This window comes from Dickeya sp. Secpp 1600 (genome assembly GCF_003049805.1).
GTDB classification, from domain to species: Bacteria; Pseudomonadota; Gammaproteobacteria; order Enterobacterales; family Enterobacteriaceae; genus Dickeya; species Dickeya fangzhongdai.
The window spans coordinates 4,783,359-4,841,029 of the sequence record NZ_CP023484.1 but is presented as its reverse complement, the minus strand read 5'-3'; the positions used below and the strand labels follow the sequence as shown (position 1 = coordinate 4,841,029).

General features: G+C 56.6%; 49 protein-coding genes, 4 tRNA genes, 3 rRNA genes and 1 riboswitch (2 of these 57 cut by a window edge). Of the genes, 34 read left to right on the top strand and 22 right to left on the bottom strand.

Annotated elements, in window-relative coordinates:
- From CPA59_RS21635 to CPA59_RS21625, 3 genes are all read left to right on the top strand, one after another.
- Positions 1–961, top strand: partial view of a phage tail protein gene (locus tag CPA59_RS21635; RefSeq protein ID WP_038917469.1) — the 3' portion only. Its footprint begins 158 nt before the window's first position; 961 of the gene's 1,119 nt are visible here — the last part of the coding sequence; its start codon lies beyond the left edge, outside the window; the stop codon is at positions 959–961.
- A gap of 357 nt (positions 962–1,318) precedes the next feature.
- Complete coding sequence (locus CPA59_RS21630; RefSeq protein ID WP_038917470.1) at positions 1,319–2,455, top strand: phage tail protein; 1,137 nt, start codon at positions 1,319–1,321, stop codon at positions 2,453–2,455.
- Positions 2,455–3,075, top strand: a complete 621-nt coding sequence (locus CPA59_RS21625) for a tail fiber assembly protein (RefSeq protein ID WP_038917471.1) — start codon at positions 2,455–2,457, stop codon at positions 3,073–3,075. Before CPA59_RS21630 ends, CPA59_RS21625 begins: the two co-directional genes overlap by 1 nt.
- Here CPA59_RS21625 and CPA59_RS21620 read toward each other — a convergent pair.
- Positions 3,072–3,536, bottom strand: coding sequence for an NUDIX hydrolase (locus tag CPA59_RS21620; RefSeq protein ID WP_038917473.1), 465 nt, complete (start codon positions 3,534–3,536; stop codon positions 3,072–3,074). The genes CPA59_RS21625 and CPA59_RS21620 overlap by 4 nt on opposite strands.
- Positions 3,537–3,738: 202 nt before the next feature.
- Here CPA59_RS21620 and CPA59_RS21615 point away from each other — a divergent pair, with 202 nt between their 5' ends.
- The 3 genes from CPA59_RS21615 to pfkA all read left to right on the top strand — a co-directional run bounded on the left by CPA59_RS21615 (position 3,739) and on the right by pfkA (position 6,461).
- The gene (locus CPA59_RS21615; RefSeq protein WP_038917475.1) at positions 3,739–4,209 is read left to right on the top strand and encodes a 2TM domain-containing protein; all 471 of its coding nucleotides are present in this window, start codon (positions 3,739–3,741) and stop codon (positions 4,207–4,209) included.
- 129 nt (positions 4,210–4,338) lie between these two features.
- Complete coding sequence (gene fieF / locus CPA59_RS21610; RefSeq protein ID WP_038917476.1) at positions 4,339–5,241, top strand: CDF family cation-efflux transporter FieF; 903 nt, start codon at positions 4,339–4,341, stop codon at positions 5,239–5,241.
- 257 nt (positions 5,242–5,498) lie between these two features.
- A complete protein-coding gene (pfkA, locus tag CPA59_RS21605; protein WP_038664512.1) occupies positions 5,499–6,461 on the top strand; it encodes a 6-phosphofructokinase in 963 nt (320 codons plus the stop codon).
- 59 nt (positions 6,462–6,520) lie between these two features.
- Here the strand turns inward: pfkA and CPA59_RS21600 are convergent, their stop codons facing one another.
- Positions 6,521–6,775, bottom strand: coding sequence for a hypothetical protein (locus CPA59_RS21600; RefSeq protein ID WP_049853759.1), 255 nt, complete (start codon positions 6,773–6,775; stop codon positions 6,521–6,523).
- A gap of 23 nt (positions 6,776–6,798) precedes the next feature.
- On the opposite strand from CPA59_RS21600, the gene aguB reads away from it, so the two are divergent.
- Both aguB and aguA read left to right on the top strand, forming a co-directional pair.
- Positions 6,799–7,683: an N-carbamoylputrescine amidase gene (gene aguB / locus CPA59_RS21595; RefSeq protein ID WP_038664515.1), complete on the top strand. Its 885-nt coding sequence runs from the start codon at positions 6,799–6,801 to the stop codon at positions 7,681–7,683.
- A 3-nt stretch (positions 7,684–7,686) separates the two neighbouring features.
- A complete protein-coding gene (gene aguA / locus CPA59_RS21590; RefSeq protein ID WP_100850292.1) occupies positions 7,687–8,787 on the top strand; it encodes an agmatine deiminase in 1,101 nt (366 codons plus the stop codon).
- Positions 8,788–8,884: 97 nt separating this feature from the next.
- Here aguA and phoA read toward each other — a convergent pair whose 3' ends face one another.
- The 3 genes from phoA to CPA59_RS21575 form a co-directional block, all read right to left on the bottom strand.
- A complete protein-coding gene (gene phoA / locus CPA59_RS21585; protein WP_369831409.1) occupies positions 8,885–10,354 on the bottom strand; it encodes an alkaline phosphatase in 1,470 nt (489 codons plus the stop codon).
- A 153-nt stretch (positions 10,355–10,507) separates the two neighbouring features.
- Positions 10,508–11,278: a triose-phosphate isomerase gene (gene tpiA / locus CPA59_RS21580; RefSeq protein ID WP_038909994.1), complete on the bottom strand. Its 771-nt coding sequence runs from the start codon at positions 11,276–11,278 to the stop codon at positions 10,508–10,510.
- A gap of 141 nt (positions 11,279–11,419) precedes the next feature.
- Entirely contained in the window at positions 11,420–12,013 is a 594-nt protein-coding gene (locus tag CPA59_RS21575) for a YiiQ family protein (RefSeq protein WP_107760925.1), read from the bottom strand.
- Between the two features lie 148 nt (positions 12,014–12,161).
- On the opposite strand from CPA59_RS21575, the gene CPA59_RS21570 reads away from it, so the two are divergent.
- A complete protein-coding gene (locus CPA59_RS21570; RefSeq protein WP_038664530.1) occupies positions 12,162–12,587 on the top strand; it encodes a DUF805 domain-containing protein in 426 nt (141 codons plus the stop codon).
- Positions 12,588–12,600: 13 nt separating this feature from the next.
- Here the strand turns inward: CPA59_RS21570 and fpr are convergent, their stop codons facing one another.
- The 4 genes from fpr to CPA59_RS21550 form a co-directional block, all read right to left on the bottom strand.
- On the bottom strand, positions 12,601–13,347 hold the full coding sequence (gene fpr / locus CPA59_RS21565; protein WP_100850290.1) for a ferredoxin--NADP(+) reductase: 747 nt from the start codon (positions 13,345–13,347) through the stop codon (positions 12,601–12,603).
- A gap of 109 nt (positions 13,348–13,456) precedes the next feature.
- Positions 13,457–14,467: a class II fructose-bisphosphatase gene (gene glpX, locus CPA59_RS21560; RefSeq protein ID WP_038664536.1), complete on the bottom strand. Its 1,011-nt coding sequence runs from the start codon at positions 14,465–14,467 to the stop codon at positions 13,457–13,459.
- A 132-nt stretch (positions 14,468–14,599) separates the two neighbouring features.
- Complete coding sequence (glpK, locus tag CPA59_RS21555) at positions 14,600–16,111, bottom strand: glycerol kinase GlpK (RefSeq protein ID WP_038917484.1); 1,512 nt, start codon at positions 16,109–16,111, stop codon at positions 14,600–14,602.
- 27 nt (positions 16,112–16,138) lie between these two features.
- Positions 16,139–16,984, bottom strand: coding sequence for an MIP/aquaporin family protein (locus tag CPA59_RS21550; RefSeq protein ID WP_038664541.1), 846 nt, complete (start codon positions 16,982–16,984; stop codon positions 16,139–16,141).
- Positions 16,985–17,534: 550 nt separating this feature from the next.
- On the opposite strand from CPA59_RS21550, the gene zapB reads away from it, so the two are divergent.
- Positions 17,535–17,777, top strand: coding sequence for a cell division protein ZapB (gene zapB / locus CPA59_RS21545; RefSeq protein WP_013315893.1), 243 nt, complete (start codon positions 17,535–17,537; stop codon positions 17,775–17,777).
- Between the two features lie 64 nt (positions 17,778–17,841).
- On the opposite strand, the gene rraA is transcribed toward zapB, so the two are convergent.
- The 7 genes from rraA to priA form a co-directional block, all read right to left on the bottom strand.
- The gene (gene rraA, locus CPA59_RS21540) at positions 17,842–18,327 is read right to left on the bottom strand and encodes a ribonuclease E activity regulator RraA (RefSeq protein ID WP_012767894.1); all 486 of its coding nucleotides are present in this window, start codon (positions 18,325–18,327) and stop codon (positions 17,842–17,844) included.
- A gap of 158 nt (positions 18,328–18,485) precedes the next feature.
- A complete protein-coding gene (locus tag CPA59_RS21535) occupies positions 18,486–19,403 on the bottom strand; it encodes a 1,4-dihydroxy-2-naphthoate polyprenyltransferase (RefSeq protein ID WP_038669173.1) in 918 nt (305 codons plus the stop codon).
- A 139-nt stretch (positions 19,404–19,542) separates the two neighbouring features.
- The gene (gene hslU / locus CPA59_RS21530) at positions 19,543–20,874 is read right to left on the bottom strand and encodes an HslU--HslV peptidase ATPase subunit (RefSeq protein WP_038664546.1); all 1,332 of its coding nucleotides are present in this window, start codon (positions 20,872–20,874) and stop codon (positions 19,543–19,545) included.
- A gap of 9 nt (positions 20,875–20,883) precedes the next feature.
- Positions 20,884–21,414: an ATP-dependent protease subunit HslV gene (hslV, locus tag CPA59_RS21525; RefSeq protein ID WP_012767897.1), complete on the bottom strand. Its 531-nt coding sequence runs from the start codon at positions 21,412–21,414 to the stop codon at positions 20,884–20,886.
- A gap of 85 nt (positions 21,415–21,499) precedes the next feature.
- On the bottom strand, positions 21,500–22,432 hold the full coding sequence (ftsN, locus tag CPA59_RS21520; protein WP_071605138.1) for a cell division protein FtsN: 933 nt from the start codon (positions 22,430–22,432) through the stop codon (positions 21,500–21,502).
- 51 nt (positions 22,433–22,483) lie between these two features.
- Positions 22,484–23,554 (bottom strand): DNA-binding transcriptional regulator CytR, encoded by a 1,071-nt coding sequence (cytR, locus tag CPA59_RS21515; RefSeq protein WP_038917486.1) that lies wholly within the window; start codon positions 23,552–23,554, stop codon positions 22,484–22,486.
- Positions 23,555–23,989: 435 nt separating this feature from the next.
- Positions 23,990–26,188, bottom strand: coding sequence for a primosomal protein N' (gene priA, locus CPA59_RS21510; RefSeq protein WP_107760923.1), 2,199 nt, complete (start codon positions 26,186–26,188; stop codon positions 23,990–23,992).
- A 275-nt stretch (positions 26,189–26,463) separates the two neighbouring features.
- Here priA and rpmE point away from each other — a divergent pair, with 275 nt between their 5' ends.
- Positions 26,464–26,679, top strand: a complete 216-nt coding sequence (gene rpmE, locus CPA59_RS21505) for a 50S ribosomal protein L31 (RefSeq protein ID WP_013315900.1) — start codon at positions 26,464–26,466, stop codon at positions 26,677–26,679.
- Between the two features lie 150 nt (positions 26,680–26,829).
- Here the strand turns inward: rpmE and metJ are convergent, their stop codons facing one another.
- Positions 26,830–27,147: a met regulon transcriptional regulator MetJ gene (gene metJ, locus CPA59_RS21500; RefSeq protein ID WP_013315901.1), complete on the bottom strand. Its 318-nt coding sequence runs from the start codon at positions 27,145–27,147 to the stop codon at positions 26,830–26,832.
- Between the two features lie 188 nt (positions 27,148–27,335).
- Here metJ and metB point away from each other — a divergent pair, with 188 nt between their 5' ends.
- The 3 genes from metB to metF all read left to right on the top strand — a co-directional run bounded on the left by metB (position 27,336) and on the right by metF (position 32,185).
- Positions 27,336–28,496: a cystathionine gamma-synthase gene (gene metB / locus CPA59_RS21495; RefSeq protein ID WP_038917487.1), complete on the top strand. Its 1,161-nt coding sequence runs from the start codon at positions 27,336–27,338 to the stop codon at positions 28,494–28,496.
- 2 nt (positions 28,497–28,498) lie between these two features.
- Positions 28,499–30,934 (top strand): bifunctional aspartate kinase/homoserine dehydrogenase II, encoded by a 2,436-nt coding sequence (locus CPA59_RS21490; protein WP_107760669.1) that lies wholly within the window; start codon positions 28,499–28,501, stop codon positions 30,932–30,934.
- Positions 30,935–31,288: 354 nt separating this feature from the next.
- Entirely contained in the window at positions 31,289–32,185 is an 897-nt protein-coding gene (gene metF, locus CPA59_RS21485; protein ID WP_038664563.1) for a methylenetetrahydrofolate reductase, read from the top strand.
- Between the two features lie 174 nt (positions 32,186–32,359).
- On the opposite strand, the gene CPA59_RS21480 is transcribed toward metF, so the two are convergent.
- On the bottom strand, positions 32,360–33,091 hold the full coding sequence (locus tag CPA59_RS21480) for a glutathione peroxidase (protein WP_038664565.1): 732 nt from the start codon (positions 33,089–33,091) through the stop codon (positions 32,360–32,362).
- Between the two features lie 162 nt (positions 33,092–33,253).
- Here CPA59_RS21480 and oxyR point away from each other — a divergent pair, with 162 nt between their 5' ends.
- Positions 33,254–34,171, top strand: coding sequence for a DNA-binding transcriptional regulator OxyR (gene oxyR / locus CPA59_RS21475; protein WP_033569035.1), 918 nt, complete (start codon positions 33,254–33,256; stop codon positions 34,169–34,171).
- A gap of 37 nt (positions 34,172–34,208) precedes the next feature.
- On the opposite strand, the gene sthA is transcribed toward oxyR, so the two are convergent.
- Positions 34,209–35,609, bottom strand: coding sequence for a Si-specific NAD(P)(+) transhydrogenase (sthA, locus tag CPA59_RS21470; RefSeq protein WP_087881307.1), 1,401 nt, complete (start codon positions 35,607–35,609; stop codon positions 34,209–34,211).
- Positions 35,610–35,815: 206 nt separating this feature from the next.
- On the opposite strand from sthA, the gene fabR reads away from it, so the two are divergent.
- Both fabR and CPA59_RS21460 read left to right on the top strand, forming a co-directional pair.
- The gene (gene fabR, locus CPA59_RS21465; protein WP_038664569.1) at positions 35,816–36,454 is read left to right on the top strand and encodes an HTH-type transcriptional repressor FabR; all 639 of its coding nucleotides are present in this window, start codon (positions 35,816–35,818) and stop codon (positions 36,452–36,454) included.
- A gap of 14 nt (positions 36,455–36,468) precedes the next feature.
- Complete coding sequence (locus CPA59_RS21460) at positions 36,469–36,840, top strand: YijD family membrane protein (protein WP_038917489.1); 372 nt, start codon at positions 36,469–36,471, stop codon at positions 36,838–36,840.
- 12 nt (positions 36,841–36,852) lie between these two features.
- Here the strand turns inward: CPA59_RS21460 and trmA are convergent, their stop codons facing one another.
- On the bottom strand, positions 36,853–37,956 hold the full coding sequence (gene trmA / locus CPA59_RS21455) for a tRNA (uridine(54)-C5)-methyltransferase TrmA (RefSeq protein ID WP_038917490.1): 1,104 nt from the start codon (positions 37,954–37,956) through the stop codon (positions 36,853–36,855).
- Positions 37,957–38,095: 139 nt separating this feature from the next.
- A riboswitch (cobalamin riboswitch) is annotated at positions 38,096–38,298 on the top strand.
- Between the two features lie 67 nt (positions 38,299–38,365).
- Here trmA and btuB point away from each other — a divergent pair.
- The 9 genes from btuB (at position 38,366) to CPA59_RS21410 (ending at position 46,835) form a co-directional block, all read left to right on the top strand.
- Positions 38,366–40,261: a TonB-dependent vitamin B12 receptor BtuB gene (gene btuB / locus CPA59_RS21450; RefSeq protein ID WP_107760921.1), complete on the top strand. Its 1,896-nt coding sequence runs from the start codon at positions 38,366–38,368 to the stop codon at positions 40,259–40,261.
- Positions 40,206–41,078 carry a glutamate racemase gene (gene murI, locus CPA59_RS21445; RefSeq protein ID WP_049853753.1) on the top strand — a complete coding sequence of 291 codons (873 nt, stop codon included), beginning with the start codon at positions 40,206–40,208 and terminating at the stop codon, positions 41,076–41,078. The genes btuB and murI overlap by 56 nt, the downstream gene beginning before the upstream one ends.
- A gap of 345 nt (positions 41,079–41,423) precedes the next feature.
- A 16S ribosomal RNA gene (locus tag CPA59_RS21440) occupies positions 41,424–42,964 on the top strand.
- A 69-nt stretch (positions 42,965–43,033) separates the two neighbouring features.
- Positions 43,034–43,110 (top strand) — tRNA-Ile (locus tag CPA59_RS21435).
- Positions 43,111–43,222: 112 nt separating this feature from the next.
- A tRNA-Ala gene (locus tag CPA59_RS21430) sits at positions 43,223–43,298 on the top strand.
- 167 nt (positions 43,299–43,465) lie between these two features.
- Positions 43,466–46,372, top strand: a 23S ribosomal RNA gene (locus CPA59_RS21425).
- Positions 46,373–46,492: 120 nt separating this feature from the next.
- A 5S ribosomal RNA gene (gene rrf / locus CPA59_RS21420) occupies positions 46,493–46,608 on the top strand.
- Together the 16S, 23S and 5S rRNA genes with 4 tRNA genes alongside form the textbook arrangement of a ribosomal RNA operon.
- Positions 46,609–46,674: 66 nt before the next feature.
- Positions 46,675–46,751 (top strand) — tRNA-Asp (locus tag CPA59_RS21415).
- Positions 46,752–46,759: 8 nt separating this feature from the next.
- Positions 46,760–46,835: transfer RNA gene (locus tag CPA59_RS21410), tRNA-Trp, on the top strand.
- A 337-nt stretch (positions 46,836–47,172) separates the two neighbouring features.
- Here the strand turns inward: CPA59_RS21410 and hdfR are convergent.
- Positions 47,173–47,997 (bottom strand): HTH-type transcriptional regulator HdfR, encoded by an 825-nt coding sequence (gene hdfR / locus CPA59_RS21405; protein ID WP_038920529.1) that lies wholly within the window; start codon positions 47,995–47,997, stop codon positions 47,173–47,175.
- A gap of 119 nt (positions 47,998–48,116) precedes the next feature.
- Between hdfR and CPA59_RS21400 the strand changes: the two genes are divergently transcribed.
- Positions 48,117–48,455: a DUF413 domain-containing protein gene (locus tag CPA59_RS21400; protein ID WP_033569495.1), complete on the top strand. Its 339-nt coding sequence runs from the start codon at positions 48,117–48,119 to the stop codon at positions 48,453–48,455.
- A gap of 62 nt (positions 48,456–48,517) precedes the next feature.
- Here the strand turns inward: CPA59_RS21400 and CPA59_RS21395 are convergent, their stop codons facing one another.
- A complete protein-coding gene (locus tag CPA59_RS21395) occupies positions 48,518–50,044 on the bottom strand; it encodes a YifB family Mg chelatase-like AAA ATPase (protein WP_107760668.1) in 1,527 nt (508 codons plus the stop codon).
- 344 nt (positions 50,045–50,388) lie between these two features.
- On the opposite strand from CPA59_RS21395, the gene CPA59_RS21390 reads away from it, so the two are divergent.
- From CPA59_RS21390 to ilvA, 7 genes are all read left to right on the top strand, one after another.
- A complete protein-coding gene (locus CPA59_RS21390; protein WP_038920526.1) occupies positions 50,389–51,603 on the top strand; it encodes an MFS transporter in 1,215 nt (404 codons plus the stop codon).
- A gap of 139 nt (positions 51,604–51,742) precedes the next feature.
- Positions 51,743–51,841, top strand: a complete 99-nt coding sequence (gene ilvL / locus CPA59_RS21385) for an ilv operon leader peptide (protein WP_071526243.1) — start codon at positions 51,743–51,745, stop codon at positions 51,839–51,841.
- Between the two features lie 139 nt (positions 51,842–51,980).
- The gene (gene ilvG, locus CPA59_RS21380; RefSeq protein WP_038920525.1) at positions 51,981–53,627 is read left to right on the top strand and encodes an acetolactate synthase 2 catalytic subunit; all 1,647 of its coding nucleotides are present in this window, start codon (positions 51,981–51,983) and stop codon (positions 53,625–53,627) included.
- Between the two features lie 17 nt (positions 53,628–53,644).
- Positions 53,645–53,902, top strand: coding sequence for an acetolactate synthase 2 small subunit (gene ilvM / locus CPA59_RS21375; RefSeq protein WP_038920524.1), 258 nt, complete (start codon positions 53,645–53,647; stop codon positions 53,900–53,902).
- A gap of 24 nt (positions 53,903–53,926) precedes the next feature.
- A complete protein-coding gene (gene ilvE / locus CPA59_RS21370; RefSeq protein WP_038920522.1) occupies positions 53,927–54,853 on the top strand; it encodes a branched-chain-amino-acid transaminase in 927 nt (308 codons plus the stop codon).
- A 67-nt stretch (positions 54,854–54,920) separates the two neighbouring features.
- Positions 54,921–56,771: a dihydroxy-acid dehydratase gene (gene ilvD, locus CPA59_RS21365; protein ID WP_038920521.1), complete on the top strand. Its 1,851-nt coding sequence runs from the start codon at positions 54,921–54,923 to the stop codon at positions 56,769–56,771.
- A gap of 5 nt (positions 56,772–56,776) precedes the next feature.
- Positions 56,777–57,671, top strand: partial view of a threonine ammonia-lyase, biosynthetic gene (gene ilvA, locus CPA59_RS21360; protein WP_100850287.1) — the 5' portion only. The gene runs 650 nt beyond the window's last position; 895 of the gene's 1,545 nt are visible here — the first part of the coding sequence; its start codon is at positions 56,777–56,779; its stop codon lies off the right edge, out of view.

Below are 57,671 nucleotides of genomic sequence, written 5' to 3'. Positions count from 1 at the left end.
TGAAAAACGCCGAGCACCGCTGAATTCCCTGAGTGTGGATCCGGTTAACCCCAATCAGATTATTGCCGAACAGGTTATTCCGGAGAATGAAGGCGGGTTTTGGCTGCGTGAAATCGGTTTGTACGATGCGGATGGTAATTTAATTGCCGTAGCTAACTGCCCGGAAACCTATAAACCGGAATTAAAAGAAGGCTCAGGCCGGATACAGACGGTGCGTATGATCCTGATTGTCAGCCACACTGACGCGGTGGCGCTGAAGTTTGATCCGACGGTAGCTCTGGCAACCCGGCGTTACGCCGATGCGCTGATAACCAGCCATATTGGTGATGCGAATCCACACAAACAGTATGCACTGATTGTCAGCCCAGCGTTTACCGGCAACCCTACCGCACCGACAGCGGCGGCGGGAACCAATACGACGCAACTCGCCACCACCGCGTTTGTTGCGGGCGCTATTGATTTGCAGTCGAATAAAACGGACAGCAGCATCAAACTAAAACTGGATATTAACGATATCGTCGGTATTCCGTTGCCGTGGCCTCAGAGCGCAGCGCCAGTGGGCTGGCTCAAATGTAACGGCCAGGCGTTTGATAAAACGTTGTACCCGCGATTGGCGCAGGTCTATCCATCTGGAGTGCTGCCGGATTTGCGCGGCGAGTTTATTCGTGGCTGGGATGATGGGCGTGGGGTGGATGCGGGACGCGCTATTTTGTCAGCACAGACGGGATCGCTCATCGTTGGCGATATTGCCAACAATATCAACATGGCGACGTTGAATAATGTTGGCGAAGCAGCGACAAAAGCCAATGTAGGCTGGGATACCGCTGAATTGACCTCAGCCAAGTATCCGTCCATCCGGGTTAACATTGTGTCCGGTCAAACTGCGACTGATCCCTATCCATATTGCGGTGTTGCACGCCCCCGCAACATCGCCTTTAACTACATCGTTAGAGCAGCGTGAGATCTGTAAATACGGTGCGCGACCATTGACACTTACCAGTCATCATATCGGTAAAAATAAAAGTATATTGAGTCCACTTGGAATAACGCTTCCTTGTTATTCCAGGTGGATTGTTTTATTCATTAATAGTGGTTTTTTCGCTAGTCAATATATCCACCCGGTTGCTATAGATTCATCAACAGCACCGATTATTAATCGGTGCTGTTGTGCCATCACCGTCACAACGCCATAAGCGGGTAATATTATTGGTGCGTCTACATAATGGTTGTCAGAAAGCAGAACGAACATTGGGTATTTGCATTACCACAATATCTTCTGCTGCTGACTGGCTATTTAATAGATGCAGACGAGAGAACGATGGGGACTAAATACTTTACGTTGCTCACCCGTATCGGTGAGGCAAAATTGGCAGAGGCCATTTCAACCGGAAAACCATTGGAAATCGCCCAGATGGGGGTGGGGGATGGTGGCGGTGTATTGCCGACGCCGGATCCGATGCAGACCAAACTGGTGAATGAAAAACGCCGGGCGGTGATCAATTCGTTGAGTGTGGATCCGGACAATACCAACCAAATGATTGCTGAGCAGGTGATTCCGGAAAATGAAGGTGGGTTCTGGCTGCGTGAGATCGGTTTGTACGACGTGGATGGCGATTTGATTGCGGTCGGTAACTGCCCGGAAACCTATAAACCGGAATTAAAAGAAGGCTCCGGTCGGATACAGACGGTGCGCATGGTGCTGATTGTCAGCCGTACCGATGCAATAACGCTGAAATTTGACCCGACGGTGGCGCTGGCGACGCGACGCTATGCCGACACGTTACTAGCCGATCATGTCGCTGCTGTTAATCCGCATAAGCAATATGCGCCGATTGCCAGCCCGGCGTTTACCGGCAGTCCTGCGGCACCGACCGCCGCCGCAGGAACAAGTACGACACAACTGGCGACTACCGCTTTTGTTGCTGATGCAGTTGCTTACGCTATTGGCTTGCTGTCTGGTAAAACCGAGGCCAACACCAAACTCAAACTGGATATTAATGACATCGTTGGTATCCCACAGCCCTGGCCACAAGCTACAGCCCCTGATGGATGGCTCAAATGTAACGGCCAGGCGTTTGATAAAAGTCGCTATCCACGGCTGGCACAGGTCTATCCGTCGGGCGTATTGCCGGATTTGCGCGGCGAATTTATTCGTGGCTGGGATGATGGGCGTGGGGTGGATGTAGAGCGGGCGCTTTTGTCTGCTCAGAAAGATGGCATACGTAATATTTTGGGATCGTTCGGATCGGAGGCGCTGTTCGCCGGAGGGGCATCAAATCAGCCAGTTCCCACGGGAGCGTTTACTTTCGCCGAGAATACTCATTCGTCACATGTCGGCGCTTCCGTTGGTGGGGAGGGGCAACTGATCATGCTTGACGTGTCGAGAGTCGTTCCCACTGCGCCGGATAATCGCCCCCGCAACATCGCCTTTAACTACATCGTGAGGGCCGCGTAATGACGATATCGACACAGGAAGCTCGTGCCGTGCTGGCGGCCGATGGACTGGCATCCCATGCCGGCTGGCTGCGGGTGTATCACGCAGATACGCTAACCCGTGAATACTATGGTTACAGCGATGAATATCTGATGCCGGGAACCGGGATTCCGGCACACAGTTATGCGGATGAACCGCTGCAATCCGTGACGCAAGGGCAGGCGCTGTGCCGCTCGGCTGATGGCCAGTGTTGGGAGTCGGTGTCGGATTTTCGCGGACATACCGCTTACCATACGCAGACGCGTCAGCCACAGACCATCAAGGTGTTGGGCGAGCTGTCCGCCGGTCTGACTCTGTTGCCGCCCACCAGCGAGTGTGACCGCTGGGATGGGGAAAAGTGGGCAACGGATGCGATTGTGTATCAGGCGAGCCTGTTACAGGCAGCACGGCTGGAGCGCGATGCCCGGCGCCAGATGGCGCATGATCGCATCCAGGAACTGACTTACGCACAGGAACTGGCGATCGCTACCAGTCAGGAAACGCAGGCACTCAAAGATTGGAAAACCTATCTGGTGCAATTAAGCCGTATCAACCTGACTCACGCCCCAAGCATCAACTGGCCTGTTTCCCCCACCTGCTAACGGGGTGCGGTTGGCGCGTCCGTTTGGGGCCACAACATCTCAACCAGCTGTTCCGGGTAGAAGGTGTCCGGCGTGGCGAGCAGTTCATCGCGGCTCCACCAGTGGTGGTCCCGCATCATTTCCCGTTCGTGCGCTGTCCATGCGTCAGTGTGGATGGCGCTGTCTGTGACGCGAATAACAAAAAAACGCTCATCGGCTATCACGGTGTCCCCGTTGGGCATCGCCATGCTAAAACTTTGGGCGGCGACGCAGGGGCCGGGGTCCTGACGGCGGATGCCGGTTTCTTCCCACAGTTCCCGCAGCGCCGCTTGCTCAAAGGTTTCTCCGCTTTCCACTGCGCCGCCCGGCGTGGCCCAATAACGTTTCCCGGCAAGGGCATCACGAGTATGGTGAAACAGGAATAACAACACCCGTTGTTCAGGATTGAGGATCAGCAGGCGTGAGGCAGGTCGGCGTTTCATAAGTTTTCCTGGCGTATATCTGGTCGTCAGTATTTTCCTCGTCATCTGAAATGATGTCCATGTCGGCAGGCAAAATCCGCATGATGGCGCGGTTGCCGGGGGATGTCGGGTAACTGTCGGGTTGCTGTCAGGTTGCTGTCGTGGTGTATTGAAGGGGGCTGGCCCAGGCTGTTAGCGAGGTTTAATTCAACAGGAGTACATCATGAATACGATCAAATCACAGCGCCTCGCCCGCGCCTGGTCTCAGGAACAACTGGCCGAACTGTCTGCATTGAGCGTCAGAACCATCCAGCGGATCGAAAATGGGGAGCGCGCCAGCCTGGAAACGCTCAGCGCCATTGCCGCCGCGTTTGGCATTAACGTGACGGTGTTGATGGAGGAGGATAGCGAGCAGGCGGTGAGCGGTGAATCGCTGGCGCAGCGTATTGAGCAGGCCAGAACGCAGGTCGGGCAGGAGAGCCGTTTCTGGCGCAGCCTGCTGCTGTTTGTGCCGGTGAATGCGTTGCTGTTTGCCATCAATCTGTTGGTCAACCCGCAAACGCACTGGTTCTTATGGCCGTTGCTGATTTGGGGCGGGGTGCTGGCGATGCGGGCGGCGCGGGTTTTCTGGCTGCGCGATCGCTGGTCGCGCTGGGAACAGGAACGGTTGCAGAAAATTCTGCGCAAGCCATAAGCCCGTCATTATTGAACGCAGTGCCTATGCCGGAAAACCGGAGCTTATCGGGAAACCGGAAATAAAGTGTCACGGTTTTCCGGTGCCAGAATTCGGTATACTGGCCCCCTCGCTTGAATGGAATTGTGTATGAATTCTCATTACGCGCGCCTGGTGACGACAGCCGCTTTTCTGGCTACCGCCACGGCGTTATCTCTGTTTGGTATGAAGGTGTACGCCTGGTGGTACACGGGGTCGGTCAGTTTGCTGGCGTCGCTGGTTGATTCGCTGGTGGATATCGCGGCGTCGCTGGTTAATCTGCTGGTGGTGCGTTACTCGTTGCAACCCGCCGATACGGAACATACGTTCGGGCATGGCAAAGCCGAGTCGCTGGCCGCGCTGGCGCAGAGCATGTTCATTTCCGGTTCGGCGCTGTTTTTGTTATTGACCGGCGCCCAGCATCTGATTACCCCGCAGCCGTTGCAAGGGCCTGAACTGGGGATGTGGATTACCATTATCGCGCTGGTGGTGACGGGGTTGCTGGTAGCATTCCAGCGCTGGGTAATCCGCAAAACCCATAGTCAGGCGGTGCGGGCGGATATGCTGCATTACCAGTCGGACGTCCTGATGAATGGCGCGATTTTGCTGTCGCTGGCGTTGAGCTGGAAAGGCGTTAATTGGGCCGATGCGGTGTTCGCACTGGGGATCGGCGTCTATATTTTAGGCAGTGCGTTGCGAATGGCCTATGAGGCTATTCAGGTGTTGCTGGATCGGGCCTTGCCGGACGAGGAGCGGCAGGAAATCGTCAATATCGTGTCCTCATGGCCGGGCGTAAGCGGTGCGCATCAGTTGCGGACCCGTCGTTCAGGTCCGACCCGTTTTATCCAACTGCATCTCGAAATGGCGGATAACCTGCCGCTGGTGGAATCACATCAGATTGCGGACGAATTGGAGCAGGCATTGCTCAAGCGTTTCCCCGGTTCAGACGTTATCATTCATCAGGATCCCGTCTCGGTAGTGCCGCAGGAACAGCGTGGTCGCTGGGTGTTATAGACCGCCAGCATGCTGGCACGCAACATGTGTCATGTTGTGCTTTTTGAGACGAACCAAACGGCGGGAGAACACCGCCGATACCAGAAAGTGTTGTAAAAATGTGATATGCGGTGGCTTTTTATGGGGCGTGATGCCTGACCTGAATCAATTCAGCTACGGGTATTTGTTATAATATGCTGATAAACGGTTAGGCTTTGTCCTGTGAGCCTTGAGATAGAAGAATCTGCGAGTTTACATCTACAAATCCAGAGGTTGTCATGATTAAAAAAATCGGAGTACTGACGAGCGGTGGCGATGCGCCGGGCATGAATGCGGCCATTCGTGGCGTGGTGCGAGCAGGGTTAGCGGAAAACCTGGACGTATACGGCATCTATGATGGCTATCTGGGTTTGTACGAAGATCGCATGGTGCAGTTGGACCGCTATAGCGTGTCGGATGTGATCAACCGCGGCGGCACGTTCCTCGGGTCCGCCCGTTTTCCGGCGTTCCGCGAAGAAGCGGTGCGTCAGGTGTGCGTGGAAAACATGAAAAAACGCGGCCTGGATGCGCTTGTGGTGATCGGCGGCGACGGTTCCTACATGGGGGCCAAACGCCTGACGGAAATGGGTTTCCCCTGCATCGGTTTGCCGGGCACCATCGATAACGACGTTGCCGGCACCGACTACACTATCGGTTATTTCACCGCGCTGGAAACCGTGGTGGAAGCGATTGACCGCCTGCGTGATACCTCTTCTTCGCACCAGCGTATTTCCATCGTGGAAGTGATGGGGCGTCATTGCGGCGATCTGACGCTGGCGGCGGCGATTGCCGGGGGGTGTGAGTTTATCGTGCTGCCGGAAGTCGACTTCAAAAAAGAAGACCTGGTGGAAGAGATCAAAGCCGGGATCGCCAAAGGGAAGAAGCACGCCATCGTGGCCATTACCGAACTGGTGTGCGATGTGGACGAACTGGCGCACTATATCGAGCAGGAAACCGAACGTGAAACCCGCGCCACCGTACTGGGCCACATCCAGCGCGGCGGGTCGCCGGTGGCCTACGACCGTATCCTCGCCTCCCGCATGGGCGCGTACTCCATCGAACTGCTGCAGCAGGGCTACGGCGGCCGGTGCGTCGGGATCCAGAATGAAAAACTGGTCCATCATGATATTATCGACGCCATCGAGAACATGAAGCGCCCGTTCAAAGGCGACTGGCTTAACACCGCCAAGAAGCTGTTCTGATGTGTGCCCGGCGACGGCCGGGCCGAAAAAGCAAATCCCGCTCTCCAGGGCGGGATTTCTTATTTGGAAATAGAAAACAGGTTGGGAAACAGAAAACGGCAAAACCATCGGTGAACGATTCGAGTGCCGGCAGTCGGCGGCAGGAGGCTCTGTGCATCTTCACCGTCATGATTCGCTGGCATAATGGCGCCGCTTTGCTGTGCCGCGTCGCGTATGACGGCGTTCGCCGGGCACAGGGTGATTTGTTGACCTAAACTTTTTACCAGACTCTTGCTATTACCCACGCCGCTGGCGGCGCAGGCATGAGCACCCATACAGAAATTATTGAGGTTTTCGCATGACAAAAGTTACCGTTGCCGCCACTCAGATGGCCTGCACCTGGGATTTGCCAAAAAATATCGAAAACGCCGAAAGGCTGGTGCGTCAGGCGCATGCTCAGGGGGCACAAATCATTCTGATTCAGGAACTGTTTGCCGCGCCTTATTTCTGCATCGACCAGAGCCCGGAGCATTATGCGCTGGCGCAGGAGCTGGCAACCAGCCCGCTTATCAAACACTTCTCCGCGCTGGCGGCCGAGCTGGAAGTGGTGCTGCCGCTGAGTTTCTTCGAGCGCGCCAATAACGCCTACTATAACTCGCTGGTAATGATCGATGCCGACGGCAGCGTGCTTGATGTGTATCGTAAAACCCATATTCCGAACGGCCCGGCTTATCAGGAAAAACAGTTCTTTATTCCGGGCGACACCGGTTTCAAAGTGTGGCAGACCCGCTACGCCAAAGTGGGCGTGGGCATCTGCTGGGATCAATGGTTCCCGGAAACCGCCCGTTGCCTGGCGCTCAAAGGCGCTGAGTTGATTTTCTACCCGACCGCCATCGGTTCCGAGCCGGCGTACCCGGAAATCGACAGCCAGCCGCACTGGACTCGCGTACAGCAGGGCCATGCCGCCGCCAACCTGATTCCGGTGATCGCCTCCAACCGTATCGGCACCGAAGCCAGCAAATACATCGACGGTCTGGAAATGACCTTTTACGGTTCATCGTTCATCGCCGATCAAACCGGTGCGCTGGTAGCGCAGGCCAACAAGACGGATGAAACGGTGCTGGTGCACGAATTCGATCTGGACGCCATCGCCGCGCAGCGCGCTTCCTGGGGCCTGTTCCGCGACCGTCGCCCGGACATGTACGGCGTAATCGGTACTTCTGACGGCAAGACCTGGAGATAAGTGATGTCTGAACTGACCACGCCGTTGCAGGACGGTTTCTCCATGCCGGCGGAATGGGCGCCGCACGACGCCGTGTGGATGTTGTGGCCGTATCGCCGCGACAACTGGCGCTCACAAGGGGATGTCATTCCCGCTCAGCGCACCTTTGCCGCCGTTGCCGCCGCCATTGCGCAGACCACGCCGGTCATCATGGGCGTGCCACGCGACCAGATGGCGCTCGCCAAAAGCGTCATGCCGGCCGGCGTCACGCTGGTGGAGATGGAAAGCGATGACGCCTGGATGCGCGACACCGGGCCGACCGTGGTGCTGAACGACGCCGGCGAACGCCGTGGCGTCGACTGGCAGTTCAACGCCTGGGGCGGCGCGCTGGGCGGACTGTACGAAGACTGGAGCCGTGACGAAAAGGTCGCCGCGCAGGTGCTGGCGTATCACGGCGATGCGCGTTATGCCGCGCCGCTGATTCTGGAAGGCGGCTCCATCCACACCGATGGCGAAGGCACGCTGCTGACCACCGCCGAGTGCCTGCTGAACCCGAACCGCAATCCGCACCTGAACAAGGCGCAGATTGAACAACTGCTGCGGGATTATCTCGGCGTGACCGCTTTTATCTGGCTGGAAGACGGCGTGTATAACGACGAAACCGACGGCCACATCGATAACATGTGCTGTTTTGTACGCCCCGGCGAAGTGGCGCTGCACTGGACCGACGATGAAACCGACCCGCAGTACGCCCGCTCTCAGGCGGCGTATCAGGTGCTGTCGCAGGCGAAGGACGCGCAAGGCCGGTCGCTGAAAATCTGGAAACTGCCGGCGCCGGGCCCGCTGTACGCCACGCCGGAAGAAGCGGCGGGCGTGACCGACGGCAATGCCATTGAACGTAACGCCGGGTCGCGGCTGGCGGGGTCGTACGTCAATTTCCTGATCAGCAACCAGCAGATCATTTACCCGTTGCTGGATGAACGCACTGACGCGCAGGCGCAGGCGCTGCTGCAACAGATGTTCCCTGACTACCGGATAAGCGGCGTGCCGGCCCGCGAGATCCTGCTGGGCGGCGGCAACATCCACTGTATTACCCAACAAATTCCGGCGGCGAAATCGGCGTAGTCGTTTAACCCGTTGTTGTCTATCAGATAAAAAGGCAGGTTTCGCACCTGCCTTTTTGATTATTGCGGATCGATGGTTACGCTGTCGGATGCCGGGATTATTTCAGCCCCATCGCGTTTTTCATGGTGTAGAACAGGTCGGTCTGGTCGGTCAGGCCCACCACGTTGGCGGCGTGCGGACCGTAGGCGGCGATGCGCAGCTGGGTGCCGGTGTGTCCCTGCGATTCCTCTTCCGAGTTACCGTAGCTGATGGTCATCACTGCGTTATCTTTGGTGTTCAGCGCCTGCGTCAGGCCCGGCGCTTTAGCGCCGTTTTCGACGATCTGGCTGGAGTGGGCGTGGTCGGCGGTGACGATCACCAGCGTGTTGCCGTCGCGACGGGCGAATTCCAGCGCTTTCTGCACCGCTTCGTCCAGATCTACCGTTTCACCGAACTGGCCGCACGGGTTGGCGGCGTGGTCCTGCTTGTCGATAGAGGCGCCTTCCACCTGCAGGAAGAAACCGTTTTTGTTCTTGCTCAACAACTGGATGGCCTTATCGGTCATTTGCGCCAGTGTCGGCACGCCGGCGCCGCGTTGGGCGTTGGGTTCACAGGTCACTACCGGTTTATCGAGGTTGCCGTGGTAGCTGGCTTTCGGCCCCTGCCAGCGCACCGGCATGTTGCCGTCGGCGAACAGGCCCAGCACCGGTTTGCTCTGACTAGCGGCGGTAACGGCATTCATGCCGTCCAGATCGGTTACGAGGTGGTAGCCCAGCGCTTTCGCCTGTTCTGTCAGGCTTTTACCCTGATATTTACCTGCTTTGGCGATTTCTTTGAAGGTGGCTGCGCCGCCGCCCAGCGTAACATCGGCGCGGGTAACCAGCAGCTGTTCGGCGATAGAGCCGCGACCGCCGTTTTCCAGCGCGTTGGTCGGGCACTGCTGGCTGGTTTTTTCCGGGCCGTAGCACTTACGCGAGGTGACGTGCGACACCATTGCGGCCGGCGTGGCGTCTTCCAGTTCGGCGGTGGAGACGTTGCCGGTGGCTTTGCCCGCCGTTTTGGCGATTTCAATCAGCGTCTTATGGTCTTTGCCGTCCACATCCACGCCCAGCGCGCCGTTGTAGGTTTTGACGCCGCTGGACCAGGCGGTGGCCGATGCGGCGGAATCGGTAACGTAATCCGGTTTGCGGGTTTTCTTGTCCAGCGAGTAGTGAGTGTATTGGCCGGTCAGCGGCAGCGCGTCAATGCCTTTGAAGAAACCGCCGGCGCCCAGCGCGTAGTTGCGTGCAGCCGTGATTTCAGAATCGCCCATGCCGTCGCCAATCAGCAGAATCACGTTTTTGGCGGTTTTCCCGTTGAGCGAGGCCTTCAGCATCTCGGTCTGATCGGCGCTGAGGCGGCGCGCGCCGCCGGGCTGGGTGATGTCGCCCTGAGCCTGGCGGTGGTAATCGGCGCTGGCGGCCAATGCGCTGCCGGCGATAAGCGTCATCATCAGGGAAGAGAGCAGGGTTTTGCTGATCAGGGTTTTACTGATCAAGGTTTTATTGAACAAAGTTTTGCGGATCAAAGCCTTATGGGTCATGGTCATTCACTCGCAGTTAAATTAAGTAACAAATAAACATGTGCGGTAAAACCTAGACAGAGAAAATGACAGAATGATGAACGTGGTCGGTATGGGTGGAAAAAAGGCATAAAAAAACGGCCCCGAAGCGGAGCCGTTGCGTGATATCAGCGAGGCTAATCAGGCCTGGCTTTTGGCTTCGGCGGCAGCTTTGACGATGACCGCGAAGGCGTCGGCTTTCAGCGACGCGCCGCCAACCAGCGCGCCGTCGATGTCCGGCTGGGTGAAGAGTTCAGCGGCGTTGGCGGCATTGACCGACCCGCCGTACTGAATGATGACCTGCTCGGCTACCGCCGCATCCTGTTTGGCGATGTGGTTGCGGATGAATTTATGCACCGCCTGCGCCTGCGCCGGGGTGGCGGATTTGCCGGTGCCGATGGCCCAGACCGGCTCGTAGGCAATCACGGTGTTTTCGAACGCTTTCGCGCCCAGCGTGTTCAGCACGGCGTCCAGTTGACGCGCGCATACGGCTTCGGTCTGGCCAGCTTCGTTTTCGGCTTCGGTTTCACCGATGCACAGTACCGGAATCAAGCCGGTTTCTTTCAGCACGGCGAATTTTTTAGCGATGAACTCGTCGCTTTCGTGATGATAGGTACGGCGTTCAGAGTGGCCGATGATGATGTATTGGGCGCCGATGTCTTTCAGCATGGCGGCGGAGGTTTCACCGGTGAAGGCGCCGGCAAGGTTGACGTCCACGTTCTGGGCGCCCAGTGCGATACGGCTGCCTGCCAGCAGGTGTTTAGCCTGATCCAGATAAATAGCCGGCGGCGCGATGGCTACGCCGCAACCCGTTACGGCGCTCAGTTCATTGCGCAGGCCGGCGATCAGTTCGTGAACCATGCTGGTGCTGCCGTTCAGCTTCCAGTTGCCCATGACTAAGGGGTGTCGCATCTTGTTTCCTCCAGGCGAATTGCCAGTTAATCAATACATGGCTGCGTCAGGCAGCCAATCTGACGATGATACAAAACTGACGATAGTATAGAGTCGAAATGGCACGGTGGCTCTGTTTTTCGTGCCTAATTCTCGATGTGATCACGAATCAGATAGCGCCAGCTTAATCGGTTCAACAGCGAAAGTTAGCCCTTTTTCGCCATGATCCGCCACGACGTAGCGCAATGCTCCTTCCGTTTGCTGGTAAAAGCGCTGCCCTTTGCCTTTTTCCAGCAACGTTTCGATCTTTTTCAGGCTTTGCTCGGTGGTCAACGACGGCATAAAGGTGCGCACCAGCGCCGCCATGTAGCCGATAGCCTGTTTGCGTCGACCACTCTGGTCGGTATCTTTCGGTTTGGGCAGCCAGGTAATCTGCATGGTTTTGATCTTGCCGGTGCCTTTTTCCAGCGCGGTGGAAGAATACAGACGATCGTTGATGCGGCTGGCGGCGCGCGTCAGATTGGGCGAGTCATCGCCGGTATCGACCACCCGGTATTCGCTAATCGGCAACGACGGGTTGCTCAGGTTATAACGGGTGCGAAACTGTACGATGGTCATGTCGAACGTGGGAGAGCCTGACAGCAGATAAGGCGCGGCGGTCGGGGGTTTTTGCTGGAACAGACCGTCACTCCTGGCAAACGGGGTGCAGAGTAGGCCAGCAGACAGGCAACAAACAATCAACAGGGCATTTTTCATCATCAATTTATCAGTATCGTCACGTACCGTTGGCATGCTGTGTGATTAAAACGGGATTCGGACTCAATTGTCAAAACGTGCGATAAAAAACCCGGCCTGACTTAAGGTAAACTCACGCCCGTAGAACCGCATTCGGGGATGGAAAGTGATGACGATACAACAATGGTGTTTTTCGTTTCGCGGCCGTGTTGGCCGCCGGGATTTTTGGTTAGGGATGGTGATTGTGCTGGCGTTGATGGTGGGGTTGTTCATGCTGGCCGGTACCGGTTGGCTGGAAACCCAGAAAGCGGCGTTCGTGCTGGTGGTGTTGATGTGGCCGCTGGCGGCGATACTGGTCAAACGGCTGCATGACCGCAACAAAAGCGGCTGGTGGGCGTTATTGCTGGTGGTGGCCTGGATGCTGGGCAACGGCAACTGGTCGATGCTGCCGCCGCTCGGTCAGTGGGGGGTGGGGAGTTTTCTGCCTGTGTTGATTGCCGTGATGATGCTGCTGGATTGCGGCGCGTTTGTCGGTACGGCTGGCGCAAATCGTTTCGGACCGGCGGCGGAGCCGTTGCGGCTCCGCGCTTCCTGAATCTCGCTCGTCGTTACCAGTAGTGCTCGCTGGTCATATGGCCGGGACGGCGGCGCAGGTGTTTGCTCATCTGCCGCGTGTCTTTGAGCAACTGCTGGGTATCCCGCACCATCTGCGGGTTGCCGCACAGCATCACGTGGCTGGTCGCCGCGTCCATCGGCAGGCCGACCGCCGCCTCCAGCGCGCCGCTTTCAATCAGCGCCGGCACGCGGCCGGTGAGCGTGCCGGGCTGTTCCTCGCGGCTGACCACGGTCTGGATGCGCAGCTTGCCGTCATAGCGCTGTTCCAGCTGTTGCATCAGCGGCAGGTAGCTGAGATCGCGCGCGAAACGGGCGGCGTGCACCAGCACGATATGTTTGAACCGTTCCAGATCGCGCCCTTCCTGCAGAATCGACAGATACGGGCCGATGGCGGTGCCGGTCGCCAGCATCCACAGCGTGTCGCAGTCCGGAATCTCGTCGAGCACGAAGAAGCCGGCGGCCTCCTGCGTCACCAGCACCTCGTCGCCCGGCTGGCAACGGTGCAGATGCGGGCTGAGCTTGCCGTCCGGCACGTTGACCAGGTAAAACTCCAGCAGATTGTCGCTGGGAGCGTTGACGTAGGAATAGGCGCGCTGCACTCGCTCGCCGTCCAGTTCCAGCGCCAGCTTGGCGAACTGCCCGGCGGTAAACGGCGCCACCGGCGCTTCCAGCCGCAGACTGAATAAGTTTTCCGTCCAGTGTTCAACCTGAATAACCTTGCCGGTCACCCACTCTGCCATGGTTCTATGCTCCTGTTTTGATCTCTCGGGTGTCACAGGGCTGCGCGCAGCCAGACCTTACGATACGCGATCTGTTAACAACAGTGAAACAATTCGTGCCTTGTCGCGGCTACAGCAAAAAGGCGTGCAGCGCCTGATCTTTGCGGTCCAGATAATGGGTCGAACTGATGCGGCGGATGGTGCGCGACTTGCCGCGGATCAGCAGGGTTTCGGTGGTGGCGATGTTGCCGCGGCGGGAAATGCCGTCGAGCAGATCGCCCTTGGTGATGCCGGTGGCGGAAAATATCACGTTGTCGTTGCGCGCCATGTCGCCCAGCATCAGTACCTTGCCGGCTTCGATGCCCATTTCACGGCAGCGCGCCAGTTCCTGCTCGCCCAGCCGACGGTTTTCCGCATTGTCTTCCTTCACCTGGTGACGGGCCAGCAGACGCCCCTGCATGTCGCCGTCCAGCGCGCGGATCACCGCCGCCGAGATCACGCCTTCCGGCGCGCCGCCGATGCCATAAAGCACATCGACCTCGCTTTCCGGCATGCAGGTCAGAATCGAGGCGGCCACGTCGCCATCAGGAATGGCGAACACTTTTACGCCCAGCCGCTGCATGTCGGCGATCACCCGATCGTGGCGCGGTTTGGCCAGCGTGATCACGGTGAGTTCGCCGAGCGGTTTGCCCAACCGTTCTGCAACCCGTTTCAGGTTGTCTTCCAGCGGACGGTCAAGGTCGATAGCGCCTTTGGCCTGCGGGCCGACAATCAGTTTTTCCATGTACATGTCGGGCGCGTGCAGGAATGCCCCCTGTTCACCCACCGCCAGCACCGCCAGCGCGTTAGCCTGCCCCATCGCCGTCATGCGGGTGCCTTCGATCGGATCGACGGCGATGTCTACCGCGTCGCCGTGCCCGGTGCCCACCTGCTCGCCGATGTAGAGCATCGGCGCTTCATCGATTTCGCCTTCGCCGATGACGATTCGACCGTTGATGTCGACCTGATTGAGCATGATACGCATCGCCTGCACCGCAGCGTTGTCGGCGGCGTTCTTATCGCCACGGCCCAACCATTTGTAACCGGCCAGCGCGGCTGCTTCGGTAACGCGTGAGAATTCGATGGCTAATTCACGTTTCATGGGTACCTGTCTTGAACGGGGAATAAAGGAATTGTCGGGGCATTATGGTAGCACAGGCGTGATGACGGACGAGGGGCGAGGTGGAAGGAAAAAGGGCGCGATAGCCGCGCCCGATCAAGGATAGCGATGATTTTACTCGTCGTGTTCTTCCCACGCGCGGGCGCGTTCCACCGCTTTTTGCCAGCCGCGGTAACGGAAGTTGCGTTCCACGGTTTCGATGCTGGGACGGAACTCCCGCTCGATGGCGGTCTTGCTCTTCACTTCGTCCAGATCATTCCAGAAACCCGTCGCCAGACCGGCGAGGAATGCCGCCCCCAGCGCGGTGGATTCACGCACCTGCGGACGCTCGACGCGGGTGCCCAGAATGTCGGACTGGAACTGCATCAGGAAGTTGTTGGCGACCGCGCCGCCGTCCACCCGCAGCGATTGCAGGCGAGTATCGGCGTCGGCCTGCATCGCGTCCAGCACGTCGCGGGTCTGGTAGGCGATGGATTCCAGCGTGGCGCGGATGATGTGATTGGCGTTAACGCCGCGGGTCAGGCCGAAAATTGCGCCGCGGGCGTACGGGTCCCAGTAGGGCGCGCCCAGCCCGGTGAACGCCGGCACCACATAGACGCCATTGCTGTCTTTCACCTTGGTGGCGAAGTATTCGGAGTCCATCGCATCGCCAATCAGTTTCAGTTCGTCGCGCAGCCACTGGATCGACGCGCCGCCGATAAATACCGCGCCTTCCAGCGCATAGTTCACTTCGCCGCGCGGGCCGCAGGCGATGGTGGTCAGCAGGCCGTGTTTGGAACGTACCGCTTCGGTGCCGGTGTTCATCAGCAGGAAGCAGCCGGTGCCGTAGGTGTTTTTCGCCATGCCGGGATGTACGCACAGTTGGCCGTAAAGCGCCGCCTGCTGGTCGCCGGCGATACCGGCGATGGGAATGCGGGTGCCGCCTTTGCCGCCGATGTTGGTCTGGCCGTAAACCTCGGAGGACGGGCGCACCTGCGGCAGCATCGCGCGCGGGATATCCAGCACTTCCAGCATGCGTTCGTCCCAGTCCAGCGTATGGATGTTGAACAACATGGTGCGAGAGGCGTTGGTGTAATCAGTGACGTGGACGCGACCCTGAGTCATTTTCCAGATAAGCCAGGTGTCGATGGTGCCGAACAGCAGCTCGCCGCGGCGGGCGCGTTCACGTGAGCCTTCCACATGGTCGAGGATCCATTTGACCTTGGTGCCGGAAAAATACGGGTCGACCACCAGGCCGGTGTTGGCGCGGATGTACTCTTCCAGGCCGTCTTTTTTCAGTTTTTCGCAGATGTCGGCGGAGCGGCGGCATTGCCAGACGATGGCGTTGTAGATGGGTTTGCCGGTTTCTTTTTCCCATACCACGGCGGTTTCACGCTGGTTGGTGATACCGATGCCGGCGATTTCGTCGCTGCTGATGCCGGCTTTCGCCAGCGCTTCCACCAGCGTGGAGCTTTGCGAGGCCCAGATTTCCATCGGGTCGTGTTCTACCCAGCCCGCTTTGGGGTAGATCTGGGTAAATTCCCGCTGGGATACGCTGACGATGTTGGCGTCATGGTCCAGTACGACAGCCCGTGAGCTGGTGGTTCCCTGGTCGAGCGCGACGATGTATTTTTTTTCCTGGTTCATAAACGTAATCCTGTGAGCGGAGTAGGGTTAGACCTTACGGGTTTGAGCTGATGCTGCCGTGTCGTTGTCTGTCGCGCAGACATCGCAGGGCAGGTTGCGGCCAATCAGGGTGCGATAGCTGAACGCGCCCAGACAGGCGCCGACAATCGGGCCGAAAATCGGTATCAGCATATAAGGAATATCGCGCCCGCCGGTCAGTGCGATCTTGCCCCAGCCAGCGAAATAGGCAAACAGCTTCGGACCCGCGTCACGCGCCGGGTTCATGGCAAATCCGGTCAACGGCCCCATCGATGCGCCGATCACCGCGATCAGAATACCGATCAGCAACGGCGCCAGCGGCCCGCGCGGGATGCCGTTGCCGTCGTCGGTCAGCGCCAGAATCAGGCACATCAGAATGGCGGTGATGACCATTTCCACCAGGAAGGCCTGCAAGACCGAAATATGCGGGTTGGGGTAGGTGGAGAAGATCCCGGCCAGATCGAGGCTTTCCACACTGCCGCGCACCATATTGTGCGTCTGCTCGATATTGTCGAACAGGTTGTGATAGAGGCCGTAGACCAATGCGGCCGAGCAGAATGCGCCGGCCACCTGCGCGAGGATATACGGCATCACTTTGCGGCCGTCGAAGCAGGCGAACAGCCATAATGCAATGGTTACCGCCGGATTGAGGTGCGCGCCGGAAATCGCGGCGGTCAGGTAGATCGCCATGGCGACGCCCAACCCCCAGATAATGCTGATTTCCCATTGCCCGAAGCTGGCGCCCGCCAGTTTCAAAGCCGCCACACAGCCAACGCCAAAGAAAATCAACAGGCCGGTGCCGAGAAACTCGGCGATGCACTGGCCTTTAAGGGTAGAAAGTTCAGATTGACTCATAATGCTTGTTCCTGCTTGTAGGCTACAGCATGGATGGTTGACGCAGGCCGATGGAATAACCTGCGCGTTTCTGGTCTGTCCCGTCGGTCCTGGAAGGATTCACGGCCAGACTCTTTTTGTATTTCGGATGTGAATTTATCGTTAATGCTCGAAAACGAGAAATATCGAAATCAAAATGTGTGTGATGCGTCAAGAAAATGCGCGCATTCGCGTAATTAGCGACAAAGCACTCATCTGCCCGCCGGGCGGGTGTTAACAGGGGTGTTAAATGCATTAACATTAAAGCTGTTTAATAATGATCAGGGTGATTTTCAGTCTGTGCTGATAGCGTATGAGCGAAAAAGCAGGCAGAGTCGTTGTTTTACCGGCGGTGCGCTGGACACGCCTGATCCGGCTACATACAATTTGGCTGGCGTTTACGTCGGGCGCGCCAGCGCCGGGGTGTGAAGACGTGAGGCATCTGTTGATGAAATGCCGTCCGTGACGCACCCGTTCGTGGTACATCTGCGTTAACCGGCTTATGCCGTGCGATCAAAAGGGGTTAGAAGTTATGTCATTTGAAGTGTTTGAGAAGCTGGAAGCGAAAGTTCAGCAGGCGATTGACACGATCACGCTGTTGCAGATGGAAATCGAAGAGCTGAAAGAGAAGAACAATACGTTGTCGCAGGAAGTGGAGAGTATGGCGGGCAACCGTGATGCGTTGATGCGCGAGAACGAGCAGTTAAAGCAGGAACAGCTGGTATGGCAAGAGCGCCTGCGTGCGCTGTTGGGTAAAATGGAAGACGTTCAGTAATCGCCGAAGTCAGACAGACGGGATGCGCACAGGGCGTCTGTTGACGCCCTTGGGTGTTCGCCTGTTATTCCAGATCGAGCGGGTCTTCAGACAGAATGATGCCGGTATTGTCGGCATACAGATGGTCACCGGAGAAGAAGGTCACGCCGCCGAAATTCACCCGGATATCGGTTTCGCCGATGCCTTCGCTGGCCGCCCCCGCCGGGGTCGCCGCCATCGCCTGAATGCCGATGTCCAGCTCCGACAGGTCATCGACCTGACGCACCGCACCGTACACCACGATGCCTTCCCACTCGTTCTGCGTAGCCAGCCGCGCCAGTTCAGCGTCAACCAGCGCCCGGCGAACGGAGCCGCCGCCGTCGACCAACAGCACGCGTCCGCTGCCGTTTTCTTCCAGCACGTCGAACAGCAGGCCATTATCCTCAAAGCATTTCACCGTGATGATTTTGCCGCCGAATGAACTACGCCCGCCAAAGTTGGAGAAAAGAGGCTCAACTACATTGACCTCTTCATGATAGATATCACACAGTTCGGAAGTATCGTATTTCATAGGAGTAACGTCTGTTGCCGCTGGAAGTGTGAGACTGAGTATATCCCTTTCTGTTTGTTGTTGGCAAAATCATCAACTGCGGCTTTGACCCGCATCAGTAATCGGTAGTGATTTTGCCAACCGGGACAAGCCGTTACTTTGCCTCAGCGGGCATGCGCCTAGCTCAGCAGCACGCCCACCGCGAACAGCAGATTGGTAAGCAACGCGCCCTTGACGGTTTTTTCCAGCATCGGACGCATGCTGAACGCGGTGGTTTCCCGCATCACGTAGCGCCCCTGCTTCACCAGCAGCGGCAGCGCCAGAATAAACAGCCAGCCTGCCAGCGTATGCAGATAAAGCATGGCGAACAGCGCCAGACAGACCGGCGCCGTCATCAGCAGCACCATGTGGTAGCGCCGGGCCTTGTGAGCGCCGAGCCTTACCGCCAGCGTGTTCTTGCCGTTCTCCCGATCGCTGTCGATATCGCGCAGATTGTTGATGTTGAGCACCGCGACGGCCAGCAAACCACAGGCAGTGGCGGGCAGAATGACGCTGCTGTCGAAGTAGCCGGTTTGCAGGTAGTACGACCCGGCCACGCTCAGCCAGCCGAAAAAGATCAGCACCGAGATGTCGCCAAGCCCAATATAACCATACGGTTTATTGCCGACGGTATAGGTAATGGCGGCCAGAATCGCCAGCAGGCCGAGCGCCAGAAACACCACGATGTCCACCGGCTTTTCGCAGGCCAGCGCGACCAGCGCGCTGCCAGAAATCGCCGTCAGCGTCACGGTAATGAGCAGAGCCTTGCGTAGCTCCTGCAGGCTGATGGCGCCGGTCTGGATGCCGCGTAGCGGGCCGATGCGGTCTTCCTTGTCGCTGCCTTTCACGGCGTCGCCATAGTCGTTAGCCAGATTGGAGAGGATTTGCAACAAGCCGGCGGTAATCAGCGTCAGCAGCGCCACGCCGGGCTTGAAGTTGCTGTGCCAGCAGGCGATGACGGTGCCGGTAACGATGGAGGCAAAAGCCAGCGGCAGCGTCTTGGGACGCAGGCTGTCCAGCCAGGCTTGGGTTTTGCTGCTATGTGTCAATTGGGTCATGGTGTTAATGGGCCATGGTATCAGCCAGATTGTGGCGCGTTCAGTTCTGGAAAATAAAGCCTGGTGACGGTGATAAAAACAGCAGTGGGAGGCATTGGCCTCCCACTGGTCAGTCATCAGTGCGATCCGTGAACACGGATTATAAGATAAATCGGCTCAGATCTTCATCTGCTACCAACTCATCAAGGTGACTGCGTACATAATCTGCATCGATCGTCACGGTTTGGCCGTTCATTTCGCTGGCGCCGTAGGATACTTCTTCGATCAGTCGTTCCAGCACCGTGTGCAGACGGCGGGCGCCGATGTTCTCCGTGCGCTCGTTAACCTGCCAGGCCGCTTCCGCGATACGACGGATGCCGTCCGGCTGGAACGTGATGTTGACGCCTTCGGTTTCCATCAATGCCTGATACTGACGGGTCAGCGACGCGCTGGGTTCGGTCAGAATACGTTCGAAGTCTTCGGTGGTCAGCGCCTGCAATTCCACGCGAATCGGCAGACGACCCTGCAGCTCGGGGATCAGGTCCGACGGGCTGGCGACCTGGAACGCGCCGGAGGCGATGAACAGGATATGGTCGGTTTTCACCATGCCGTGCTTGGTGGACACGGTACAGCCTTCCACCAGCGGCAGCAGGTCGCGCTGCACCCCTTCGCGGGACACGTCCGGGCCGGAGGTGTCGCCCCGTTTGCAGATCTTGTCGATCTCATCGATGAACACGATGCCGTGCTGCTCTACCGCTTCGATCGCCTGTTGCTTAAGCTCTTCCGGGTTGACCAGCTTGGCGGCTTCTTCTTCCACCAGTAGCTTGAAGGCTTCGCGAATCTTGATCTTGCGGTTTTTCTGTTTCTGACCCGCCAGGTTCTGGAACATTGACTGCAACTGATTGGTCATCTCTTCCATGCCCGGAGGGGCCATGATTTCGACGCCGACGGGAGCCGCCGCCAGCTCGATTTCGATCTCTTTATCGTCAAGCGACCCTTCGCGTAGTTTCTTGCGAAACGCCTGACGGGCGGCAGACGGCTCGTGATTCTCTTCCGTCTGGCCCCAGTTGTTCTTGGCCGGCGGAATTAGCACGTCCAGAATGCGCTCCTCGGCCAGCTCTTCGGCGCGGTAGCGATTTTTCTCCATCGACTGCTGGCGCACCATCTTGATGGCGACATCGGTCAGGTCGCGGATAATCGAGTCTACTTCCTTGCCGACGTAGCCCACTTCGGTGAATTTGGTCGCTTCCACCTTGATGAACGGGGCGTTGGCCAGCTTGGCGAGACGACGGGCGATTTCGGTTTTCCCCACCCCGGTCGGGCCGATCATCAGAATGTTTTTCGGGGTGACTTCATGGCGCAGGCTCTCTTCCAGCTGCATGCGGCGCCAGCGGTTACGCAAGGCAATCGCCACGGCGCGCTTCGCTTTGTGCTGGCCGATGATGTAGCTATCAAGCTCGCTGACTATTTCGCGCGGGGTCATTTCAGACATAGTAGATCCTTACGCCTTGGAGGCTAATTCTTCAATCGTGTGGAACTGGTTGGTGTAGATGCAGATGTCACCCGCAATACCCAGTGATTTTTCGACAATCTCCCGGGCGCTTAATTCGGTATTTTCCAGCAGGGCGCGCGCGGCAGCCTGCGCGTAGGGGCCGCCGGAGCCGATAGCGATCAGATCGTTTTCCGGCTGAATCACGTCGCCGTTGCCGGTGATGATCAGCGACGCGTTTTCGTCGGCGACCGCCAGCAGCGCTTCCAGCCGACGCAGCATGCGGTCGGTGCGCCAATCTTTAGCCAGTTCCACGGCGGCCTTCACCAGATGCCCTTGATGCAGCTCCAGCTTGCGTTCGAACAGTTCAAACAGGGTAAACGCATCGGCGGTGCCGCCAGCGAATCCGGCGATAACCCGGTCGTTGTACAGACGGCGTACTTTACGCACGTTGCCTTTCATTACGGTGTTGCCCAGGGTGGCCTGTCCGTCTCCGCCAATCACGACCTGACCGTTGCGGCGTACGCTTACAATTGTTGTCACGAGTTTATCCCCGTTACTGAGAAAAAGGCCCCCGCGCGGACGCGGGGCATATTGACGATAAACATGGGGGAGGGGCGGGGGGTTTTCAACCCCCGCTGGCTAACGGGATGCAGTTGGATTGCCCCATGCCTTTGAGTTTTTGTGCCATTTTGTCGGCCACGGTACGGCTGTTGTACGGCCCGAGCATAATCCGATGCCAGCCGCCGCTGCTGGCGATACGGCTTTCGACGCCGGCAAACGCCAGTTCCGCTCTTACCGATTCGGCAGGCTCCGCCGTCTTGAACGAACCGCATTGCACCATCCAGCGTTGTTCTTTCTCTGGCTTGGTGTTCTCTGCTGTCTTGCTGTCGGCTTTGGCGGTTTCTTTGGCTGCCGTTTCCGTTTTGACGGCCTCTTTACGGGGCTCTGTCTGCACCGGTTTCTGCGCCGTCTGTGCCGGTGGCGTCGTCGCCTGGGTCGTATGATGCTGGCTGGCCGCCGGAACGGCAGTCGTGGTACGCGGCGGCGTCGGCGGCGTCATGGTGCTGGTATTGGGCACGATCGGCACGACCGTCTGCGGCCTGGGCGCTACCGAGCGGGCCGGCATCTGGCTTTGATCGTTGTAGGGCACTTCCGTCAGCGTGGTCGGCTGGCGTTTCATGTCCGACTGCATCTGCTCCAGCAGTTGCCGCTGTTCATCGGTAAGTTGGCCCGTCGACTGGATTTCTCCGCCCGCCGAGGGTTCGGTCGGCGAAGCAACGCCAATCTGCCGGTTTTCCAGTTCCTTGATATAACGCCAGCGCTCTTCCGGTTTAGGCGGCAACCCGTTGCCTTTGGTCCCCTGATGCGGCAGGACCGGCGATTCGTCCGGCTTATTGTGGGCGATAAAATAGAGTCCGCCGGCAAACGTGACCAGCACGGCAACGGCCAGCGCTATCATCGTCTTGGATGCGCCCGAGGACCCGCCTCGTTTCCGGCTGGATGTTTTTTTCCGGCGCGTTCCAGAACGCCCCCGGCTGACATAGTCTCGTTGTGCCACAATCGTTTCGTTGCGAAAAAAATAAGTAACAGGTCGCCATGTTACTGAACCCTAAAATGTTTGACCAGCACCGGAATTCTTAAAGCCTGTAACACGCAGAGACGGCGCGGCGGTGCTGTCGCGGATAATCAGCTGGCTGGATATCAGCCGCGACCCCCGCTGGACCTTGTGTTGCTGCAATTGAGCCAGCAGCAATAGCATGGCTTCGCGACCGATATCGTAGCGCGGCTGGGAAACGGTGGTCAGCGCCGGAAAGCAGTGGCTGGCCTGCGCGATGTCATCGAACCCGACCAGCGACAGGTCACGCGGCACGTCCAGCCCCATTTTGCGCGCCTGCGTCAGCGCTCCCAGCGCCATGACGTCGCAGTGGCAGAAAATCGCGGTGGGCGGCGTGGGGTGCGACATCAACCGTATCAGGCCGCGGGAACCGGTGTCATAGCTGAAGTCGCCGCGCACGATGTACTGGTTGTCGATCACCAGCCCGCAGCGGCGTAACGCCTGAATATAGCCCTGTAGCCGGTATTCGCTGATCGGAATCTGTTCCGGACCGGCGATACAGGCGATGCGCCGGTGCCCCAGCTGATTGAGATAACTGACGGCCTCGAACGCCGCGGTCAGGTTATCGATGTGTACGGTGGGCATATCCAGCTCAGGGGCGAACTCATTTGCCATCACCATCGGCGGCAGATGACGGCGTTCGTCCTTGCCGGCATCAAACGGCAGCTGCGAGCCCAGCAGCAGAATGCCGTCGATCTGCCGGGTAGTGATCAGGTCCAGAAAGGTCTTTTCCGTTTTGCGCTGGTGGGCGCAATCGCCAATCAGTACCAGATAGCCGCGTTCCGCCGCCGTTTCCTCAATACCGCGCAGCATTTCGGTGAAAAAGGGATCGCAGATATCGGGAACGAGCGCCAGAATCGTTCTTGACTCATGCCGTTTCATATTACGGGCAAGATTTTGTGCAGAGTATCCCACCGCCAGCGCGGCCTGCTCCACCTTTTGGCGGGTGGTGGCCGACACCTTCTCAGGATTGGTCAAGGCGCGGGACACCGTTGCGGTGGATACGCCGGCCTGGTCGGCAACGTCTTTCATCGTTGCGGGCGGGATGAATTTTTTCTGCTCCAACGCATTTCCTCCTTGCGTCAGCGTTTACTGGCGCCGTAGTCAAGGGACCGCTATCAAAGGCCGGCCACCGTTTTTCAGGATGTCTGATTTTGCCATGCGCCGTCATGAAACGCGGCATGACCAGGCGGTGCTGTCGTGAAGTATCGTATGGTTCAGGGTTCCCGACCGGACATGCTCCGTGCGGGCGGTGACGGTATCGGGAGCCCTATGCACAGGTATAGCACTGGGTGGCGGGTTGTCACCCCGGCGCCTGGCGTCCGGTGTTGTGCCAACCGCCTGATCAGCATACTGCTTCCGCCATCACTCTTAACAGATTGCATTCAATATTTATCGAATAATTTACGCAGGCGCAGCCTGAATTATCTGTTTCTCGGGGCTGTTCGCAAAAAATGCCGCTGCTGCTGGCATCAGATATTCCGGCGGCTCAGAATCGGCTCAATTGTCCGTCGGGTCGACATCCATCACCCATTTCACTTTGCGCGTTTGCGGCAGGGTATCGATCAACGGCATGGAATTGCGGATCAGTCGTTGCAGCGTGGCGCGCGACGGATGCTGCAGCAGCAATTGCCAGCGAAAACGCCCGGCACGCTTGGGTTGCAGCGCCGGCACCGGTCCCATCAGCCACAGCGAGTCGTCGCGCAGCGGACTGGCTTCCAGCAGATTGCGTAACTGTTGCAGGAACAGGCTGGCCTGCTGATTGTCGTGGTCATCGGCCCGGAACAGCACATGGCTGGTAAACGGCGGTAGGAACACGCTCTGGCGTTCTTTCAGCGTCTGGCTGGCGAAAGCGTCGTAGCCCTGATGCAGCAGCGTCTGCAACAGCGGATGCTCTGGGTGATGGGTTTGCAGCACCACTTCGCCCGCCTTGCCGGCGCGACCGGCGCGACCGGACACCTGGGTGTAGAGCTGGGCGAAGCGTTCGGTGGCGCGGAAGTCGGCGGAAAACAGCGAGCTGTCGACATCCAGCAACGCCACGAGCGTGACGTCGGGAAAGTGGTGGCCTTTGGCGAGCATCTGGGTGCCGATCAGAATGCGGGCGCCGCCCTGGCGAACCTGCGCCAGTTGCTGCTCCAGCGCCCCTTTGCGGCTGGTGGTATCGCGATCGATACGGGTGATCGGAGCCTCGGGAAACAGCGTCGGCAACGCTTGTTCCAGCTGTTCGGTGCCCAGACCGACCGGCACCAGATGGGTAGAGCCGCACTGCGGGCATTGCTGCGGTATCGGACGCTGGCTGTCGCAGTGGTGGCAACGCATCATCCGTTGATGCTGGTGCAGGGTGTAGTAGCTGTCGCAGCGCTGGCATTCGGCGATCCAGCCGCATTCATGGCACAGCACCACCGGCGCGAAACCCCGGCGGTTGAGAAACAGGATGACCTGATTGTCCGCGGCCAGGTGATGACGAATACGGTTGATTAACGGTTGCGACAAACCGGTGGTCAGCGGCAGCCCTTTCAGGTCCAGCAAATGTTGCTGCGCCAGTCGGGCATTGCCGGCGCGCTTGCTAAGACGCAACTGGCGGTATTTGCCAATCTGCACGTTATAAAGCGTTTCCAGCGCCGGCGTGGCCGACCCCATGACGATGGGAATGTCTTCCTGCCGGGCACGGAACACCGCCAGATCGCGGGCGTGATAACGCCAGCCTTCCTGCTGCTTGTAGGAGCCGTCGTGTTCTTCGTCGATGACGATCAGCCCCAGTCGGGCAAAAGGGGTAAACAGCGCGGAACGGGTGCCGATGACGATGGCCGCTTCGCCTTGTCTGGCGCGCAGCCACACCGACAGCCGCTCGCCGTCGTTCAGCCCTGAATGCAGCGCTTCCACCGGCGCGTTGAACCGATCGCGGAAGCGGGCGATGGTTTGCGGCGTCAGGCCGATTTCCGGCACCAGCACCAGCGCCTGCTTGCCTTGCGCCAGAATATTTTCCAGCACGCTGAGGTAGACCTCGGTTTTGCCGGAGCCGGTAATGCCCGCCAGCAGCCAGGCGGCAAAATGATCGTCTTCGCTGCGTATGGCGCCGACGGCGGTAGCCTGTTCGGTATTAAGACGCAGGCGCTCGCCCGTCAGGCTGAAATCGTTGCGCCAGTCCCGCACCTGCTGCGGCAGCGCGCGCAGTTCGCTCAGCCCTTTTTCACGCAGCGCCTGCAGCGCGGCTTCCGTCAGCTCGGTTTCCGCCATCTGATGGCGGTACAGCGGCCCTTGTAGCAGCGCCGCCAGCGCCTGCTGTTGCTTGGGCGCCCGTTTCAGCGCGTTCAGCGGCGTGGCGCGCCCCTGCTCGGTAGCGAACCATTGCCAGAGCGGCGCGCTATGGGCCGGTTTCCCCTGGCGGAGCAATATTGGCAGGGCATGGAACAGCACCTCGCCAAGCGGATAGTGGTAATACTCCGCCGCCCACAGCAGGATGCGCCACAGACTGTCCGGAAACAGCGGGGCGGCGTCGAGCACGTCGAACAGTGGTTTAAGCTGTTCCAGCGGCAGTTCGCTGCCGGCGCTCAGGGCAGTGACGATACCGATCATCTTACGGTTGCCGAAGGGAACGCTGACGCGCACGCCCGGCACCGGCGGCGTCATGCCTTGCGGCAGCCGGTAATCAAACGTGCGCGTCAGCGGTACCGGCAAGGCAACCTGAACAACGGGCATGGTCTCTGCGTTCAAATGCGTCATGAAAGTCTTACGTCATGCATGAGGGTTTGTCTGCCGTCACGGTACTGTGCGCGGATGCGTTGTGCAATCTTGCGCGCCATCTTGTTTATCAGAGGCGACGTGTTCGTGCGGATCCAATTGCATCAGGTGGTTAATTTCTGTATGATCCGCCGCCTTTATACCTTGTGGTGTAAAGAACATTTCACTCAACTTCGTGTGGTGTCTGGCGGAACAGGGCTGGATAGCGACACGGCCTTAAACAGAGGTTTCCCATGAAAGAAGGTATTCACCCGAATTACGTTGAAATTACCGCTACTTGCTCTTGCGGTAACGTCATCAAAACCCGTTCCACCGCTGCTCATGACCTGAACCTGGACGTGTGTGGTGCTTGCCACCCGTTCTTCACCGGCAAACAGCGTGTCGTTGACACCGGTGGTCGTGTTGAGCGTTTCAACAAACGCTTCAGCGTCCCGGGCACCAAAAAATAATTGGTTTTTGCACCGGGGCGGAAAACCGGTTAACTGTTTTTCCAGCCAAAACTGTTTTCCGTTCAAAACTGTTTTCCGTCCAAAACAAAGGCACCTGCGGGTGCCTTTGTCGTTTCTGGTGTCTTTCCCCATCCGCTCCAAACGGGCGAGTCAATATTCCCACGTATCCGGGTCGATCCCCATCTCACGCATAATCGCCTTGGCGGCATCGGGAATTTCGTCGCCGCGTTCTTTACGCAGGTCGTCATCATTCGGTAAGGGTTGGCCGGTAAAAGCGTGCAAAAACGCCTCACACAGTAACTCGCTATTGGTTGCGTGACGCAGGTTGTTGACCTGACGACGGGTACGCTCGTCTGTCAGTATCTTCAGTACCTTCAAAGGGATAGATACGGTGATCTTCTTAACCTGCTCACTCTTCTTGCCGTGTTCAGCGTATGGGCTTACGTATTCGCCATTCCACTCAGCCATGGGATACCTTAAATATTGATCGTGATAAAAACAGTCACTGGCACAAAACACCATAATTCTAACGATTATTATAGGGATGCTCAATCTATACGCAAAGAAGTTTAGAAGTCCAGATGTATTGACGTCTATATCGTCCGGGTTTACTCTTTAATCTCTTTACCTCAGCCCTCCAGTCAGGAAAAGCACCGATGACGCGTAAACAGGCTACTATCGCAGTCCGCAGTGGGTTAAACAATGACGAGCAGTTCGGTTGCGTTGTTCCCCCGATTCATCTCTCCAGCACCTACAATTTCACCGGCTTTAATGAACCCAGAGCGCACGACTATTCCCGGCGCGGCAACCCGACCCGTGATGTGGTTCAACGCGCGTTGGCGGAACTGGAGGGGGGCGCTGGCGCGGTCATGACCAGCAGCGGCATGTCGGCGATTCTGCTGGTCTGTACGGTGTTTTTGCGGCCTGGCGACCTGTTGGTGGCTCCGCTCGATTGCTACGGCGGCAGCTACCGTTTGTTCGACAGCCTGAGCAAACGCGGCGCCTACCGGGTGAAATTCGTCGATCAGGGCAATGCGGCCGAACTGCAGGCGGCGCTGGCGGAAAAACCGAAGCTGGTGCTGGTGGAAAGTCCCAGCAACCCGCTGCTGCGCGTGGTGGATATCGCGGCTATCTGTCAGGCGGCGCGCGACGCGGGCGCAGTGAGCGTGGTGGATAACACCTTCCTGAGCCCGGCGTTGCAAAATCCGCTGAAGCTGGGGGCGGATCTGGTGGTGCACTCTTGCACCAAATACCTCAATGGTCATTCGGACGTGGTAGCCGGCGCGGTTATCGCCCGCGATCCAGCGGTGGTGACGGAGCTGGCCTGGTGGGCCAACAACATCGGCGTGACCGGCGCGGCCTTTGACAGCTACCTGTTGCTGCGCGGTCTGCGCACGCTGTCGCCGCGTATGACGCTCGCGCAGAAGAATGCGCTGCAAATTGTGGAGTATTTGCGGCATCAGCCGCTGGTGAAAGCGTTGTATCATCCGTCTTTACCCGAGAATGCCGGTCATGAGATTGCCCGTCGGCAGCAGTCCGGTTTTGGCGCGATGCTGAGTTTTGAGCTGGATGGCGATGAAGGTACCCTGCGCCGTTTTCTGGCCGCACTGGAATTGTTCACGCTGGCGGAATCGTTGGGCGGCGTAGAGAGCCTGATTTCTCACGCGGCTACCATGACCCACGCCGGCATGGCGCCGGAAGCGCGCGCCGCCGCCGGTATCTCGGAGACGTTATTGCGTATTTCTGTCGGCATTGAAGACGGCGACGATCTGGTTGCCGATCTGGACAGAGCATTTCAGGCAGCAGCCAAGAGGTAACAATGAGTGCGTTAGGGATAGCAGCGGCCGTGAAGGGACGGCAACTGCACAAATTCGGCGGCAGCAGCCTGGCTGATGTGAAATGTTATCAGCGCGTCGCCGGCATCATGGCGGATTACAGCCAGGCGGGCGATTTGATGGTGGTATCGGCGGCGGGCAGCACCACCAACCAGTTGATCAGCTGGTTAAACCTCAGCCAGTCGGACCGGATTTCCGCCCATCAGGTACAACAGTCGCTGCGCCGTTATCAAAGCGAGCTGATTTCCGGTTTGCTGCCGGCCGAAACGGCAGCGCCGCTTATCAATGAATTCATTCGCGATCTGGAACGTCTGGCCGCGTTGCTGGATGGCAAGCTCACCGACGCCGCCTACGCCGAGGTGGTCGGGCACGGCGAAATCTGGTCAGCCCGTTTGATGGCGGCGGTATTGAATCAGAAAAAACTGCCTGCCGCCTGGCTGGATGCGCGTACCTTCCTGCGCGCCGAGCGTGCGGCGCAGCCGCAGGTCGATGAAGGTCGTTCCTGGCCGCTGTTGCAACAACTGCTGACCCAGCATGCCGGGCAGCGTCTGGTGATTACCGGTTTTATCAGTAGTAACGACGCAGGCGAAACCGTCCTGCTGGGCCGTAACGGCAGCGACTATTCCGCTACGCAGATTGGCGCGCTGGCTGGCGTCGAGCGCGTCACCATCTGGAGCGACGTGGCCGGCGTCTACAGCGCTGACCCGCGCAAGGTGAAAGACGCCTGCCTGTTGCCGTTGCTGCGGTTGGATGAAGCCAGCGAACTGGCCCGTCTGGCGGCGCCGGTATTGCATGCCCGTACCCTGCAACCGGTTTCCGGCAGCGATATCGATCTGCAATTGCGCTGCAGCTACCAACCTGAACAAGGGTCGACCCGCATTGAACGTGTGCTGGCCTCCGGCACCGGCGCCAAGATAGTCACCAGTCATGATGATGTTTGTCTGATTGAGATTGGCGTGCCGGCGGAGCACGATTTTGCCCGCATGCATAAAGACGTCGAACAGTTGCTGCAAAAATCCCAGATCCGGCCGCTGGCGCTGGGCGTGCATCAAGATCGCAACCTGCTGCAACTGTGCTACACCTCGGAAGTGGTGCATAGCGCCTGGCAGGTGCTGGAGCAGGCGGCGTTGCCGGTATCGCTTCATCTGCGCGAAGGGCTGGCGCTGGTGGCGCTGGTGGGGGCGGGCGTTTGCCGCAACCCGCTGCACAGCCACCGTTTCTACCAGCAACTGCGCGACCAGCCGATTGAGTTCGTCTGGCAGGCGGAAGACGACATCAGCCTGGTGGCGGTATTGCGGGTGGGACCGACCGAGCATCTGGTGCGCGGTCTGCATCATTCGCTGTTCCGGGCGGAAAAACGCATCGGGCTGGTGTTGTTCGGCAAAGGCAACATCGGTTCGCGCTGGCTGGAGCTGTTTGCCCGGGAGCAGAGCCTGATTTCGGCGCGCACCGGTTTTGAGTTCACGCTGGCGGGCGTGGTGGACAGTTCCCGCAGCCTGCTGAATTACGACGGGCTGGACGCCAGTCGTGTGCTGGCTTTCTTCGGCGATGAAGCGCAGGAACGTGACGACGATGAGCTGTTCCTGTGGATGCGCGCCCATCCGTATGATGATTTGGTGGTGCTGGATGTGACCGCCAGCCAGTCGGTTGCCGATCTCTATCTGGATTTCGCCAGTTATGGTTTCCATGTGATCAGCGCCAACAAACTGGCGGGCGCATCCGGCGGCGACAACTATCGGCAGATCCGCGACGCGTTCGCCAAAACCGGGCGCCACTGGCTGTACAACGCCACCGTTGGCGCCGGGTTGCCGGTGAACTATGCGGTACGGGACCTGCGTGAAAGCGGCGATAGCATTCTGGCTATCAGCGGCATCTTCTCCGGCACGCTGTCATGGTTGTTCCTGCAGTTTGACGGCACGGTGCCTTTTACCGAACTGGTGGATCAAGCCTGGCAGCAGGGATTGACCGAGCCGGATCCGCGCGTCGATCTTTCCGGTCAGGATGTGATGCGCAAGCTGGTTATTCTGGCGCGCGAAGCGGGTTATGAAATCGAGCCCAATCAGGTGCGGGTGGAATCGCTGGTGCCTGCCGGATGCGAGAACGGTTCGGTGGATCAGTTCTTTGAAGACGGCGAGCCGCTGAATCAGCAAATGTTGCAGCGACTGGAAGCCGCCAACGAGATGGGGCTGGTGCTGCGCTATGTCGCCCGCTTCGATGTCAACGGCAAGGCGCGCGTAGGCGTGGAAGCCGTGCGGGCGGATCATCCGCTGGCGGCGTTGTTGCCGTGTGATAACGTGTTCGCTATCGAAAGCCGCTGGTATCGCGATAACCCGCTGGTGATTCGCGGCCCGGGAGCCGGTCGCGACGTAACGGCCGGGGCGATTCAGTCGGATCTCAATCGGTTGGCGCAACTGTTGTAATCGTGTCGGTTGAAATCGCGTCAGTTGAAATCAGACAGCGTTAGCCATCATGTCTTAAAGCCCGCAGCCGCGGGCTTTTTTATGCCTTCGATTCCTCCAGTGGCGAGGGCCGCGTTTTTTGCCAATACTGAGGGTGCATCCCTTACATTTCATGTGTGTTTTTTCTGTGATGAGGCATGACGGCCTGCCGTACGCCACCATGAATTTTCTTCATCTTGCATGAACAAACATCAGTATTTATCGCGCTGAAAAGCGTTGACTCTTTAAGCGGATTCGGTCATTTTCTATATAGACGTCTAAACGTATAGACGTTTGTAGAAAATAACGATGATAATGGCGAATCGAGGTAAGGATATGAGCTTTTTCCACGCGAACCATCAGGAAGCGTTGAACCAGAACCTGGCGGAATTACAGGGCCGGATTAACGTTTCCTTTGAGTTTTTCCCACCGCGCACCAGCGAGATGGAAGAAACACTGTGGAACTCCATTGACCGCCTCAGCAGCCTGAAACCCAAATTCGTGTCGGTGACCTACGGCGCCAATTCCGGCGAGCGTGACCGCACTCACAGCATCATCAAAGGCATCAAGGAACGTACCGGCCTGGAAGCCGCGCCGCACCTGACCTGCATCGATGCTTCCCGCGACGAACTGAAAGCCATTGCCCAGGACTACTGGCAGAGCGGCATCCGTCACATCGTCGCCCTGCGCGGCGACTTACCGCCGGATAGCGGCAAACCGGAGATGTACGCTTCTGATCTGGTCACCTTGCTCAAGGAAGTAGGGGATTTTGATATTTCGGTCGCGGCCTATCCTGAAGTGCATCCGGAGGCGAAAAGCGCGCAGGCGGACCTGATCAATCTCAAACGCAAGATTGACGCCGGCGCCAGCCGTGCCATCACACAGTTCTTTTTTGACGTGGAAAGCTATCTGCGCTTTCGCGATCGCTGCGTCACGACCGGCATCGATGTGGAAATCGTCCCCGGTATTCTGCCGGTGTCGAACTTCAAGCAATTGCAGCGTTTCGCCACCATGACCAATGTACGTGTGCCGAACTGGATGACCGCCATGTTCGAAGGGCTGGATAACGACCCGGAAACCCGCAAGATGGTCGGCGCGTCGATCGCCATGGATATGGTGAAGATCCTCAGCCGTGAAGGCGTGAAGGATTTCCATTTCTATACCCTGAACCGTTCGGAACTGAGCTATGCCATCTGCCATACGCTGGGCGTGCGCCCGGTGACGGCCGCCTGATTTCCTCGCCGATTATTGCGCTGAATGCCCGCCCGGAGATATCCGGGCGGGCATTCGTGCTTAAGGCATGGAGTGTTTGGCGTGAATAACGATATTCGAAAATAAAAAGCGCTATTCGAAAATAAAAAAAGGGCGGGCCGAAGCCCGCCAAAGTTTCGTTGGCTTTATAAAAATTTATGTGGTCAGGAATGTTTCGAGTTCTTCGCTGCCGCCGATATGGCGGCCGCCCATGAATACCTGGGGAACGGTGCTACGTCCGGTCACCGCCCGCAGGCTCACCGTGGTGGCATCCTTACCCAGCATGATTTCTTCGTATTGAATACCGCGATCCTGCAGCAACTGTTTGGCTTTGGCGCAAAACGGGCAGCCGGGTTTGGTAAACAGTGAAACAGATTCCTGAACCTTATAGTGAGGAGCAAGGTACTTCAGCATGGTGTCGGCGTCGGAAACTTCAAACGGGTCGCCCGGCTTGTTGGGTTCAACAAACATTTTCTCCACCACGCCGTGACGAACCAGCATGGAGTAGCGCCAGGAGCGGGGGCCGAAGCCCAGTTCCGCTTTTTCGACCAGCATGTTCATGGCGCGGGTGAATTCGCCGTTGCCATCGGGAATAAACGTAATGTTTTCTGCGTCTTGGTCGGCTTTCCAGGCATTCATCACAAAAGTATCGTTCACAGATACGCATAAAACCGCATCCACGCCAAATTGCTTGAATACCGCAGCCAACTCGTTATAGCGTGGCAAATGACTGGAAGAGCAGGTTGGTGTAAAGGCCCCTGGCAAGGAAAAGACGACCACGGTCTTGTTGTTGAAGAGTTCCCCGGTCGTCACGTCAACCCATTGATCCCCCTGACGGGTATGGAAAGTTACTGACGGAATTTTCTTGCCTTCTTGGCTTACAAACATTTTTCAGTCCCTGCTAGTCGAAACGTTCTGTTTGGCTGAATCCGTCAGTGATCAGGACTCGATTCGTTAGGGACATTATTCATTATCAAATGTTGATAGGACTAATCGTTCGTTGCTATCCTATCTATCGCTAGGGACTATCATGTTTAGGGGAATCAGGGCATGAATATTCGGGATTTAGAGTATCTGGTGGCATTGGCGGAGCATCGCCATTTTCGACGCGCAGCGGACTCCTGCCACGTCAGCCAGCCCACGCTGAGCGGCCAGATCCGCAAACTGGAAGACGAACTGGGGGTGATGCTGCTGGAGAGAACCAGCCGCAAAGTCCTGTTCACTCAGGCGGGGTTGCTGCTGGTCGAGCAGGCCAGAACCGTATTGCGTGAAGTGAAGGTGCTGAAGGAGATGGCCAGTCAGCAGGGCGAAACCATGTCCGGTCCGCTGCATATCGGCCTGATCCCGACGGTCGGCCCTTATCTGCTGCCCCAGATTATCCCGATGTTGCACCGCACTTTCCCGAAGCTGGAAATGTACCTGCATGAAGCCCAGACTCACCAACTGCTGGCCCAGCTCGACAGCGGCAAGTTGGATTGCGCCATTCTGGCGATGGTGAAAGAGTCGGAAGCGTTTATCGAAGTGCCGTTGTTTGACGAGCCGATGAAGCTGGCGATTTATCAGGATCACCCCTGGGCGAACCGCGAGCGGGTGGCGATGTCCGATTTGTCGGGCGAAAAACTGCTGATGCTGGAAGACGGGCACTGCCTGCGCGATCAGGCGATGGGATTTTGTTTCCAGGCGGGCGCGGACGAAGATACCCATTTCCGCGCCACCAGTCTGGAAACTCTGCGCAACATGGTAGCGGCGGGCAGCGGTATTACCCTGCTGCCGTCGCTGGCGGTGCCGCGGGAACGAGTGCGTGACGGCGTGTGCTATTTGCCTTGTTACAAACCGGAGCCCAAACGCACCATCGCACTGGTGTATCGTCCGGGCTCGCCGTTGCGCGGCCGTTATGAACAACTGGCCGATTCAGTGCGCGAGCACATGCAGCTCCACATGGAACAGCTGTCAAAACAGTCTGATTAATCAAAGCCAAAACGATTCGTTATCAAAAAACCGGTTGTTAAAACAACCGGTTTAAACCGTTCAGCGCCGCTACCCGATAGGCTTCGGCCATAGTCGGGTAGTTGAATGTGGTGTTCACAAAATACTCGATGGTATTGCCTTCGCCTTTCTGTTCCATGATGGCCTGACCGATGTGAATGATTTCGGCCGCGCGTTCGCCAAAGCAGTGAATGCCCAGAATCTGCTTGGTTTCGCGGTGGAACAGAATTTTCAGGCTACCGACGTTCATCCCGACAATTTGCGCTCGCGCCAGGTGCTTGAACTGGGCGCGGCCCACTTCATACGGCACTTTCATGGCGGTGAGTTCCTGCTCGGTTTTGCCGACGGAACTGATCTCCGGGATTGTGTAAATACCGGTGGGAATATCCTCGATCAGATGCGCGGTGGCGTCGCCTTTGGTGATGGCCTGCGCCGCGATGCGGCCCTGATCATAGGCGGCCGACGCCAGACTGGGATAACCGATCACATCGCCCACGGCGTAGATGTGCGCCTGAGCGGTCTGGTACATGCTGTTAACCTTCAATTGGCCGCGGCTGTCCGTTTCCAGCCCAATATTTTCCAGTCCCAGCGTTTCGGTGTTGCCGGTGCGTCCGTTGGCGTAGAGCAGGCAATCCGCCTTCATCTTTTTGCCTGATTTCAGATGGATGATGACGCCGTCATCCAGGCCTTCGATGCGTTCGAATTCCTCGTTGTGACGAATTACCACGCCGCTGTTCCAGAAGTGATAGGACAGCGCGTCGGACATCTCCTGATCGAGAAACGCCAGCAGCCGATCGCGGGTATTGATCAGATCGACCTTCACGTTCAACCCCCGGAAGATCGACGCATATTCGCAGCCGATCACCCCAGCACCGTAGATGATCACGTGTTTGGGTTCATAATCCAGATCGAGAATGGAGTCGCTGTCGTAGATGCGGGGATGATGGAAATCCACCCCGGCCGGATGATAAGGCCGCGAACCGGTGGCGATAATGATATTTGCGGCGGTCAGCGTATCGTGGGTGTCATCCGGGTAGAAGACCGCGACGGTATGCGCATCAATAAAACGCGCCTCGCCGGAAAACAGTTCGCAGTGATTACGTTCGTAGAAACCCTGGCGCATGCGGGTTTGCTGGCCGATCACGCTGTCGGCGTGACGCAGGATATCGGAAAATGAGGAACTGATGACGCGGGCGTTGTCGCTGTAGAGTGGGTTTTGATTGAATTCGATGATGCGGCTGACGGCGTGTCGGAGGGCTTTGGATGGGATGGTTCCCCAGTGGGTACAGCCACCGCCAACATTGTAATGCCGTTCTATCACGGCAATTTTCGCCCCTTGTTTGGCGAGCCCCATGGCCGCCCCTTCACCGCCCGGACCCGAACCAATCACGATGGCATCGTAATCGTATTGCTGTTGTATGGACATGGTAGGAACCACCTGTTTTTATACAAATTACTAACGCGATTGTAACATCGTCCTGCTGATAACCCAATCATCCCTGATATCCGTATGGGAACCGATGATCACATTTTTACTATGGCAAACTTTGGCGCAGTATGTGGAGAGTAAAGTTTGTTATAGTGCTTCCCTTGATTTAAGGAGAGCCGATGACTGCGGGCAGGATAATGGGTGTCAGAGCACAACAAAAAGAACGAACTCGTCGTTCCCTGATTGAGGCCGCTTTCAGCCAGTTAAGCGCTGAACGCAGTTTTGCCAGCCTGAGTTTGCGTGAGGTGGCTCGTGAAGCCGGCATTGCCCCTACCTCGTTTTATCGCCATTTCCGCGATGTGGACGAACTGGGGTTGACGATGGTGGATGAAAGCGGGTTGATGCTGCGCCAGCTGATGCGGCAGGCGCGCCAGCGTATCGTCAAAAGCGGCGGCAGCGTGATCAGAACATCGGTATCGACGTTCATGGAATTCATCGGTAATAACCCCAACGCCTTTCGGCTGCTGTTGCGCGAACGTTCCGGTACTTCAGCGGCATTCCGTGCTGCCGTGGCGCGTGAAATTCAGCATTTTATCGCTGAACTGGCGGACTATCTTGAAGTCGAAAATCATATCCCGCGCAGCTTCGCGGAGGCACAGGCGGAAGCGATGGTGATCATCGTATTCAGCGCCGGCGCTGAAGCGCTGGATGTGGACATAGAGCAGCGACGCCAGCTGGAAGAGCGGCTGGTGTTGCAGTTGCGCATGATTGCCAAAGGCGCCTATTACTGGTATCGCAAAGAGCAGGGTAAGGGGTTTGCCTACCCTGAGGGATAATCAGAGGAAAAGTCATGACAGAGCAGATAAATTCAGAGAAAAGTACGCTGGTGCTGGCGCTGGCGGCCGGTTTGTCCGCGAATGGTTCCTTTGTCGCCGTGTTCAGTTCTATCGTGCCGTTTTCCATCTTTCCGCTGATTGCGCTGGTTCTGTCGGTGTACTGTCTGCATCAGCGTTACATGCATCATGCCATGCCAAAAGGCACGCCGCTGCTGGCGGCGGGCTGTTTCCTGTTCGGTTTGCTGCTTTACAGCGCTATTGTGCGCGCCGAGTACCCGCAAATCGGCTCCAATTTCGTGCCGTCAATCCTGTGCGTGGTGCTGGCGCTGTGGCTGGTAGTGAAGCTGCGGGCCCGCAAGCCCGACAGTGAAACCAACACGCCTTAATCCGTAGTGAGGTTATTGACGCTTTTCCAGTAACACGCCGCATTCCATGTGGTGGGTATAAGGGAACTGGTCAAACAGCGCCAACTGGCTGATTCGGTGCGTCTGACTTAGGGTTTCCAGGTTGGCGCACAGCGTTTCCGGGTTGCAGGAGATGTACAGAATGCGCGGGTACGCCTGCACCAGTTTTACGGTGCCGTCGTCCAGGCCGCTGCGGGGCGGATCGACAAAAATGGTTTCACAGCGATAGCCGCTCAGATCGATGCCTTGCAGGCGGTTGAACTGACGCACGCCGTTCATGGCCTGGGTGAATTCCTCCGCCGCCATGCGAATAATCTGTACGTTATCAATCTGGTTGGCGGCAATATTGTACTGCGCCGCCGCGACCGATGGCTTGGCGATTTCGGTTGCCAGCACCCGCTCGAAATTGCGCGCCAGCGCCAGCGAAAAGTTACCGTTGCCGCAGTACAGTTCCAGCAGATCGCCTTTCGACCCCTGGGTCACCGATAGCGCCCACTCCAGCATCTGGATATTCATCATCGCATTGGGTTGGGTGAAGCTGTTTTCCACCTGACGATAAATCATCTGACGGCCGGCGACCGGCAGGCACTCGTCCACGTAGTCCCGATCCAGACAGATTTTGGTTTTGGTGGCGCGGCCAATCAGTTGCAGGGCAAAACCCTGACTGCGCAGTTGATCACGCAGGAGGCGGGCGTGCTGCTGCCATTCGTCATCCAGCGCTTTGTGGTAGAGCAACGAAACTGCAATCTCACCGCTAAGCGTGGAGAGATAATCAATCTGAAACAGCTTGCGCCGCAGTACCGGCTCGGCCCGCAGGGCACTGAGCAGCGCCGGCATCAGGCGGTTGATCAACTCGCTGGCGGCCGGAAACTGATCGACGCGGATCCGCTGTTTGGTCTGCTGATCAAACATAATGTGGTACAAGTCATCGCCATCATGCCAGATCCGAAATTCCGCCCGCATCCGGTAGTGACTGACCGGCGATCGGAACACGGCCGGCGCCGGCGCATCGAATGGCGCCATCATGGCTCCGAGGCGCCCGGTTTTTTCTTCAAGCTGGGCGTCATACTGGTCGATGGGCAGAATCTCTGGCGTCATGATGGTCTCATCTGAAAAACGGCTGGGATAAGGTGGCGATGTTGTCAGGGCGCGATTGTAGGGCATCCAGAAGGGATGTCCAGCCTTGTTGCACGGATTCTCTTATCCAAAATGGAAGTCTAGACATCCACCTGCCTCGATCGTAGCATGGGCGTCCGGTCTTGCCTCGCAGGTGAAAAGGGAATCCAGTGCGAATCTGGAACTGACGCGCAGCGGTAAGGGGAATGGGCGACGATAGCGTGATGCGGACACTGTCCTGACGGATGGGAAGTCATCGCCGCCTAGCCAGTCATCATGGCATAACCCCGAGTCCGAAGACCTGCCGGAATACGTCGCAATGTTTCATGGTCATCGCGTGCTATCGATCATGAGGGTGCGGCATCCTGCCAATTCAGTTTGGATGCTTATAATGTTTACTAAAAAAACCACAATGCTGGCGGCGATGGTAGCCACAGCTTTTTCAGGATGGGCGCAGGGTAGCGACAACACACAGCAAAACAGCAATGACGCAATGGTGGTAACCGCCAACCGTTTTCCCCAGCCGATTTCTTCCGTACTGGCGCCCACTACCGTGGTGACGCGTGATGATATTGATCGTTGGCAGTCGAAGAATGTTCTGGAAGTGATAAAACGTTTGCCTGGCGTCGATATCGCGCAGAATGGTGGTCTGGGGCAGAGTGCCTCCATTTATATTCGTGGCTCAGAAGCTCGCCATACGTTGGTTCTAATCGATGGTGTTCCATTAGCTAAACCGGGTATCACTGGTGTTGCTGATTTTAATCAGATACCGATGTCACTGGTACAACGTATTGAGTTTATTCGAGGACCGCGTTCTGCTGTTTATGGCGCTGATGCGATTGGTGGGGTGATCAACATCATTACGCAATCAGACAAAAATGGGGGAACATTAGAAACAGGGATAGGCAGTAACCATTACCAGCAATATAACGGCAGTTGGCGTCAGGCTCTCACAGATAAGACGACATTAACGTTGGCTGGGGCTTATCAGGATACTAAAGGATTCAATATTCGTCCGGCGTCGGTCTATAGTCCGGATAGCGATCGCGATGGTTGGCGTAATAAATCTTTCTGGGGCGGTGTAGACCATCATTTTAATGAGCAATGGTCTGCTTTTATCCGTGGGTATGGTTACGGTTCGAACAGTGATTATGATGTTGGAGGCCCCAATAGCGCTGATGAACAGCAAATCTACAATCATACCTATGATACTGGTGTGCGTTTTATGCGGGGAGACTTTGCTTCGCAACTAATAGCCAGCTATCAGAAATACAATTTTCTAAACTATCTGGGTACAGAAGGGCGATATGGGGATGCCAGCTCTTTAGATAAGATGGAACAGCGTAATTTGCAATGGGGAAATACCTACCGTATTGGTCAGGGAATGCTCAGTGCTGGGTTAGATTGGCAGCAACAGAAATTATTTTCTGAGGGTGTTAACTTTAATACCGCGGTCAGGGAATCCAACGATTACAAGAGAGATAATACGGGCATCTATCTGACTGCTCAGCAACAAATAAGCTCTGTCACTATTGAAGGATCCTTACGCAGTGACGACAACGAGCAATTTGGTCGTCATGGTACTTGGCAAACTGCTGCGGGCTGGGAGTTTTTGCCGGATTACAAATTGACGCTTTCTTATGGTACTGGATTCCAGGCTCCAACATTGGGGCAGATGTTTGGACAAAAATACAACGATATCCTTCCTAACAAAAACCTGAAACCTGAAGAATCCAAACAGTGGGAAACTGGACTTGAAGGGATCACAGGGCCTTTGAACTGGCGCTTGTCTGCATATCGCAACGAAATTACTAATCTGATCACTTACTCGTCTGATCCGGTTACATTTCAGGGAACTTACAGCAATATCAAGGCTGCGACGTTAAAAGGTGTTGAATGGACTGGGCAATTTGATACTGGCATTTTCAATCATCAGATTACGCTTGGTTATCTTGATGCGCGACGGGATGAAGATCATGAAGTCCTCGCACGCCGAGCTAAGCAGCAAGCCAAGTATCAACTTGGCTGGAAGGTTTATGATCTGGATGTTGATGTAAGTTACCAATATTTCAGCAAACGCTATGACAACAATACCAATGAGTTTGCATCTACACAGCGTCAGTTACCAAGCTATAGTACAGTCGATATTGCTGCGTCATATCCCGTCACCTCACATCTGACAGTTCGTGCTAGAATAGCCAACCTGTTCGATAAGAATTATGAGACGGTATATGGCTACCGAACTGCAGGGCGAGAATACTATCTCACCGGAAGCTATAGTTTCTGATTTACCCGCCCGCCCCACGGTCCTTGTATTTGATTCCGGGGTGGGCGGTTTGTCTGTTTATGATGAAGTTCGCAACCTACTGCCGGACTTACATTATATCTACGCCTTTGATAACGAGGCTTTTCCCTACGGAGAAAAGCCTGAGCAATTTATCATTGAGCGCGTGGTGTCTATCGTTGACGCGGTGGAAAAACAACATCCGCTGTCATTGGTCATCATTGCCTGTAATACAGCCAGTACGATTTCACTCCCGGCATTGCGTGCGCGCTTTAATTTCCCCGTCGTTGGTGTGGTGCCCGCGGTAAAACCGGCTGCCAAATTGACCCGGAACGGCGTCGTTGGGTTGCTGGCGACGCGTGCCACGGTCCAGCGTCCTTATACGCACGAATTAATTTCCCGCTTTGCCAATGACTGTCAGATTCTGCTGCTGGGGTCTGCAGAGTTGGTTGAATGGGGGGAGGCCAAACTTCAGGGGGAAACGGTACCTGAGGACGCGTTGCGGAAAATCCTCAAGCCCTGGCTGAAATTGTCGGAACCCCCGGATACGGTCGTTCTGGGATGTACTCATTTCCCTCTGTTATCGGAAGAGTTGCAGCAGGTATTGCCTGACGGCACACGGCTTGTCGATTCGGGCTCCGCTATTGCGCGCAGAACAGCATGGCTGATTGAGCATCTGGAGAATCCGAAATTGTCGACAGAGCGCAATCTGGCTTACTGTTTATCGATTACACCTAAGGTCGCGACACTGTTGCCTGTTCTGCGCCGTTATGGTTTCAGTTCGCTGGAACGATTAACGCTTTTGCCTGCTGGCGAATAAATATTGAGCGGTCAAAATTATTTTTGAAATTAGTGCTTGTCAGCGACGGAGAAGTCCCTATAATGCGCCTCCACTGACACGGCAACGGCAACAAACCGAAGCGGTTTCAGTAAGAAATCAGGCGCATATCGCTTGACTTCTTTTCGGGAAAGCATAATATATGCGACCCGCGACCACGGTAAGTGGTCATGCTCTTTAACAATCAATCAGACAATCTGTGTGGGCACTCGCAGGACGCTTCACTAAAATATTTGTGAAAAGTCTTGAAGAGTGACAACAGTTAATTCATACGAACTAACAGTAAATTCTTTGAGCACGTTTTCTTCGGAAAACACATCAAACTTTAAATTGAAGAGTTTGATCATGGCTCAGATTGAACGCTGGCGGCAGGCCTAACACATGCAAGTCGAGCGGCAGCGGGGGGAAGCTTGCTTCCCCGCCGGCGAGCGGCGGACGGGTGAGTAATGTCTGGGGATCTGCCTGATGGAGGGGGATAACTACTGGAAACGGTAGCTAATACCGCATAACGTCGCAAGACCAAAGTGGGGGACCTTCGGGCCTCACGCCATCGGATGAACCCAGATGGGATTAGCTAGTAGGTGGGGTAACGGCTCACCTAGGCGACGATCCCTAGCTGGTCTGAGAGGATGACCAGCCACACTGGAACTGAGACACGGTCCAGACTCCTACGGGAGGCAGCAGTGGGGAATATTGCACAATGGGGGAAACCCTGATGCAGCCATGCCGCGTGTGTGAAGAAGGCCTTCGGGTTGTAAAGCACTTTCAGCGGGGAGGAAGGCGACAAGGTTAATAACCTTGTCGATTGACGTTACCCGCAGAAGAAGCACCGGCTAACTCCGTGCCAGCAGCCGCGGTAATACGGAGGGTGCAAGCGTTAATCGGAATGACTGGGCGTAAAGCGCACGCAGGCGGTCTGTTAAGTTGGATGTGAAATCCCCGGGCTTAACCTGGGAACTGCATTCAAAACTGACAGGCTAGAGTCTCGTAGAGGGGGTAGAATTCCAGGTGTAGCGGTGAAATGCGTAGAGATCTGGAGGAATACCGGTGGCGAAGGCGGCCCCCTGGACGAAGACTGACGCTCAGGTGCGAAAGCGTGGGGAGCAAACAGGATTAGATACCCTGGTAGTCCACGCTGTAAACGATGTCGATTTGGAGGTTGTGCCCTTGAGGCGTGGCTTCCGGAGCTAACGCGTTAAATCGACCGCCTGGGGAGTACGGCCGCAAGGTTAAAACTCAAATGAATTGACGGGGGCCCGCACAAGCGGTGGAGCATGTGGTTTAATTCGATGCAACGCGAAGAACCTTACCTACTCTTGACATCCAGCGAAGACTGCAGAGATGCGGTCGTGCCTTCGGGAACGCTGAGACAGGTGCTGCATGGCTGTCGTCAGCTCGTGTTGTGAAATGTTGGGTTAAGTCCCGCAACGAGCGCAACCCTTATCCTCTGTTGCCAGCACTACGGGTGGGAACTCAGGGGAGACTGCCGGTGATAAACCGGAGGAAGGTGGGGATGACGTCAAGTCATCATGGCCCTTACGAGTAGGGCTACACACGTGCTACAATGGCGTATACAAAGAGAAGCGACCTCGCGAGAGCAAGCGGACCTCATAAAGTACGTCGTAGTCCGGATTGGAGTCTGCAACTCGACTCCATGAAGTCGGAATCGCTAGTAATCGTAGATCAGAATGCTACGGTGAATACGTTCCCGGGCCTTGTACACACCGCCCGTCACACCATGGGAGTGGGTTGCAAAAGAAGTAGGTAGCTTAACCTTCGGGAGGGCGCTTACCACTTTGTGATTCATGACTGGGGTGAAGTCGTAACAAGGTAACCGTAGGGGAACCTGCGGTTGGATCACCTCCTTACCGAGCTGAAGTGCCTGCGTGGTGTCCACACAGATTGTCTGATGAAGTAAACGAGCGGTAAAACCTTATAGGCTTGTAGCTCAGGTGGTTAGAGCGCACCCCTGATAAGGGTGAGGTCGGTGGTTCAAGTCCACTCAGGCCTACCAGATTTCTCCTGATACTGCGTTGTGAAATAGCCCGCATACTGATGTATGCGCCGTCATTCCACGCCTTGTCTCAGAAGAAATTACGGGTAAAGGTTTACGTGTTGCATTCTATGGGGCTATAGCTCAGCTGGGAGAGCGCCTGCTTTGCACGCAGGAGGTCTGCGGTTCGATCCCGCATAGCTCCACCATTTACGAATGACTTCAGAGTATACTGGCGACAGTATGCTGCGAAGTATTCTGCTCTTTAACAATCCGGAACAAGCTGAAAATTTGAAACGACGGCATATGAATGTGAATTCGTATGTTGTTCGAGTCTCTCAATATACCCGCATCCCGAGACACTTTCGGGTTGTGAGGTTAAGCGACTAAGCGTACACGGTGGATGCCTAGGCAGTCAGAGGCGATGAAGGGCGTGCTAATCTGCGAAAAGCGTCGGCAAGGTGATATGAACCGTTATACCCGACGATACCCGAATGGGGAAACCCAGTGTGACTCGTCACACTATCATTAACTGAATCCATAGGTTAATGAGGCGAACCGGGGGAACTGAAACATCTCAGTACCCCGAGGAAAAGAAATCAACCGAGATTCCCCCAGTAGCGGCGAGCGAACGGGGAGCAGCCCAGAACCTGAATCGGCTTGTGTGTCAGTGGAAGCGTCTGGAAAGTCGCACGATACAGGGTGAAAGTCCCGTACACGAAGATGCACAGGCCGTGAGTTCGATGAGTAGGGCGGGACACGTGGTATCCTGTCTGAACATGGGGGGACCATCCTCCAAGGCTAAATACTCCTGACTGACCGATAGTGAACCAGTACCGTGAGGGAAAGGCGAAAAGAACCCCGGCGAGGGGAGTGAAATAGAACCTGAAACCGTGTACGTACAAGCAGTGGGAGCACCTTTTGGGTGTGACTGCGTACCTTTTGTATAATGGGTCAGCGACTTATATTCTGTAGCAAGGTTAACCGTATAGGGGAGCCGCAGGGAAACCGAGTCTTAACTGGGCGTTAAGTTGCAGGGTATAGACCCGAAACCCGGTGATCTAGCCATGGGCAGGTTGAAGGTTGGGTAACACTAACTGGAGGACCGAACCGACTAATGTTGAAAAATTAGCGGATGACTTGTGGCTGGGGGTGAAAGGCCAATCAAACCGGGAGATAGCTGGTTCTCCCCGAAAGCTATTTAGGTAGCGCCTCGTGAATTCATCTCCGGGGGTAGAGCACTGTTTCGGCTAGGGGGCCATCCCGGCTTACCAACCCGATGCAAACTGCGAATACCGGAGAATGTTATCACGGGAGACACACGGCGGGTGCTAACGTCCGTCGTGAAGAGGGAAACAACCCAGACCGCCAGCTAAGGTCCCAAAGTCATGGTTAAGTGGGAAACGATGTGGGAAGGCCCAGACAGCCAGGATGTTGGCTTAGAAGCAGCCATCATTTAAAGAAAGCGTAATAGCTCACTGGTCGAGTCGGCCTGCGCGGAAGATGTAACGGGGCTAAAACCATGCACCGAAGCTGCGGCAGCGACGCTTAGGCGTTGTTGGGTAGGGGAGCGTTCTGTAAGCCGTTGAAGGTGGACTGTGAGGTCTGCTGGAGGTATCAGAAGTGCGAATGCTGACATAAGTAACGATAATGCGGGTGAAAAACCCGCACGCCGGAAGACCAAGGGTTCCTGTCCAACGTTAATCGGGGCAGGGTGAGTCGACCCCTAAGGCGAGGCTGAAAAGCGTAGTCGATGGGAAACAGGTTAATATTCCTGTACTTGGTGTTACTGCGAAGGGGGGACGGAGAAGGCTATGTCATCCGGGCGACGGTTGTCCCGGTTTAAGCGTGCAGGTGGGTGGACCAGGTAAATCCGGTCTGCTGTCAACACTGAGGCGTGATGACGAGGTACTACGGTACCGAAGTGACAGATGCCCTGCTTCCAGGAAAAGCCTCTAAGCATCAGGTAACATTGAATCGTACCCCAAACCGACACAGGTGGTCAGGTAGAGAATACTCAGGCGCTTGAGAGAACTCGGGTGAAGGAACTAGGCAAAATGGTGCCGTAACTTCGGGAGAAGGCACGCTGGGCATGGTGAAGTCCCTTGCGGACGGAGCTGAGCCCAGTCGCAGATACCAGCTGGCTGCAACTGTTTAATAAAAACACAGCACTGTGCAAACACGAAAGTGGACGTATACGGTGTGACGCCTGCCCGGTGCCGGAAGGTTAATTGATGGGGTTATCCGTAAGGAGAAGCTCTTGATCGAAGCCCCGGTAAACGGCGGCCGTAACTATAACGGTCCTAAGGTAGCGAAATTCCTTGTCGGGTAAGTTCCGACCTGCACGAATGGCGTAATGATGGCCAGGCTGTCTCCACCCGAGACTCAGTGAAATTGAACTCGCTGTGAAGATGCAGTGTACCCGCGGCAAGACGGAAAGACCCCGTGAACCTTTACTATAGCTTGACACTGAACCTTGAGCCTTGATGTGTAGGATAGGTGGGAGGCTTTGAAGTGTGGACGCCAGTCTGCATGGAGCCAACCTTGAAATACCACCCTTTAATGTTTGATGTTCTAACGTGGACCCGTGAACCGGGTTGCGGACAGTGTCTGGTGGGTAGTTTGACTGGGGCGGTCTCCTCCCAAAGAGTAACGGAGGAGCACGAAGGTTAGCTAATCCTGGTCGGACATCAGGAGGTTAGTGCAAAGGCATAAGCTAGCTTGACTGCGAGAGTGACGGCTCGAGCAGGTGCGAAAGCAGGTCTTAGTGATCCGGTGGTTCTGAATGGAAGGGCCATCGCTCAACGGATAAAAGGTACTCCGGGGATAACAGGCTGATACCGCCCAAGAGTTCATATCGACGGCGGTGTTTGGCACCTCGATGTCGGCTCATCACATCCTGGGGCTGAAGTAGGTCCCAAGGGTATGGCTGTTCGCCATTTAAAGTGGTACGCGAGCTGGGTTTAGAACGTCGTGAGACAGTTCGGTCCCTATCTGCCGTGGGCGCTGGAAGATTGAGGGGGGTTGCTCCTAGTACGAGAGGACCGGAGTGAACGCACCACTGGTGTTCGGGTTGTGATGCCAATTGCATTGCCCGGTAGCTAAGTGCGGAAGAGATAACCGCTGAAAGCATCTAAGCGGGAAACTTGCCCCGAGATGAGTCTTCCCTGGGAACTTGATTCCCCTGAAGGGACGTTCGAGACGAGGACGTTGATAGGCTGGGTGTGTAAGCGTAGCGATACGTTGAGCTAACCAGTACTAATGACCCGGGAGGCTTAACCTTACAACACCGAAGGTGTTTTGGTGAGAGAGACGAGAAAGAATTTGGCTTGTTCGACGGATGGATTCTGATGGTTGTGCGGCGCGGTAGCGTGGGCATGACGGTTGGAATGAAAAGAATTTGCCTGGCGGCGAGAGCGCGGTGGTCCCACCTGACCCCATGCCGAACTCAGAAGTGAAACGCCGTAGCGCCGATGGTAGTGTGGGGTCTCCCCATGCGAGAGTAGGGAACTGCCAGGCATCAAATTGTGGTGTAAGAAAACACCGGTTATCGGATTGACTCCTCTGATAACGTACAGAATCGGTGGTGCGGTAGTTCAGTCGGTTAGAATACCGGCCTGTCACGCCGGGGGTCGCGGGTTCGAGTCCCGTCCGCACCGCCACCCTATTTAGGGGCGTAGTTCAATTGGTAGAGCACCGGTCTCCAAAACCGGGTGTTGGGAGTTCGAGCCTCTCCGCCCCTGCCAAACCAAAAATAGCCCTTCACGGTAGCGTGAAGGGTTTTTTTTCGTCCATTAATTTTTCATTTCATATTTTCCCCTTTTGATAAGCATGCCAATGATGCATTTTCACGACTATTTATTAAGGAAGTGCGTCTGGCTAGCCTCCCGTGAGTGGCTGCATCATAATACAGAACTGTTGCCATCCTTCATGATGGCGCATGTCTTAATGAAATCTGGAGTGTGTAACGGCTCTTCACAGACCGGTATACCTGCGAAGAATAATGCCTGGTTAATGAGGTCTATCGATCTTCCGAAAGCCCTTAGGACTTTCAGGTAGATCGCATAGTGCATTGATAATGGTTTAAGAAGCGATATTCAGTGGGGTTTTCAGTAACTGTTTAATCAGCTCCTGTTGATCGCTGTTTCCAAGCCAAACCGCATAGCAGGGGCGAACCACGATATTGGCCTCAGGAATCGGGTGCAGTTCAGGATAGTGCTGCGACCAGTCGCTGGGGAGAAATGCACAACCACCGATGGTTGCCATCAATTGCCGCGTCAGGTGTGCGGAAGACGTGGTGAGCGACGGTACCTGATCTCCGGGCAGCCAGTGATTCTCATACTGATGGAAATCTGCCCCCCATTCCAGCCTGATATAAGGTCGTTCCTCTGCTGATACATTATCGGTAGTAAACAGAGACAAAGAAAAATTGCCTAATAACTGACAAGAAAGTTCGTCCATCTTCGGCGATTCGGTAGTAATCAGTAAATCCAACTGACGTTCATGGAGTTGCTTAATCAGCGTTTGTCGCTGTGCGATTCTTGCCTCTAGCTGCAGCAGCGGGCGTTGCTGATAGAGTTCATTTAGCCAGGGCGTCAGGAACGCCTCCCAGAGCGAAGCCGTAGCGCCTATGGAAAGCTGGCTGTGCTGTTGGGAACGAGCGACCTCTTTCTTGGCTATTTGCCAGGTGCCGATCAGGTTTTCCGCATAAGGCAGCAGACGTTCGCCGGCGGGCGTCAGGCGAATATTGTTACGGTGCCGGGTGAACAAATTGGCGCCCAGTTGATTTTCAAGTTGCCTGATACGAAAGCTCACCGCTGACTGCGTCAGATACAATGATTCGGCCGCTCGGCCGAAGTGTCTTGTCCGGCTGACTTCCAGAAAGGTTTTCAGTAAGTCGGTATCCATGCTTTCCTCCAAAATTTTTTGTCGTCATGATTTAAATGTTTTGTTTTACAGGAAGTCAAGCCTATCTAATACTCCGCGCCATAAACGGCACGACCATATGAGAATTAGGAGCGTGTAAGATGGCGGAAAGCTTCTCAACAACCAGTCGTTTTTTTGATAACAAATTCTATCCACGTGGTTTTTCCCGGCATGGTGACTTTACGATTAAAGAAGCTCAACTGCTGGAGCGTCATGGACAGGCATTTAACGAACTTGATTCGGGCAAACGTCATCCGGTGACAGAGGAAGAGATTCAGTTTGTTGCTGTATGCCGCGGTGAGCGCGCAGCACAGACCGAATTGGAAAAAATCTGGGCGAAGTACGTCAGCCGTATTCGTCGTCCTAAACGTTTCCATACGCTGTCTGGCGGCAAGCCGCAAATGGACACCGTGGAAGAGTACACAGAAAGCGATGACTAATCTGAATGGGGCTCCGGCCCCATTTTTATTTCTGCCGCAGATTAACTGACGCTGGCTCGGGTTCATGCCAGGCTCTTGTGCAACTGAATTAGCAGACGATCCATACAACGATAGCTGAGCGCTTCCGACAAATGAGTACGATGAATCTGATCTTCTCCTCCCAGGTCGGCAATCGTGCGCGAGACTTTCAGTATCCGGTGCCAGGCTCTGACCGACAGCCCTAATTTGCTCATCACTTCTTCCAGGTACGCCGCATCCTCGCTTTTCAACCGACAGTGACAGGCGATGTCATCCGATTTCATGTGTGCGTTGATTCTGCCGATACGGGCTAACTGCCGCCTTCTGGCTTCAAATACCCGTTCCCGCACGGTTGCGCTGTCCTCGCCAATGCGTGTTTGCTGGCGAAGAATACCGGGGGGCAGTAATGGCACCTCAATGGATAAATCAAAGCGATCCAGAAATGGACCGGATAGCCGGTTGAGGTAACGCAGAATTTGCTGTGCCGGCATGCGATTGTGGATGCCCTGATAGTGACCTGATGGACTGGGATTCATTGCGGCCACCAACTGAAAACGGGCAGGATAGCAGACTTTGGCGCGAGTACGGGAAATCACGATTTCGCCTGATTCCAACGGTTCCCGCAGCGAGTCCAGTACCCGTCGTTCAAATTCCGGCAACTCATCCAGAAATAACACGCCATTATGCGCCAGCGAGATCTCGCCAGGTTTGGGCAGTACGCCGCCGCCGACCAGCGCAGTAATGGATGCGGTATGGTGAGGAGAACGAAACGGCCGGTTACGCCATTGCGACAGGCTGGGCTGAATATCAATCAGGCTGTTGATGGCGGCGCTTTCCAGCGCTTCCTCATCATCAAGCGGCGGCAACAAACCGGGTAGACGGCTGGCCAGCATGGTTTTGCCGGTGCCCGGCGGGCCGAGCAACAGCAGGTTATGTCCGCCCGCCGCCGCAATTTCCAGCGCGCGTTTGGCTTGTTCCTGACCGATGATGTCCTTCAGGTCCGCTATCGGCGTATGGGCCGGCGTTTTAGACGTAATATCGCTGCCACGCAGCAGCGGCGTTTCGCCTTGCAAAAAGGCGCAGACCTGCAGCAGGTGATTAGCCAGCAATGTATCGCCATGTGGAACCAGAGTGATTTCCATTTTGTTGTCTTCCGGCAGAATCAGCCCCCGGCCTGCTTTTTGTGCTTCCATCGCCGCCGGAATAGCGCCATGAACGCCTCTCAGGCTGCCCGACAGCCCGAGTTCGCCAAGGAACTCATACTGAGCAAGTTTCTCGCCGGCAATCTGTTCTGAGGCTGCCAGAATGGCCAGGGCGATGGGGAGGTCATATCGTCCCCCTTCTTTCGGCAGGTCCGCAGGCGCCAGGTTGACGGTAATCCGCTTGGCGGGAAAGGTGAAGCCACAGTTGATCAGAGCGCTACGCACCCGATCTCGTGCCTCCTTGACCGTGGTTTCCGGTAAGCCGACCAGTGTCAGTGCGGGCAGGCCATTACTGATATGCACTTCAATCGAAACTTCCGGCGCCTGCATACCGATGGTGGCTCGCGTGTAGGTCACAGCCAGTGTCATTGCTCATTCCTCCCTGTGAGGTGGGCATCATGCCGGTCCGGCCGCTTTGTGACATCGTAGTGATGACCACTTTGCGAGGCGTCGCTATAAAACAATCTGCTATTTCAGGCGGGATTCATAAAATTGTGTGCGTGCTTCCTGCTGTCGTTAATAAAAAGTTACAAGGTGGCCGTATTCGCAACAGATTCATACCGAACACAGCATTGCCCGATTGTCACGAGAGGCGTATTTAACAAATATTTAAAATATCATCTGCGATTTTCACATCGCCTCATCGACTGCGGCATCGCTTGCCGTTCAGCCTGTTAATGACGTGAAGCTGTCTCACTATCAGGATAAAAATTATGTTTGGTTGGACTGCCCTGCAACGTAATGCAGCGATTGCCAGCTTTTTAAGCTGGGCGCTGGATGCATTTGATTTCTTCATTCTGGTTTTTCTGCTTAGCGAACTCGCCCATGCCTTTTCCGTCAGCATGGAACAGGTGACGCTGGCCATTCTGCTGACGCTAGCCGTTCGTCCTATCGGCGCGTTGCTGTTGGGACGGTTGGCGGAGAAGTTTGGTCGCAAGCCGATTTTGATGCTGAACATCGTGCTGTTCTCGGTGTTTGAGCTGTTATCCGCCGCAGCGCCGAGTATTACGGTATTTCTGCTGTTGAGAGTGCTGTATGGCGTGGCGATGGGAGGAATTTGGGGCGTGGCGTCCTCACTGGCGATGGAAACCATTCCTGACCGCTCCCGTGGGTTGATGTCAGGCATTTTTCAGGCCGGTTATCCGTTTGGTTACTTGCTGGCGGCGGTGGTTTACGGATTGTTGTTTGATCAGGTCGGCTGGCGCGGCATGTTTATCATCGGCGCGGTTCCTATTTTGCTGCTGCCGTTTATTTATTTCTGTGTGGAAGAGTCGCCGGTATGGCGGGCTGCCCGGGTACGTAAGGAAAGCACGGCGTTATTGCCGGTGTTAAAGACGCACTGGAAACTTTGTCTTTATCTGGTGGTGCTGATGGCGTCGTTCAATTTCTTTAGCCACGGCACGCAGGACCTGTATCCGGCATTTTTGAAAATCCAGCATGGTTTTGACGCGAAAACCGTCAGTATGATCGCCATCGGCTACAATATTGCCTCGATCATCGGCGGCATCTTTTTCGGTACGCTGTCGGAGCGCATTGGTCGGAAGAAAGCGATTATGGCGGCGGCGTTGCTGGCATTGCCGGTGATCCCGCTGTGGGCGTTCTCGCACGGGCCCTGGGCGCTGGGGTTGGGCGCGTTTTTGATGCAGTTCATGGTGCAGGGCGCCTGGGGCGTGATCCCGACCTTCCTGAATGAGCTGGTGCCGAGCAACACGCGGGCGGTGCTCCCCGGTTTTGTCTACCAGCTTGGCAACCTGATTGCATCGGTTAATGCCACGCTGCAGGCGAGCATTGCCGAAGCCCACAACCATAACTATGCGCTCGCTATGGCGATGGTCGCCGGAGTGGTGGCGATCATGATTGCCGTGCTGGCAGCGTTTTCCGAACGAAAGTGGACGGCAAAAAGCACGATGTCGCATGTGGCGGGTTAATGCATGAATAATAAGCCGTTTTGTGATGCTTATCGGTTGGCTGGCTCAATAGTTGCGGAAAAAAAGAGTTGTCATGGCGGGGCTTGCTGTGATAACTCTGTAGGTATTCGTTCGACAGTAGATTAATGAACAACCTGAAATGAAAGCCTTCAACCTGGTGATTAGCCTAGTCGTGATTAGCGTGGTGGTGATTATTATCCCACCGTGCGGGGCTGCACTTGGACGAAGAATGGCTTAGAAATCAAGGCCGAATTCAAGAAAACCCCCGCACCGAAAGGTCGGGGGTTTTTTTATGGGCCGGCAATCGCAACAAGGGAGCAGATAATGTCGAGTAGCATAAAATCCTGTTTTCCCCAGATAGAGTCGGGGAAATAACTATGAATGGTGCGCAGTGGGTGGTACAAGCGTTGCGGGCGCAGGGAGTGGAGACCGTATTCGGTTATCCAGGTGGCGCGATTATGCCGGTCTATGATGCGTTGTACGACGGCGGCGTGGAACACCTGCTCTGTCGCCATGAGCAGGGGGCAGCCATGGCCGCCATCGGTTATGCCCGCTCCACCGGCAACGTTGGAGTTTGCATTGCGACGTCCGGCCCCGGCGCGACCAATCTGATTACCGGCCTGGCGGATGCGTTGCTGGATTCAGTACCCATTGTGGCGATTACCGGTCAGGTTGGTTCGGCTCTGATCGGGACCGATGCCTTTCAGGAGATCGATGTACTCGGCCTCTCGCTGGCCTGCACCAAACACAGTTTTCTGGTTGACTCCATCGCGTCGTTGCCGGAGATCATGGCTGAAGCTTTCGCCGTGGCCCGCAGCGGGCGCCCCGGCCCGGTGCTGATTGATATTCCTAAGGATATTCAATTGGCGGAAGGGGATTTCTCTCCGTGTTTCATGCCGGTGGATGACGTTATGCCCTTTTCGACCCAGCAGGTCGCGGAAGCGCGGGCGATGCTGGCGCGAGCGAAAAAACCGGTGCTGTATGTGGGGGGCGGCGTAGGAATGGCGCAGGCGGTTCCGGCGCTGCGCTCATTTATCGAAACGTCCCGGATTCCCGCCGTGGCGACCCTGAAAGGGTTGGGCGCGGTGGAGAAAGACTACCCGTATTATCTCGGTATGATCGGCATGCACGGCACCCGCGCCGCCAACCTGCTGGTACAAGAGTGCGACTTGCTGGTCGCCGTCGGCGCGCGCTTTGATGACCGCGTGACCGGTAAACTGAGCGCGTTTGCGCCGCATGCCAACGTGATCCACATGGATATCGATCCGGCGGAGCTGAATAAACTGCGGCAGGCGCACGTGGCGCTGCGTGGTGATCTGAATCAACTGCTGCCGGCGTTGCAACAGCCGTTGGATATCGCTGACTGGCGTCAGCAGGCGGCGATGATGAAAGCTGAATACGACTGGCGTTATGACCATCCGGGTGAAGCCATTTATGCTCCGGCGCTGCTCCGCACCCTGGCGGACCGTATGCCGGCCGAAACGGTGATCACTACCGATGTCGGGCAGCACCAGATGTGGGCCGCCCAGCATATGCATTTCACCCGCCCGGAAAATTTCATCACTTCAAGCGGTCTTGGCACCATGGGATTCGGCGTGCCGGCGGCGGTCGGCGCTCAGGTGGCGCGTCCCGACGATACCGTAATCTGTATTTCCGGTGACGGCTCTTTCATGATGAATGTGCAGGAGCTCGGCACCATCAAGCGAAAACGTCTGCCGCTGAAAATCGTGTTGATGGACAATCAGCGACTGGGCATGGTGCGACAATGGCAGCAACTGTTTTTCGACGAACGCTACAGTGAAACCAACCTCTCCGATAACCCCGATTTCCTGATGCTGGCCAGCGCCTTCGGCATTCCCGGCCAGCGAATTACCCATAAAGACCAGATTGATTCCGCCCTGGATGCGCTGCTGAACAGCGAAGGTCCTTATCTGCTGCATGTTTCCATCGACGAGAATGAGAATGTCTGGCCGCTGGTGCCGCCGGGTGCCGGTAATGAAACGATGCTGGATAAAACAGAATAATGGCAGGAGATTTTCCCATGACACATCATCAGCTTTCCATTCAGGCCCGTTATCGCCCGGAAGTCCTGGAGCGCGTGTTGCGCGTGACCCGTCACCGCGGTTTTCAGGTCTGCGCCATGAACATGACGCAGGCGAATAACGACGATCAGGTACAGATTGAAATGACCGTTGCCAGCCACAGACCGGTGGATTTATTGTCAACCCAATTAAGCAAACTGCTGGACATCGCCTGTGTGGAGATCCAGCCGCTCACATCACAACAAATACGTGCCTGACGGCATCGGTAAGGAAAATCAACAATGACTAAAAAAGCAGACTATATCTGGTTCAACGGCGAAATGGTTCCCTGGGCGGACGCTAAAGTTCACGTGATGTCCCACGCGCTGCATTACGGCACGTCGGTGTTTGAGGGTGTGCGATGCTATAATTCTCACAAAGGGCCGGTGGTGTTCCGTCATCGTGAACACATGCAGCGCCTGCATGATTCAGCCAAAATTTACCGTATGCCGATTTCCTACAGCGTTGACGAACTGATGGAAGCCTGCCGCGAAACACTGCGTCGGAACAAACTGACCAGCGCGTATATCCGCCCGCTGGTATTCGTTGGCGATGTCGGCATGGGGGTGAACCCGCCGGCTGGCTACAATACCGATGTGATTATCGCGGCGTTCCCGTGGGGCGCGTATCTGGGCGAAGAAGCGCTGGATCAGGGGATCGACGCCATGGTGTCGTCCTGGAACCGCGTTGCCGCCAACACGATCCCGACCGCGGCCAAAGCGGGCGGTAACTATCTGTCCTCCCTGTTGGTGGGCAGTGAAGCGCGTCGTCACGGCTATCAGGAAGGGATCGCGCTGGATGTAAACGGCTATGTGTCCGAAGGCGCAGGCGAAAACCTGTTTGAAGTAAAAGACGGCGTGATTTTCACCCCGCCGTTCACTTCCGCCGCGCTGCCGGGCATCACCCGCGACGCCATCATCAAGCTGGCGAAAGACAAAGGTTTTGAAGTGCGCGAGCAGGTGTTGTCGCGCGAATCGCTATATTTGGCGGATGAAGTGTTCATGTCCGGCACGGCGGCGGAAATCACCCCGGTTCGCAGCGTGGACGGCATTCAGGTCGGCATCGGCAAGTGCGGCCCGGTCACCAAGCAGCTGCAACAGGCGTTTTTCGGCCTGTTCACTGGCGAGACGGAAGACAAATGGGGCTGGCTGGATCCGATAAACCGTTAATTGAAAAAAGACTTTTCCCGGTGGCGTATCGCCGCCGGCTACCCGTTTAAACTGGAGTAATCAGAGTATGCCTAAGTACCGTTCAGCCACCACCACGCATGGTCGTAATATGGCTGGAGCGCGAGCCCTGTGGCGCGCCACCGGCATGACCGATGCCGATTTCGGCAAGCCCATCATCGCTGTGGTGAACTCGTTCACGCAATTCGTTCCCGGACACGTTCATCTGCGCGATCTGGGCAAACTGGTCGCCGAGCAGATTGAAGCCGCCGGCGGCGTCGCCAAAGAATTCAATACCATCGCGGTGGATGACGGTATCGCGATGGGGCACGGCGGTATGCTTTACTCCCTGCCTTCCCGCGAGCTGATCGCCGACTCAGTGGAGTACATGGTCAACGCCCACTGCGCGGACGCCATGGTGTGCATCTCCAACTGCGACAAGATCACGCCGGGGATGCTGATGGCCTCGCTGCGCCTGAACATTCCGGTGATCTTCGTCTCCGGCGGCCCGATGGAAGCCGGGAAAACCAAACTCTCCAACCAGTTGATCAAGCTGGATCTGGTGGACGCCATGATTCAGGGCGCCAACCCCAATGTCAGCGACGCCGACAGCGATCAGATTGAGCGCTCCGCCTGTCCGACCTGCGGTTCCTGTTCCGGCATGTTCACCGCCAACTCGATGAACTGCCTGACCGAAGCGCTGGGGCTGTCTCAGCCGGGCAACGGCTCGCTGCTGGCGACCCATGCCGACCGCAAACAGCTGTTCCTCAACGCCGGCAAACGCATCGTTGAACTGACCAAGCGTTATTACGAACAGGATGACGCCAGCGCGTTGCCGCGCAATATCGCCACCAAGGCGGCGTTTGAAAACGCCATGACGCTGGACATCGCTATGGGCGGATCCACCAACACCGTGCTGCATCTGCTGGCGTCGGCGCAGGAAGCGGAAGTGGACTTCACCATGGACGACATCGATCGCCTGTCGCGTAAGGTGCCGCAGCTGTGCAAGGTGGCGCCGAGCACCCAGAAATACCACATGGAAGACGTGCACCGCGCCGGCGGCGTTATCGGCATTCTGGGCGAGCTGGATCGCGCCGGGCTGCTGAACCGCGATGTTCGCAACGTACTGGGCAAGGATCTGGTGCAAACGTTGCAAGCCTACGACGTGATGCAGACCGAGGACGAAGCGGTCAAGAAAATGTACTCCGCCGGTCCGGCGGGCATCCGTACCACGCAGGCATTCTCGCAGGACTGTCGCTGGGAGACGCTGGATACCGACCGTAAAGAAGGCTGCATCCGTTCCCGCGAACACGCTTACAGTCAGGATGGCGGGTTGGCCGTGCTGTACGGCAACATCGCAGAGAATGGCTGTATCGTGAAAACCGCCGGCGTGGATGAAGGCAGCCTGGTGTTCCGCGGTCCGGCGAAAGTGTACGAATCGCAGGATGACGCGGTAGAAGCGATCCTGGGCGGTAAAGTGGTGGCGGGCGACGTGGTGGTGATTCGCTACGAAGGGCCGAAAGGCGGGCCGGGCATGCAAGAGATGCTCTATCCGACCAGCTTCCTGAAATCGATGGGATTGGGCAAAGCCTGCGCGCTGATCACCGACGGTCGCTTCTCCGGCGGCACCTCCGGCTTGTCTATCGGTCACGCATCGCCGGAAGCGGCCAACGGCGGCACCATCGGCCTGGTGCAGGACGGCGACATGATTGCCATCGACATTCCCAAACGCGGTATCGCGCTGGAAGTGAGCGACGACGATCTGGCCCGCCGCCGCGAGCAGGAACTGGCGCGCGGCGATGCCGCCTGGACGCCGAAAAACCGTAATCGTCAGGTTTCTTTTGCGCTGCGCGCTTACGCCAGCCTGGCTACCAGCGCCGACAAAGGCGCGGTTCGAGACAAGAGCAAGCTGGGAGGCTAAACGCCATGGCTGTTTCTCTACCTCTTCCCGCCGAACCCGGCGGGGCGGAGTACTTGCGCGCGGTGTTGCGCGCGCCGGTGTACGAAGTGGTGCAGGTCACGCCGCTGGAACGGATGGATAAACTTTCCTCACGGCTTGGCAATGTCATTCTGGTGAAGCGCGAGGATCGGCAGCCGGTGCATAGCTTCAAGCTGCGCGGTGCTTACGCCATGATGGCGAGCCTCAGCGACGAGCAGAAATCGCACGGCGTGGTGACGGCTTCGGCCGGCAACCATGCGCAAGGCGTGGCGCTGTCCGCCAGCCGTCTCGGCATTCGCGCGTTGATCGTGATGCCGGTCGCCACGGCGGATATCAAGGTGGATGCGGTACGCGATTTTGGCGGCGAAGTGCTGCTGCACGGCGCCAACTTTGATGAAGCCAAAGCCAAGGCGATCGAACTGTCGCAACAGCAGCACATGACCTTTGTGCCGCCGTTCGACCACCCGGCGGTGATCGCCGGGCAGGGAACGCTGGCGATGGAACTGCTGCAGCAGGACGCTCATCTGGACCGCGTGTTTGTGCCGGTCGGCGGCGGCGGTCTGGCGTCGGGCGTCGCGGTGCTGATCAAGCAACTGATGCCGCAGATTCAGGTGATCGGCGTGGAAGCGGAAGACTCCGCCTGCCTGCGGGCGGCGCTGGACGCCGGCCAGCCGGTGGATTTGCCGCGCGTCGGGCTGTTCGCCGAAGGGGTGGCGGTGAAACGCATCGGTAACGAAACCTTCCGCCTGTGCCGGGAGTATCTGGACGATGTCATCACCGTCGACAGCGACGCTATCTGCGCGGCGGTCAAAGATCTGTTCGAGGATGTGCGTGCGATTGCCGAGCCGTCTGGGGCGCTGGCGCTGGCCGGGATGAAAAAAT

Bases quoted from the DNA above. Each gene is read 5' to 3' on its own strand.
- metJ (WP_013315901.1), bottom strand. From the start codon at position 27,147: ATGGCTGAGTGGAATGGCGAATACGTAAGCCCATACGCTGAACACGGC.
- CPA59_RS21625 (WP_038917471.1), top strand. From the start codon at position 2,455: ATGACGATATCGACACAGGAAGCTCGTGCCGTGCTGGCGGCCGATGGA.
- hdfR (WP_038920529.1), bottom strand. From the start codon at position 47,997: ATGGATACCGACTTACTGAAAACCTTTCTGGAAGTCAGCCGGACAAGA.
- CPA59_RS21550 (WP_038664541.1), bottom strand. From the start codon at position 16,984: ATGAGTCAATCTGAACTTTCTACCCTTAAAGGCCAGTGCATCGCCGAG.
- CPA59_RS21480 (WP_038664565.1), bottom strand. From the start codon at position 33,091: ATGTTTGTAAGCCAAGAAGGCAAGAAAATTCCGTCAGTAACTTTCCAT.
- murI (WP_049853753.1), top strand. From the start codon at position 40,206: ATGGCTACCGAACTGCAGGGCGAGAATACTATCTCACCGGAAGCTATA.
- ilvG (WP_038920525.1), top strand. From the start codon at position 51,981: ATGAATGGTGCGCAGTGGGTGGTACAAGCGTTGCGGGCGCAGGGAGTG.
- rraA (WP_012767894.1), bottom strand. From the start codon at position 18,327: ATGAAATACGATACTTCCGAACTGTGTGATATCTATCATGAAGAGGTC.
- hslU (WP_038664546.1), bottom strand. From the start codon at position 20,874: ATGTCTGAAATGACCCCGCGCGAAATAGTCAGCGAGCTTGATAGCTAC.
- pfkA (WP_038664512.1), top strand. From the start codon at position 5,499: ATGATTAAAAAAATCGGAGTACTGACGAGCGGTGGCGATGCGCCGGGC.
- CPA59_RS21395 (WP_107760668.1), bottom strand. From the start codon at position 50,044: ATGACACTGGCTGTGACCTACACGCGAGCCACCATCGGTATGCAGGCG.
- CPA59_RS21490 (WP_107760669.1), top strand. From the start codon at position 28,499: ATGAGTGCGTTAGGGATAGCAGCGGCCGTGAAGGGACGGCAACTGCAC.
- rpmE (WP_013315900.1), top strand. From the start codon at position 26,464: ATGAAAGAAGGTATTCACCCGAATTACGTTGAAATTACCGCTACTTGC.
- CPA59_RS21630 (WP_038917470.1), top strand. From the start codon at position 1,319: ATGGGGACTAAATACTTTACGTTGCTCACCCGTATCGGTGAGGCAAAA.
- CPA59_RS21390 (WP_038920526.1), top strand. From the start codon at position 50,389: ATGTTTGGTTGGACTGCCCTGCAACGTAATGCAGCGATTGCCAGCTTT.
- ilvL (WP_071526243.1), top strand. From the start codon at position 51,743: ATGAAAGCCTTCAACCTGGTGATTAGCCTAGTCGTGATTAGCGTGGTG.
- CPA59_RS21460 (WP_038917489.1), top strand. From the start codon at position 36,469: ATGACAGAGCAGATAAATTCAGAGAAAAGTACGCTGGTGCTGGCGCTG.
- trmA (WP_038917490.1), bottom strand. From the start codon at position 37,956: ATGACGCCAGAGATTCTGCCCATCGACCAGTATGACGCCCAGCTTGAA.
- CPA59_RS21400 (WP_033569495.1), top strand. From the start codon at position 48,117: ATGGCGGAAAGCTTCTCAACAACCAGTCGTTTTTTTGATAACAAATTC.
- metF (WP_038664563.1), top strand. From the start codon at position 31,289: ATGAGCTTTTTCCACGCGAACCATCAGGAAGCGTTGAACCAGAACCTG.
- zapB (WP_013315893.1), top strand. From the start codon at position 17,535: ATGTCATTTGAAGTGTTTGAGAAGCTGGAAGCGAAAGTTCAGCAGGCG.
- CPA59_RS21620 (WP_038917473.1), bottom strand. From the start codon at position 3,536: ATGAAACGCCGACCTGCCTCACGCCTGCTGATCCTCAATCCTGAACAA.
- glpX (WP_038664536.1), bottom strand. From the start codon at position 14,467: ATGAAACGTGAATTAGCCATCGAATTCTCACGCGTTACCGAAGCAGCC.
- ilvE (WP_038920522.1), top strand. From the start codon at position 53,927: ATGACTAAAAAAGCAGACTATATCTGGTTCAACGGCGAAATGGTTCCC.
- aguB (WP_038664515.1), top strand. From the start codon at position 6,799: ATGACAAAAGTTACCGTTGCCGCCACTCAGATGGCCTGCACCTGGGAT.
- metB (WP_038917487.1), top strand. From the start codon at position 27,336: ATGACGCGTAAACAGGCTACTATCGCAGTCCGCAGTGGGTTAAACAAT.
- CPA59_RS21535 (WP_038669173.1), bottom strand. From the start codon at position 19,403: ATGACCCAATTGACACATAGCAGCAAAACCCAAGCCTGGCTGGACAGC.
- CPA59_RS21600 (WP_049853759.1), bottom strand. From the start codon at position 6,775: ATGGGTGCTCATGCCTGCGCCGCCAGCGGCGTGGGTAATAGCAAGAGT.
- priA (WP_107760923.1), bottom strand. From the start codon at position 26,188: ATGCCCGTTGTTCAGGTTGCCTTGCCGGTACCGCTGACGCGCACGTTT.
- aguA (WP_100850292.1), top strand. From the start codon at position 7,687: ATGTCTGAACTGACCACGCCGTTGCAGGACGGTTTCTCCATGCCGGCG.
- CPA59_RS21570 (WP_038664530.1), top strand. From the start codon at position 12,162: ATGACGATACAACAATGGTGTTTTTCGTTTCGCGGCCGTGTTGGCCGC.
- oxyR (WP_033569035.1), top strand. From the start codon at position 33,254: ATGAATATTCGGGATTTAGAGTATCTGGTGGCATTGGCGGAGCATCGC.
- ilvM (WP_038920524.1), top strand. From the start codon at position 53,645: ATGACACATCATCAGCTTTCCATTCAGGCCCGTTATCGCCCGGAAGTC.
- fieF (WP_038917476.1), top strand. From the start codon at position 4,339: ATGAATTCTCATTACGCGCGCCTGGTGACGACAGCCGCTTTTCTGGCT.
- tpiA (WP_038909994.1), bottom strand. From the start codon at position 11,278: ATGCGACACCCCTTAGTCATGGGCAACTGGAAGCTGAACGGCAGCACC.
- CPA59_RS21575 (WP_107760925.1), bottom strand. From the start codon at position 12,013: ATGAAAAATGCCCTGTTGATTGTTTGTTGCCTGTCTGCTGGCCTACTC.
- phoA (WP_369831409.1), bottom strand. From the start codon at position 10,354: ATGACCATGACCCATAAGGCTTTGATCCGCAAAACTTTGTTCAATAAA.
- glpK (WP_038917484.1), bottom strand. From the start codon at position 16,111: ATGAACCAGGAAAAAAAATACATCGTCGCGCTCGACCAGGGAACCACC.
- CPA59_RS21615 (WP_038917475.1), top strand. From the start codon at position 3,739: ATGAATACGATCAAATCACAGCGCCTCGCCCGCGCCTGGTCTCAGGAA.
- fpr (WP_100850290.1), bottom strand. From the start codon at position 13,347: ATGGCAGAGTGGGTGACCGGCAAGGTTATTCAGGTTGAACACTGGACG.
- btuB (WP_107760921.1), top strand. From the start codon at position 38,366: ATGTTTACTAAAAAAACCACAATGCTGGCGGCGATGGTAGCCACAGCT.
- ilvD (WP_038920521.1), top strand. From the start codon at position 54,921: ATGCCTAAGTACCGTTCAGCCACCACCACGCATGGTCGTAATATGGCT.
- fabR (WP_038664569.1), top strand. From the start codon at position 35,816: ATGGGTGTCAGAGCACAACAAAAAGAACGAACTCGTCGTTCCCTGATT.